At 58.3% G+C, this 52,688-nt stretch carries 50 protein-coding genes and 1 pseudogene; 29 read left to right on the top strand and 22 right to left on the bottom strand.

Going from position 1 to position 52,688, the window contains the following annotated elements:
* A partial coding sequence (locus ACN0X0_RS18615; protein WP_417280396.1) for a CpaF/VirB11 family protein occupies positions 1-719 on the top strand: 719 nt, incomplete at its 5' end.
* A 129-nt stretch (positions 720-848) separates the two neighbouring features.
* On the opposite strand, the gene ACN0X0_RS18610 is transcribed toward ACN0X0_RS18615, so the two are convergent.
* The gene (locus ACN0X0_RS18610) at positions 849-1,355 is read right to left on the bottom strand and encodes an Lrp/AsnC family transcriptional regulator (protein WP_417280395.1); all 507 of its coding nucleotides are present in this window, start codon (positions 1,353-1,355) and stop codon (positions 849-851) included.
* Positions 1,356-1,422: 67 nt separating this feature from the next.
* Here ACN0X0_RS18610 and ACN0X0_RS18605 point away from each other — a divergent pair, with 67 nt between their 5' ends.
* The 5 genes and pseudogenes from ACN0X0_RS18605 to ACN0X0_RS18585 all read left to right on the top strand — a co-directional run bounded on the left by ACN0X0_RS18605 (position 1,423) and on the right by ACN0X0_RS18585 (position 6,962).
* On the top strand, positions 1,423-2,484 hold the full coding sequence (locus ACN0X0_RS18605; RefSeq protein ID WP_417280394.1) for an ornithine cyclodeaminase: 1,062 nt from the start codon (positions 1,423-1,425) through the stop codon (positions 2,482-2,484).
* The gene (gene ctlX, locus ACN0X0_RS18600) at positions 2,481-3,410 is read left to right on the top strand and encodes a citrulline utilization hydrolase CtlX (RefSeq protein WP_417280393.1); all 930 of its coding nucleotides are present in this window, start codon (positions 2,481-2,483) and stop codon (positions 3,408-3,410) included. Before ACN0X0_RS18605 ends, ctlX begins: the two co-directional genes overlap by 4 nt.
* A gap of 106 nt (positions 3,411-3,516) precedes the next feature.
* Entirely contained in the window at positions 3,517-3,951 is a 435-nt protein-coding gene (locus tag ACN0X0_RS18595; RefSeq protein WP_417280392.1) for a universal stress protein, read from the top strand.
* Between the two features lie 21 nt (positions 3,952-3,972).
* Positions 3,973-5,529 (top strand): annotated as a pseudogene (locus ACN0X0_RS18590) (alanine/glycine:cation symporter family protein).
* Positions 5,530-6,035: 506 nt separating this feature from the next.
* Positions 6,036-6,962 (top strand): nucleoside hydrolase, encoded by a 927-nt coding sequence (locus ACN0X0_RS18585; RefSeq protein ID WP_417280391.1) that lies wholly within the window; start codon positions 6,036-6,038, stop codon positions 6,960-6,962.
* On the opposite strand, the gene ACN0X0_RS18580 is transcribed toward ACN0X0_RS18585, so the two are convergent.
* From ACN0X0_RS18580 to ACN0X0_RS18525, 12 genes are all read right to left on the bottom strand, one after another.
* Positions 6,956-8,182 (bottom strand): hypothetical protein, encoded by a 1,227-nt coding sequence (locus tag ACN0X0_RS18580; protein ID WP_417280390.1) that lies wholly within the window; start codon positions 8,180-8,182, stop codon positions 6,956-6,958. The genes ACN0X0_RS18585 and ACN0X0_RS18580 overlap by 7 nt on opposite strands.
* A gap of 1 nt (position 8,183) precedes the next feature.
* Entirely contained in the window at positions 8,184-9,404 is a 1,221-nt protein-coding gene (locus ACN0X0_RS18575) for an amidase (RefSeq protein WP_417280389.1), read from the bottom strand.
* On the bottom strand, positions 9,397-10,944 hold the full coding sequence (locus tag ACN0X0_RS18570; protein ID WP_417280388.1) for an ABC transporter ATP-binding protein: 1,548 nt from the start codon (positions 10,942-10,944) through the stop codon (positions 9,397-9,399). Before ACN0X0_RS18570 ends, ACN0X0_RS18575 begins: the two co-directional genes overlap by 8 nt.
* Positions 10,945-10,954: 10 nt before the next feature.
* Positions 10,955-11,869, bottom strand: a complete 915-nt coding sequence (locus ACN0X0_RS18565; RefSeq protein WP_417280387.1) for an ABC transporter permease — start codon at positions 11,867-11,869, stop codon at positions 10,955-10,957.
* Complete coding sequence (locus tag ACN0X0_RS18560) at positions 11,869-12,975, bottom strand: ABC transporter permease (protein ID WP_417280386.1); 1,107 nt, start codon at positions 12,973-12,975, stop codon at positions 11,869-11,871. The genes ACN0X0_RS18565 and ACN0X0_RS18560 overlap by 1 nt, the downstream gene beginning before the upstream one ends.
* An 11-nt stretch (positions 12,976-12,986) precedes the next feature.
* Positions 12,987-14,105, bottom strand: coding sequence for a BMP family ABC transporter substrate-binding protein (locus ACN0X0_RS18555; protein ID WP_417280385.1), 1,119 nt, complete (start codon positions 14,103-14,105; stop codon positions 12,987-12,989).
* 100 nt (positions 14,106-14,205) lie between these two features.
* Positions 14,206-14,946, bottom strand: coding sequence for a GntR family transcriptional regulator (locus ACN0X0_RS18550; protein WP_417280384.1), 741 nt, complete (start codon positions 14,944-14,946; stop codon positions 14,206-14,208).
* 59 nt (positions 14,947-15,005) lie between these two features.
* Positions 15,006-16,124 carry a M20/M25/M40 family metallo-hydrolase gene (locus tag ACN0X0_RS18545; protein ID WP_417280383.1) on the bottom strand — a complete coding sequence of 373 codons (1,119 nt, stop codon included), beginning with the start codon at positions 16,122-16,124 and terminating at the stop codon, positions 15,006-15,008.
* Positions 16,117-16,794: an HAD family hydrolase gene (locus ACN0X0_RS18540; RefSeq protein ID WP_417280382.1), complete on the bottom strand. Its 678-nt coding sequence runs from the start codon at positions 16,792-16,794 to the stop codon at positions 16,117-16,119. Before ACN0X0_RS18540 ends, ACN0X0_RS18545 begins: the two co-directional genes overlap by 8 nt.
* Before the next feature lie 9 nt (positions 16,795-16,803).
* A complete protein-coding gene (locus ACN0X0_RS18535) occupies positions 16,804-17,907 on the bottom strand; it encodes an NADH:flavin oxidoreductase/NADH oxidase (protein ID WP_417280381.1) in 1,104 nt (367 codons plus the stop codon).
* Positions 17,908-17,912: 5 nt separating this feature from the next.
* A complete protein-coding gene (locus tag ACN0X0_RS18530) occupies positions 17,913-18,656 on the bottom strand; it encodes a DUF1028 domain-containing protein (protein ID WP_417280380.1) in 744 nt (247 codons plus the stop codon).
* Positions 18,653-20,137 (bottom strand): 4-hydroxyphenylacetate 3-hydroxylase family protein, encoded by a 1,485-nt coding sequence (locus ACN0X0_RS18525; RefSeq protein ID WP_417280379.1) that lies wholly within the window; start codon positions 20,135-20,137, stop codon positions 18,653-18,655. Before ACN0X0_RS18525 ends, ACN0X0_RS18530 begins: the two co-directional genes overlap by 4 nt.
* A 320-nt stretch (positions 20,138-20,457) precedes the next feature.
* Here ACN0X0_RS18525 and ACN0X0_RS18520 point away from each other — a divergent pair, with 320 nt between their 5' ends.
* Genes ACN0X0_RS18520 through ACN0X0_RS18495 form a run of 6 tightly spaced genes read left to right on the top strand, consistent with a single transcriptional unit; the run spans position 20,458 to position 25,779 of the window.
* Positions 20,458-21,456, top strand: coding sequence for a DctP family TRAP transporter solute-binding subunit (locus ACN0X0_RS18520; protein WP_417280378.1), 999 nt, complete (start codon positions 20,458-20,460; stop codon positions 21,454-21,456).
* A gap of 8 nt (positions 21,457-21,464) precedes the next feature.
* Complete coding sequence (locus ACN0X0_RS18515; protein WP_417280377.1) at positions 21,465-21,827, top strand: cupin domain-containing protein; 363 nt, start codon at positions 21,465-21,467, stop codon at positions 21,825-21,827.
* Positions 21,824-22,291, top strand: a complete 468-nt coding sequence (locus ACN0X0_RS18510) for a TRAP transporter small permease (protein ID WP_417280376.1) — start codon at positions 21,824-21,826, stop codon at positions 22,289-22,291. Before ACN0X0_RS18515 ends, ACN0X0_RS18510 begins: the two co-directional genes overlap by 4 nt.
* Positions 22,288-23,568 (top strand): TRAP transporter large permease, encoded by a 1,281-nt coding sequence (locus ACN0X0_RS18505; RefSeq protein ID WP_417280375.1) that lies wholly within the window; start codon positions 22,288-22,290, stop codon positions 23,566-23,568. Before ACN0X0_RS18510 ends, ACN0X0_RS18505 begins: the two co-directional genes overlap by 4 nt.
* Positions 23,569-23,596: 28 nt before the next feature.
* The gene (locus ACN0X0_RS18500; protein WP_417280374.1) at positions 23,597-24,841 is read left to right on the top strand and encodes a Zn-dependent hydrolase; all 1,245 of its coding nucleotides are present in this window, start codon (positions 23,597-23,599) and stop codon (positions 24,839-24,841) included.
* Positions 24,841-25,779, top strand: a complete 939-nt coding sequence (locus ACN0X0_RS18495; protein WP_417280373.1) for an ornithine cyclodeaminase family protein — start codon at positions 24,841-24,843, stop codon at positions 25,777-25,779. Before ACN0X0_RS18500 ends, ACN0X0_RS18495 begins: the two co-directional genes overlap by 1 nt.
* Here the strand turns inward: ACN0X0_RS18495 and ACN0X0_RS18490 are convergent, their stop codons facing one another.
* The gene (locus ACN0X0_RS18490) at positions 25,780-26,715 is read right to left on the bottom strand and encodes a LysR family transcriptional regulator (protein ID WP_417280372.1); all 936 of its coding nucleotides are present in this window, start codon (positions 26,713-26,715) and stop codon (positions 25,780-25,782) included.
* Positions 26,716-26,895: 180 nt separating this feature from the next.
* On the opposite strand from ACN0X0_RS18490, the gene ACN0X0_RS18485 reads away from it, so the two are divergent.
* The 7 genes from ACN0X0_RS18485 to ACN0X0_RS18455 all read left to right on the top strand — a co-directional run bounded on the left by ACN0X0_RS18485 (position 26,896) and on the right by ACN0X0_RS18455 (position 33,335).
* Positions 26,896-27,240: a RidA family protein gene (locus tag ACN0X0_RS18485; RefSeq protein ID WP_417280371.1), complete on the top strand. Its 345-nt coding sequence runs from the start codon at positions 26,896-26,898 to the stop codon at positions 27,238-27,240.
* 124 nt (positions 27,241-27,364) lie between these two features.
* Complete coding sequence (locus ACN0X0_RS18480; protein WP_417280370.1) at positions 27,365-28,015, top strand: RraA family protein; 651 nt, start codon at positions 27,365-27,367, stop codon at positions 28,013-28,015.
* 7 nt (positions 28,016-28,022) lie between these two features.
* Positions 28,023-29,537, top strand: coding sequence for an ABC transporter substrate-binding protein (locus ACN0X0_RS18475; protein ID WP_417280369.1), 1,515 nt, complete (start codon positions 28,023-28,025; stop codon positions 29,535-29,537).
* A 66-nt stretch (positions 29,538-29,603) separates the two neighbouring features.
* Complete coding sequence (locus ACN0X0_RS18470) at positions 29,604-30,527, top strand: ABC transporter permease (protein ID WP_417280368.1); 924 nt, start codon at positions 29,604-29,606, stop codon at positions 30,525-30,527.
* Positions 30,524-31,375 carry an ABC transporter permease gene (locus ACN0X0_RS18465; protein ID WP_417280367.1) on the top strand — a complete coding sequence of 284 codons (852 nt, stop codon included), beginning with the start codon at positions 30,524-30,526 and terminating at the stop codon, positions 31,373-31,375. The genes ACN0X0_RS18470 and ACN0X0_RS18465 overlap by 4 nt, the downstream gene beginning before the upstream one ends.
* Positions 31,372-32,367, top strand: a complete 996-nt coding sequence (locus ACN0X0_RS18460) for an ABC transporter ATP-binding protein (protein ID WP_417280366.1) — start codon at positions 31,372-31,374, stop codon at positions 32,365-32,367. The genes ACN0X0_RS18465 and ACN0X0_RS18460 overlap by 4 nt, the downstream gene beginning before the upstream one ends.
* Entirely contained in the window at positions 32,364-33,335 is a 972-nt protein-coding gene (locus ACN0X0_RS18455) for an oligopeptide/dipeptide ABC transporter ATP-binding protein (protein WP_417280365.1), read from the top strand. Before ACN0X0_RS18460 ends, ACN0X0_RS18455 begins: the two co-directional genes overlap by 4 nt.
* 247 nt (positions 33,336-33,582) lie before the next feature.
* Here the strand turns inward: ACN0X0_RS18455 and ACN0X0_RS18450 are convergent, their stop codons facing one another.
* A complete protein-coding gene (locus ACN0X0_RS18450) occupies positions 33,583-34,824 on the bottom strand; it encodes an AGE family epimerase/isomerase (protein WP_417280397.1) in 1,242 nt (413 codons plus the stop codon).
* Positions 34,825-35,059: 235 nt separating this feature from the next.
* On the opposite strand from ACN0X0_RS18450, the gene ACN0X0_RS18445 reads away from it, so the two are divergent.
* The 10 genes from ACN0X0_RS18445 to ACN0X0_RS18400 all read left to right on the top strand — a co-directional run bounded on the left by ACN0X0_RS18445 (position 35,060) and on the right by ACN0X0_RS18400 (position 46,921).
* On the top strand, positions 35,060-36,298 hold the full coding sequence (locus ACN0X0_RS18445) for an ABC transporter substrate-binding protein (protein ID WP_417280364.1): 1,239 nt from the start codon (positions 35,060-35,062) through the stop codon (positions 36,296-36,298).
* 186 nt (positions 36,299-36,484) lie between these two features.
* Positions 36,485-37,246, top strand: coding sequence for a carbohydrate ABC transporter permease (locus ACN0X0_RS18440; RefSeq protein WP_417280363.1), 762 nt, complete (start codon positions 36,485-36,487; stop codon positions 37,244-37,246).
* Positions 37,243-38,106, top strand: a complete 864-nt coding sequence (locus ACN0X0_RS18435) for a carbohydrate ABC transporter permease (protein ID WP_417280362.1) — start codon at positions 37,243-37,245, stop codon at positions 38,104-38,106. Before ACN0X0_RS18440 ends, ACN0X0_RS18435 begins: the two co-directional genes overlap by 4 nt.
* Positions 38,107-38,151: 45 nt before the next feature.
* Positions 38,152-38,709: a YesL family protein gene (locus ACN0X0_RS18430; protein ID WP_417280361.1), complete on the top strand. Its 558-nt coding sequence runs from the start codon at positions 38,152-38,154 to the stop codon at positions 38,707-38,709.
* The gene (locus ACN0X0_RS18425) at positions 38,706-39,788 is read left to right on the top strand and encodes an ABC transporter ATP-binding protein (protein WP_417280360.1); all 1,083 of its coding nucleotides are present in this window, start codon (positions 38,706-38,708) and stop codon (positions 39,786-39,788) included. Before ACN0X0_RS18430 ends, ACN0X0_RS18425 begins: the two co-directional genes overlap by 4 nt.
* 81 nt (positions 39,789-39,869) lie before the next feature.
* Positions 39,870-42,287 (top strand): beta-mannosidase, encoded by a 2,418-nt coding sequence (locus ACN0X0_RS18420; RefSeq protein ID WP_417280359.1) that lies wholly within the window; start codon positions 39,870-39,872, stop codon positions 42,285-42,287.
* 3 nt (positions 42,288-42,290) lie between these two features.
* Positions 42,291-43,304 carry a LacI family DNA-binding transcriptional regulator gene (locus ACN0X0_RS18415; RefSeq protein ID WP_417280358.1) on the top strand — a complete coding sequence of 338 codons (1,014 nt, stop codon included), beginning with the start codon at positions 42,291-42,293 and terminating at the stop codon, positions 43,302-43,304.
* Positions 43,305-43,823: 519 nt separating this feature from the next.
* A complete protein-coding gene (locus ACN0X0_RS18410; protein WP_417280357.1) occupies positions 43,824-44,165 on the top strand; it encodes a carboxymuconolactone decarboxylase family protein in 342 nt (113 codons plus the stop codon).
* Positions 44,162-45,136, top strand: coding sequence for a lipoyl synthase (lipA, locus tag ACN0X0_RS18405; protein WP_417280356.1), 975 nt, complete (start codon positions 44,162-44,164; stop codon positions 45,134-45,136). Before ACN0X0_RS18410 ends, lipA begins: the two co-directional genes overlap by 4 nt.
* A 48-nt stretch (positions 45,137-45,184) precedes the next feature.
* Positions 45,185-46,921, top strand: coding sequence for a sigma-54-dependent Fis family transcriptional regulator (locus ACN0X0_RS18400; protein ID WP_417280355.1), 1,737 nt, complete (start codon positions 45,185-45,187; stop codon positions 46,919-46,921).
* A gap of 45 nt (positions 46,922-46,966) precedes the next feature.
* Here the strand turns inward: ACN0X0_RS18400 and ACN0X0_RS18395 are convergent, their stop codons facing one another.
* The 7 genes from ACN0X0_RS18395 to ACN0X0_RS18365 form a co-directional block, all read right to left on the bottom strand.
* Positions 46,967-48,544: a GMC family oxidoreductase gene (locus tag ACN0X0_RS18395; RefSeq protein ID WP_417280354.1), complete on the bottom strand. Its 1,578-nt coding sequence runs from the start codon at positions 48,542-48,544 to the stop codon at positions 46,967-46,969.
* 12 nt (positions 48,545-48,556) lie between these two features.
* Positions 48,557-49,150: a hypothetical protein gene (locus ACN0X0_RS18390; protein WP_417280353.1), complete on the bottom strand. Its 594-nt coding sequence runs from the start codon at positions 49,148-49,150 to the stop codon at positions 48,557-48,559.
* Between the two features lie 99 nt (positions 49,151-49,249).
* Complete coding sequence (locus ACN0X0_RS18385; RefSeq protein ID WP_417280352.1) at positions 49,250-49,750, bottom strand: GlcG/HbpS family heme-binding protein; 501 nt, start codon at positions 49,748-49,750, stop codon at positions 49,250-49,252.
* A gap of 33 nt (positions 49,751-49,783) precedes the next feature.
* Positions 49,784-50,482, bottom strand: coding sequence for a lipoate--protein ligase family protein (locus ACN0X0_RS18380; RefSeq protein ID WP_417280351.1), 699 nt, complete (start codon positions 50,480-50,482; stop codon positions 49,784-49,786).
* A complete protein-coding gene (locus ACN0X0_RS18375; RefSeq protein ID WP_417280350.1) occupies positions 50,479-51,168 on the bottom strand; it encodes a 2-oxo acid dehydrogenase subunit E2 in 690 nt (229 codons plus the stop codon). Before ACN0X0_RS18375 ends, ACN0X0_RS18380 begins: the two co-directional genes overlap by 4 nt.
* Positions 51,165-51,398, bottom strand: a complete 234-nt coding sequence (locus ACN0X0_RS18370) for a biotin/lipoyl-containing protein (RefSeq protein WP_417280349.1) — start codon at positions 51,396-51,398, stop codon at positions 51,165-51,167. The genes ACN0X0_RS18375 and ACN0X0_RS18370 overlap by 4 nt, the downstream gene beginning before the upstream one ends.
* Before the next feature lie 74 nt (positions 51,399-51,472).
* The gene (locus tag ACN0X0_RS18365; protein WP_336434060.1) at positions 51,473-52,498 is read right to left on the bottom strand and encodes an alpha-ketoacid dehydrogenase subunit beta; all 1,026 of its coding nucleotides are present in this window, start codon (positions 52,496-52,498) and stop codon (positions 51,473-51,475) included.
* Positions 52,499-52,688: the final 190 nt, after the last annotated feature.

Genomic DNA, 52,688 nt, shown 5'->3' with positions numbered 1-52,688 from the left:
GGGTCCAGGTCGCCGTGCCGCCCGCTATCGATCGCGGCGCCTCGATCACCATCCGCCTCTTCGCCTCCGGCAGCGTCCGGGATTACGGCCCGGCCTATCTCTTCGGCAAGGCCGTCTCGCTCAATGCACTCCGCGCCGAGAAGATGAAAAACATCGCCAGTCTCGCCGAAGAGAACCTCGAAGCTGCCCTACAGACCCTGGTCGAAGCACGGCTCAACGTCCTGATCAGCGGCGGCACCTCGACTGGCAAGACCACCTTCGCCCGCCACCTTCTGACCCATGTGAGCGAGCAGGAGCGGCTGATCACCATCGAAGACGCTTTTGAGCTCTTCCCTAGCCAGCCAAACACTGTTGCCCTCCTGGCCGACCGCGGTTCCAGATCGCAACGCAGCGCCAACGCCCTCCTGCAGGCATCGCTCCGCATGCGCCCCGACCGGATTATCGTCGGCGAGCTGCGCGGCGCCGAGGCCCTGACCTATCTCGAGGCGATCAACACCGGTCATGGCGGGTCGGTCTCCACCATCCACGCCGAAACCGCGGAACTCGCGATCGACCGGCTGGCGATCATGGTACTGCAGGCTGGTACGCCGCTGACCTTCGCTGAGGTGCGGGAATACATCCGGAAATCCATCGATGTGATCGTCCAGCTTGGGCGGGCCGAAGGGAAGCGCGGGATCACGGAGTTCTATCTGCCGGGAGATGTCGCTGGAAACGACTAAGAACCGATTGCGGCTTACAGAAATGTGGGAGTCCAAAGTGCATTTAATATCGATATCTGCAATTACTTGATCTACCAGTGACATTCAGTTCGCTAAGGCTATCGCCCTTATCACGTTTCTGTAGACTGTTTAGATCGACGACAACAGAATACTCGTTTCACTATTCCTGATGCCCTCCACCAAACGGACCTCTCTCAGCAGCCTGTCAAATTCATTCAAATTTTCGACGAGAATTTCCGCAACCAAGTCCCATTTGCCGCTTGTCGTATGAAGGACCTGAAGCTCAGTCAAACCACGCAAGCGCGAAATCACATGCGATGTCGTACGCCCCTCGACCTCGATCATCATGATCGCCCGCACCGCCGTGTCGTCATAATCATCGCGTACACGCGCTGTGAAACCGAGCAATGCACCCGATGCCAAAAGCCGATCCAGCCGCGTCTGGACGGTTCCCCGAGCGACGCCCATGATTTCGGCAAGCTTTGACACCGGCGCGCGTCCGTCTTTGCGCAAGAGGGCGATCAGTTCGCGATCCAGATCGTCAAAAATATATTTTCCACCAGCTTCCGTCATGACAGCCCAAATTGCAGCAATAAGCCATACAAAGTGTATAATTTGTATGGTTAAAAAAGACAAGTTTCATATTTATTATACAAATCGTTCTACCGGATAGTCGCTGCAGACTTTAGAAAAAGGACACAACATGTCTGCGCCACTGCCCTCCGATCTTGCTTATGTTCCCTTCGTCAGCGTCAAAAACATGATGCGCCTCGTGCATCGCATCGGATTGACGGAGATGCTTACCGGCCTCGCCCACTATATCGAGGACGATTTCAAACGTTGGGAGAGCTTTGACAAAACCCCGCGGGTGGCCGCTCATTCCAAGGATGGTGTAATTGAGTTGATGCCGACCTCCGACGGTGAGGCCTATGGTTTCAAATATGTCAACGGCCACCCGAAAAACACACATGAGGGGCTTCAGACCGTCACCGCCTTCGGTTTGTTGGCCGACGTAGCCAACGGCTATCCCGTGCTGTTGACCGAGATGACAGTGCTGACTGCGTTGCGCACGGCAGCGACCTCAGGATTGGTGGCAAAGTATCTTGCCCCGGAAGGCGCCGACACAATGGCGATGATCGGCAACGGCGTACAGTCGGAGTTTCAGGCGCTGGCGATGAAAGCGCTCTGCGGCATCACCAAGCTACGGCTCTACGACATCGACACGCGCGCCACGGACAAAGCCATGCGCAACCTTGCCGATCAGGGCTTTGAATTGACGGCCTGCAAGAGTGCGCAAGAGGCCATCGAGGGCGCTCAGATCATCACCACCTGCACCGCCGACAAGCAATATGCCACAATCCTCTCGGACAACATGGTCGGCGCGGGTGTGCACATCAACGCCATCGGCGGCGACTGCCCGGGCAAGACCGAGCTTCACAAGGATATCCTCAGCCGCGCCGATGTCTTTGTCGAATATCCTCCGCAAACCCGCATTGAGGGCGAGATCCAGCAGATGCCTGAGGATTTCCCGGTGACTGAGATGTGGCAGGTGATGACCGACGCCGTGCCGGGCCGCCGAGATGCGCGCCAAATCACGCTGTTCGACGGTGTGGGGTTTGCAACCGAGGATTTCTCCGCCTTACGCTACATCCGCGATCATCTCGAGGGTACCGGGCTCTTTGAGAATCTCGATCTCCTGGCCGACCCTGACGACCCCCGCGATCTTTTCGGAATGTTGCAGCGCGCCAGAGGCGGTGCCGCATGACACGCGCTTCCGTACAGGCTCCGTCTGCCGTAGTGATGGTGCGTCCACATCATTTTACGGTGAACACGGAGACGGCGCAGGACAACGCCTTTCAGTCTTGCGAAACTGTTTCCGACAGCGCCGCTCTATCGCACCACGCCTATGAGGAGCACAGCCGGGCAATGGCTGAGCTCGAGCGCCACGGGGTGAGAGTCCACGTGTTCGAGGGCACCGATCCCGCAGTCCCGGATTGTGTCTTTCCGAACAACTGGTTCTCGACCCATATCGGCGGGCATGTGGCGATCTATCCGATGAAAGCACCGAACCGCCGTCTGGAGCGTCGCGCCGACATTATCGAGATGCTCAAGGCACGTTATCGCGTGCAGGATGTCATCGACTATTCGGGGCTCGAGCCCGACGGGTTGTTTCTGGAAGGCACCGGGGCGATGGTCCTCGATCATATCAACAGGGTTGCCTATGCAGCGAGCTCGGATCGGACCAACCCGATTGCTCTTGAACGTTTCTGTACGCATTTCAATTTCGAGCCGATGGTGTTCCCCGCGGCAGATTCGCGTGGCGTGGCAATCTATCACACCAACGTTCTAATGTGCATTGGAACGGAATTCGTTTTGATCGGGGCGGAGATGATCACGGATGCTATGCGTCGCGACGAAGTGCTCGAGCGCTTTGAAGAAAGTGGGCGCACCATCGTCCGACTGAGCGAGGCACAGATTGCAGCTTTCGCTGTCGCTGCCATCGAGCTGCAGGGAAGCGAGAGACGTATTTTGGCGCTTTCGCAAACCGCCTACGATGCTCTGGACCAGGATCAGCGCGAGACGCTTGCGCAAACGGTGCGTCTGGTTCCTCTCAAAATTCCAACTCTGGAAAAGGCCGGCGGCTCTGTCCGCTGCACCATTGCCGGCATTCATCTGACGCCCCGACGCTAAGCGTCGGGCGCAACACTGATCCATGGCCAATGCGGTCGTGGATCTTCCCCTGCCTGGCGGGAAGAGGAGACTGTCGGCGCAGGTTAACCTACAGGGAGAGCCCCACATGACACAGAAAATCATCGTTGCCTTCGATGGCAGCGACAGCGCCGTTCGTGCGCTCGAATTTGCGATAGAACGCGCCCGCGCTTTAAAGGGTGAAATTCTTGTCGCCCATGTTTTGGAATGGTCGCCTTACAGTTTTTTGACACCGCAGGAAATCGAAGAGCGGCACGCGCGCCGTCGCGCGGAACTGGACCGCGCTGAACAGGCCATCTTGGGGCCGCTTAAAACACGATATGCCGACAGCGGTGTGCCGTTTGAAACGGAAATCCATTACGGGCATGTTGCTGAAGTGCTTCTCAAACTCGTCAAACGTGAGAATACCGTACAACTTGTCATAGGAAGAAGTGGACATGGCAGGATTACGCGCAGGGTCTTTGGCTCTGTCGCAAGCAGCCTCGCTCAGAGTTGCCCTATCGCCCTTACCATTCTGCCCTAACGCCAGACACAGGTTCCATTCATGACCATATCAGTATTGCGAGCCGCAAGTGCCGCGGCGTTCGCCTTTTCACCCTGCGCCCTACTCGCCGCGGCCCCCTCTGTGGAAGATAAGATCAACGCCGGTTTTGCCTCCTCGACCGGTTGGTTTGTCAGCCTCATTTTCAGCCCATTCCCCGGAACGAATTTCCCCTGGATTGTCGGCTGGCTGGTGATTGCGGCATTGGTGTTCACTTTCTATTTTGGCTTCATTCAGCTGCGCGCCTTTCCGCATTCCATCGCTTTGGTCAAAGGGGCCTACAGCGACCCCAATGACGCCGGTGAGGTCAGCCATTTCCAAGCCCTCGCCACCGCCCTTTAGGGAACAGTCGGCCTTGGCAATATCGCGGGGGTTGCGGTCGCCGTCACCATCGGCGGACCCGGCGCAACATTCTGGATGATTGTCGCCGGCCTTTTAGGCATGGCCTCGAAATTTACGGAATGCACGTTGGCAGTGAAATATCGTCGCGAAAATGCCGATGGCAGCGTTTCCGGTGGACCAATGTATTATATTGCGCAAGGTTTCGCAGAGCGGGGCATTCCCGGCGGCAAACCTCTGGCTGTGCTTTTCGCCCTCTTCACGATCCTCGCCTCCCTCGGTGGCGGCAATATGTTTCAAATCAATCAAGCCCATGCTCAAATCGCGCTTGTTTTCGGAGATGTGCCGGGCGTCCTAACCGGGCTGATCTTTGCAGCTCTGATTTTTGCTGTGATCGTGGGTGGGTTGCGCAATATCGCCCAGATCACCGAGCGGATCGTACCGTTCATGGGAGTGTTCTATGTGGCTACCGCGCTCGTTGTTATCCTTATGAACACAGATATGATCGGTTGGGCCTTTGGACAGATTTTCACCGGCGCCTTCACGGGGCTTGGTGTTGCCGGTGGCATCGTCGGTGCGTTGATCCAAGGGTTTCGCCGCGCTGCCTTTTCGAACGAGGCCGGAGTGGGTTCGGCCGCCATCGCCCATGCCGCCGTACGAACAAAAGAACCTATTACGGAAGGTTTCGTGTCCTTGCTCGAACCGTTCATCGACACAGTGGTGGTGTGTACCATGACGGCCCTTGTGATCATCATCACGGGCCAGCTGGCCTATGATGCCGAAACGGGGGTCTACCGGCTCAACGAAACCGGCTCTGCGATCCAGACTCTATCCGGCGAGACAGGAGTCGCCTTGACATCGACCGCCTTCTCAACCGCCTTCTCCTGGTTCAAATACACCCTTGCTCTGGCCGTGATCCTGTTCGCCTTTTCGACAATGATCTCTTGGTCCTATTATGGCCTGAAAGCTTGGACCTTTCTGTTCGGAGAAGGCAAGCTGACCGGCCTGTTGTTCAAACTGATCTTCTGTGTGTTTGTGGTGATCGGCGCGTCTGCCAATCTGGGTCCGGTGATCGACTTTTCCGATGCCGCGCTGTTCTCCATGGCGGTCGTCAACATTTTTGCCCTCTATTTGCTGATGCCCATCGTCAAGCGTGAGCTTGCCTCTTATCTGGCACGGCTGCGGTCAGGTGAGATCCGCCGCACCGACATCGGAGACTAAATCCTTCGGTTCTCCAGTCAAAAAGCTTCGGGAACCGCCGAAGCTGTCAGGCTTCCTGTCTGGTCCCCTTGCCGGACAACGAAGAGACCCCCGGCGAAGATCGTCGGGGGTTTTCAACCTGTCAGGTCGCGGCGCTAGGGCAGATAGGTAATACCCCTACACAAATTTCCCCGCATCTTCAGCTTCAAAGGCGGCCGAGTGACTTAAACTGTCCTGAAAATATCATCGAAACACAGCAAAATACATGCTATGCGTGTGGCCCGACACCCTAAACAAAAGATGAACTCTAGTCAAAATCAAAGAAGTTTTCTGAGATCACATCAATCTCTCTAGTTTTCATGGTCAAAGATCTCGCTGTAATTGCCACAATTGTTCGTGTGGATCTTGGGGAGCAAAATACGTCCTTTTGGGCGTACAGAGGGCCGCAAAGGCGGGGAGGCCGGTAATAATCCGCGACTTGCGATAAATTTCGAAATTATATAAATAGACCCCAAAGGGGCTATATCATGACTAAGAAACTAATTCTCGACTGCGATCCCGGCATTGACGACGCTGTCGCCATCGCACTTTGCTGCGCTTCAGATGAACTCGATCTCCTGGGGATCACAACCACACATGGCAATGTGGCTCTGGAGCGGACGACGATCAACGCGCTTGCCCTTCTTGACATCCTTGATCGAAACATAAGCGTTTATGCTGGGGCGGACCGGCCTTTGGTGCGACCCGCAATCCACGCGAGTAACGTGCATGGGGCATCCGGGTTCGGCGGGGTTGAAATGCCCGTGCCCAACGGCAAACCGGCTGATCTTCATGCCGTGTCTTTCATCATCGACAGCGTGATGACCGCACCGGGTGAGATTTCATTGTTCGGTATTGGACCGTTGACAAATATCGCTCTGGCCATGCGGCTCGAGCCCCGTCTGGCGCAGAACCTGCGGGAAATTGTGATCATGGGCGGCGCGATCGGAGAGGGTAACACCACCCCCGCCGCCGAGTTCAATATGGTTGCCGATCCCCATGCCGCGCGCAAGATGTTCGAAGCCGGGTGCCCCGTGACCATGTTCGGCCTCGATGTCACTCATAAAGTGATCGCCACACCCGACCGCGTCGCCGCACTTGAGGCCCTCGGGTCACCGATTGCGCAGTTGATCGCCCGACTGATCGAGGCCTACCGCCCCTCATACACCGAGCGCTACGGCTGGGACGGTGCCGCGATTCATGACATGTGTACAATTGCTTGGGCGATTGATCCGACGTTGTTCAGCCTTACGGAAATGGCCGTTCTGGTCGACGTGAACGAAGGGCCGAATTTCGGACGCACCGTTTGTGACAGTCGCAAACGCGACCCCTCGCAACCGATTGTCAACGTGGCCCGGGACGTAGATGCGGATCGGGTCTTCGCGCTTTTGACAGAGCGTATCGCCCGCTATTGAAGCGGGCGCACAGCCTCATAGTGCGCCAGCATGTCTCGCACGATACGGGATAAAGCGAAACGGTCCGCAACCTCATCTGACGTGGCAAGCACCGATCCAATGCCCCGTGCCAAAAGCGCATAGTCCTCATGTGTGAGGCCGGGCACATCCGCCAGAATTTGCGCTCCGAATCGCAAACCATATTCTCCAGAGCGCCCTGGCACAGCGCAGGTTCCAACCAATACATTCCCGGCCTCAAGCCGCAGCATGGCGGCGCGCGCTTCAGCTTCGGACCCGATCGGCACCACGATCTGATGCGTCTGTGCGGGCTCCTTTGTCAACAGCACGTCAATCCCTTCGTTCCGAAATGCCGCCTTGAGCGCCGTGGCGCAGGACAGAATCCTTTGCGCCCGCCCGGGGTGAGTCTGAAACGCTTTGAATGCGTCAAGAAGCGCAGGCAGGCGGGCGGCATCTTGATTGGCCAGAAAGCCTGCATTCAGAAAATTCGAAAATTTTTCTCCATCCGTGGATCTCGCCCCCAGAACCACCCCCCCTGTCGGGCCGCAAAGCGTTTTATAGGTCGAGCTGGTGATCAGATCGACCCCCGCCTCAAACGGGTTCGGAAACGCGCCCCCCGCGATCAGCCCAAGCACATGGGACGCATCGAACATCACCAGCGCACCATGATCATGTGCTGCATCGACCACGGTTTCGATCAGGTCGGGTTTCAACACAACACTGCGCCCAAGGATCACGAGAGAAGGTCTATACGCCTTGATCCGCGCAACAGTTGTACTCTGGTCGAGCATCTGCTCCCGCGGGTCATAAACCAGTGGCTGGACCTCAAGCCCGACAAGCGCTGGTGTCCCACCTGCGCGCTGGCTGAGATGCCCCCCATCCGCAGCGGCCGGGCCCAGTACTGTGTCTCCCGGCCGGGTGAAATGCGCATAGACCGCCAGATTTGCGAGCGTACAGCTTGGCAGGCGCACCTCCGCCCAATCCGCCCCGAACAGATCGCAAGCGGCCTGAGCCGCCTCATGCTCCAGATCCGTCACAAAGGTTGCCCCCGGCTGCTCTTTCGCATCGGCGGGTCCCATCACCGGCATGGCAGACAGTTCGGGCGTCATCAGTCGCGCACGGGCCACAGGCATCAGACTGGCCCCGGCATAGAGCACAAGACACGCGTGCCGCATGATTTCGGCGTGCTGCGCAACGCGCGTGGCAAGGCTTTGTTCTGTCATATCAGGACCTTTCATCTTCAGAGCTCAGCAGGTTTTCCAGCCACAGCGCAGCCCCCAGAAGCCGCGCATCTTCGCCTTTTCGTGCCATGAGTTGCAGGCCCAGAGGCAGACCGGTGTCCCCCACCCCGATGGGCAAAGTGATCGCCGGAAGACCAAACAATGTCGCAAACCGATTAAATGCCGGATCGCCGGTCTCGCCAAAGGGCACGGCCTCGCCCAGAGTGGCGGGGGCAATCAGAATGTTGGCCCCACCAAAGACAGTCTCAAAATCGAAGCGGTCACGCGCTTGACAGGCCGAAAGATACGCTGGATAGGACACGGAAACTTCTTGCATATAGTGCTGCAATTTCACTGTGAGCCGATCGAACCGCTGCAAGCGCAGCGTTGCCAGTTCGATCTTTAGCTCATAGCCCATGACCCGGGCATGGATGTCATCCACATCCGTCCCGATGCGGGCCAAAACATCAGCTCCATGCCCGGCTCCGATCCTTTCGGCAAGCTGCGTGATTTGCGCGATCATCCCCGGATCAGCGCGCTCCCAATGCGGCATATGTAGCAAGCGGGCGGCAAAGGGGGCCGCCACAACCATTTCGTCGCTCAACGCCTCGAACGCACGCACCGTCATGGCGAGATTCCGGGTCAGCCAGCCCATCGTGTCGAGCGACGGTGCAGTTGGCAAAGCCCCCGCAAGGCTGAAACGTCCATGCGATGGCTTGAAACCGACAACACCACAAAAAGAGGCCGGACGCAGGATCGACCCTGCCGTTTGCGTGCCCAGAGCCACATCCACATGGCCATCTGCCACTGCCGCCGCAGAGCCGCTTGACGACCCTCCGGGAGAGCGCTTCAAGTCCAGTGGGTTGCGCGTCTCCGGCGGCGACAAGAACGCCAATTCCGCCGTCCGCGTTTTGCCCAGAACGATTGCCCCCATAGCTTTCAGTTCCGCCACGATGGCGGCATCCAGAGAGGCCCGACACCCTTTGAGCGCCAGACAGCCCGCCTCACAAGGCAAACCACGCACATCAATCGTATCCTTCACCCCCAGGGTCATCCCGGCCAGAGGCCCCGACAGAGACACCTCCGCCGCCTGTCGATACGCGCCTGCCTCGTGGAGCGAACTCCAGGCGCAGATCTCCGCCTCCCGCGCACGAATACGCGCGAAACTGGCCTCAAGTTTTGCGGCCAAAGCTTCCCGGGTCACAGGCCGCGTCAGCTCAGTCATGGGCCACCTGCGAGCCACCGACCATGTGATGGCCGATCCTCTGTGCGTCAGCCTTGTCCGTCGCCACCTCATGGGTGATCCGTCCGGCATGCATCACCACGATCCGATCGCTCATCTCCATGATTTCGTCGAGATCTTCCGAAAGCAGCAGGACGGCAGACCCGGCATTGCGCGCTTTGGTGATCCGCGCCCGGATTTCGGCGGCGGCGGAAATATCGAGACCAAAACAGGGATTGGAGACGACGAGCAGCCTCACACGGCCCTCCAGCTCACGCGCCAGAACCGCTCTTTGGACATTCCCGCCCGACAGCATACGGATGGGGGAAAATATCGACGGTGCGCGCACACCGTAGTCTTTGATCAACATCTCGGAATGCCGCCGCATTTTTCGTGAGGACAGCAATCCCCACAGAGACCCGTCCCGGTCGAACATCCTGAGCGACAGATTGTCCAGGAGAGACATGTCCGGCGCGCAAGCGTTGCGCAGCGGCTCTTCGGGGATGATCCGCACATCCTGCGCTTCGGCCTGATCCCGTCGCCCGTCAAAGATCTTGCCTCCGACGAGGATCTGACCTGACAGGGGACGCCCCGTTTCCGAGAACAGATCGACGAGCTGTCCCTGCCCGTTGCCAGACACACCGGCAACCCCAAGGATTTCACCGGGGTACACCTCAAGATGGTCTATATACAGCCCCCGTTCCGCCCCGCGCCCCGCCGTTTTGATCTTGTCGAGAACAAGGTAGGACGCCACGGCCTCCTGTCGGATATGTCCGATGCGATCCGGTACGAGTTTCTCGCCGATCAGCATCGCGGTCAGCGCGGCTTCGGTCTGCTCCGCAACCTTGCCGCCACCGACCATTCGCCCCTTGCGCAAGACGGACACTTCATCGGCAAACTCCAGAACCTCGCCCATTTTGTGGGTGATGATGATGATCGTCATGCCATGATCACGGGTCAGCGCACGCAATGTTGTCAGGATGTCCGTCGCCTCCTGTGGCGTCAGGGTCGAAGTCGGTTCATCAAGCACGAGATAACGCCGTTTCAGGTATAGCTGGCGCAGGATTTCAGCCTTTTGCCGCTCCCCCGTCGACAACTCTCCAACCAACGTATCAAGCGGCAGCTGAAACGGCATATCCGCCATGAAAGTCTCAATTTCCCGCCTCTCAGCGCGCCAGTCGATCACCGCATGCCCCTCTCGGCGGGCAATCACGAGATTTTCCGTCACAGTCATCGCAGGCACCAGTGTGAAATGCTGATAAACCATTCCGATCCCGAGACGGTCCGCATCGGCAGGGGCGGCAATCCTGAACTCAGCCCCATCGACAAGGAACGCCCCATCATCGGCGACATAATAGCCAAGCAGGCATTTAACGAGGGTCGATTTTCCCGCCCCGTTTTCCCCCAAAAGCGCATGTACCCGGCCACGGGTCACTCGTAAGGAGACGCTATCAAGCGCCGAAAACGCACCAAAGTGCTTGCTGATCGCCACCGCTTCGATGGCATAGCGCGCAGGCGGCGCAGAGAAAGCCAGTTCTGACATATCGTCTTCCTTATCTTATCGCCGACAATTCTCCCGGTCCGCCTTTCAGCGCCTTGCCAGGAGAGACGGTCAACAGCATCACAGCCAACGTCAGCACATAGGGCGCAGCGTTGGCGAGGTGGTATCCCGAAGAAATCCCCACCGTCTGAAGCGCAGGGCCAAGGGCAGAAGCCGCGCCAAACAGATAGGAGGCCGCGATACATCCAAGCGGGTTCCATCGGGCAAAGATGACAAGAGAAACGGCCATCAGCCCTTGTCCCGACGACAGGCCCTCGCTCCATATCCCCGGATAGCTCAGAGACAGGGAGGCCCCGCCCACACCTGCCAAGGCGCTGCCGATCATCGTTGCACTCAGCCGGGTGCGAAAAATCGATAGCCCCATGGCCAGAGCCGCATCCCGGCTTTCCCCCACGATGCGCAGACGCAGCCCGCTGCGGGTGTTCTTCAAATACCAAGCCATGATCACTCCGGTCAGCATACCGAGAGGCAGAAGAGGGGTCACATCCAACGCCCGGCGCAGTTCGGCATTGTCCAAAGCAAACCCCAAAGACAAAGGCGGCAGCGACGGTGCAACCGGCTGAATATAGGGTTTGCCGAAATAGAAAGCCGCACCTGTGGCTGCCAGCATGATTGCGATGCCAACGGCAACATCACTAACACGCGGCAGATGACAGAGGGCCGCATGGAGTGCCCCGATCAGGGCCCCGACACCCAAAGCCGCCAGAACGCCGACCCATGGCGACCCGGTGTTGTAAGACAGCGCATAGCCCGCCATGGCCCCCAGCACCATCGCGCCTTCATTGCCCAGATTGATCCGCCCAGCTCGCTCGGTCAGGCATTCCCCGAGGCTTACGAAAAGATAAGGCACGGAGGTTCTGAGCGCCCCGCCCAAAAGGGCCACACCCACCAACCAGACCTGTTCCATCATGAGCTTCCTTTCGCGGCAAACCATGGCAGACGGCCATAAACAGCCTCGCTCGCCAGAATGGACAGAAAGATAAACCCTTGAAGTACAGCGGCCGTGGCATCGGGCAGGCCCATATGACGTTGGATCAGCCCGTTCGCGGCCGAAATCCCCGCCAGCAAAAGCGCCATGGGGACAATCGCAATCGGGTTCTGACGCGCCAGAAAGGCAATAAGAATTCCGGTATAACCATAGCCTGCGGCAAGCGAGTCATTGGCTCTGCCATGAACAGCTGACACTTCGATCATACCGGCCAGCCCGGCACAGGCCCCGCCCGCCAGACAGGCCATCAGGATCAGCCGTTTCACCGGAATCCCCTGAAATCCTGCAGCAATGCCATTGCCGCCCACAACCCGGCTGGCAAAGCCCAAAGGCGTACGAAAGATGACAAGCCACGCGACCCCCGCCAGAACAGCCCCGATCACAATCCCCGGATGCACATCGAAACCCGGCAGATGGCCCAGACGATAGGCCGCATCCAACTCCCCGGTGGAGGGTTTGTTGAGGCTGGCCGGGTCGCGCATCGGCCCTTCGACCAGCGCATTGAAGAGCGCGATAGCGATGTAGACCAAAAGCAGGCTCACAATCGTCTCGTTCAACCCGCGCCAGGCCTTGAGATACCCGCTCACACCGATCAGCAGTCCGCCTGCGCTTGCCGCCGAAACGGCCATTGCCACGATCACGACCGCGCCGGGCAGGCCTTCAAGCACAAGGCCTGTAACTGCCGCCGCCAGCCCGCCCAGCACGATAGCGCCTTCGCCACCGATGATCACCAGACCGAGCTGCGCCGGGATCGCGACGCAGAGTGCTGCAAGGATCAGCGGAGAGGCCCGCTGCAACGTGTTTTCGAGCGAGAACATCGTGCCGAATGCACCGCGCCAGACCAGTTTGAAATAAGTCAGCGGATCGGCCCCTTTCAGCGCCAGAAAGATCATGAAAATGAAAAGCGCTGCGGCAATGGCCCCCAGCGGGATCAGGAGAGACTCGGCGATTTTCTTGGTCCGCTCCGACGGAAAAAATCCGGCCTCTCTACGCCGGATTTCTCCTATGTGATTGTCTGCGATCATAGTTTCGAAACTTACGCGACCGATCCGATCACGCCTTCGACGAGGTAATCCATGGATTCAAGCTCGATCGCCGTTTCCGGATAAGACACGCCAGCAGGCACAACCTCTTTACCCGTGTTGTCCTTGAGCGGCCCGTTGATGATCGCGAAACCGCCTTTCATCATCTCGGCACGCACGGCATCGGACTGCGCCTTTGCCGCTTCGGTCACTGCGGGACCATAAGGCGAGGATTTGACGAAATGTTCACCCAGGCCGCCGCGCACGAAATGGCCAAGGGGTTTCCCCGCCAGCTTGTCCGCCACGAATTGCTCATAGACCGGCGACCAGTTCCATTCCGCCCCGGTCAAATAACCTTTCGGTGCGATTTCCTGCTGGTTTGTGTGATAGCCACAACTATAGACCCCAAGCTGCTCGGCAGTCCCGATGACCACTTTCGCACCATCGACATGGCAGGTGATCACATCCGCACCACTGCTGACCAGCGCATTGGTGGCTTCGGCCTCTTTCACCGGGGCAGACCATTCGCCGGTGAAAATCACCTGCACCTCGATCTCGGGGGCCACGGACCGCGCGCCAAGCGCGAAGCTGTTGATGTTCAGGAGCACCTGCGGGATTGGTTTGGCGGCGACAAAACCAAGCTTTTTCGACTTAGTCATATGCCCGGCCACGATGCCGTTCAGATATTGCGCCATACCGATATAGCCAAAATAGGAACCTGTGTTGTCGGGATGTACACCTTCTTGCCACAGCCCTCCACAATGGCGGAACTCGACCTGCGGATATTTCGCAGCCATCTCAATCATATAGGGATCGAAATACCCGAAACTCGTCGCAAAGATCAGAGACGCTCCGTCCAGTTCGATCATTGACTGCATCGTGCGCGCCACATCCGAAGTTTCCGCCACGTTTTCCTCTTCAAGCACCGTCAGGCCAGGCATGGCTCGGACAGCGGCGGCTCCCTCTGCATGGGCCTGATTATAAGCATAGTCGTCCTTGGCCCCGACATAGATGAAACCGACCGTCAGATCGGAACTGGCTACCGCTGCGCGACCAAAAAGTGCTGTCGCAGACAGGGCTGCCCCACCGGCCAGAATAGCGCGGCGAGAAACGGAATTGTGCGTCTTGATCATGGCTCTCCCCATATTTTCGAAATTTTCAAATCGAACATGAATGGGAAAACAAACCCCTTCAACAAGTAGTCTTCAAAATTTCGAAATTAATTTCGAAATTTTAATGTTTGCGCAAAATCGGCAAAGATTCGATGATTATTTCAGCGGTTTTCGTCCAATGCAGCGTGACAAGTTCTTCTGCGCGCGTCGCATCGCGCTCCAGAACTGCCATCATCATTTCCCGATGCTCGCGATTCAGATCACGCGCTTCACCGGAAAGCGCAATTGACAGACAGCGATACCGTTCGCAACGCTCGTAAAGCTGCGCACGCAGCCCCAGCAACACCGGCGAGCCACAAGCCTGCACCACCTGTTCATGAAACTGCGCATGTGCGACATTCCAAGTCTCAAAAAACGCGATCCCTTCGTGATCAGAGGCCAGTAAAAGATCCTCAAGCCGATGAAACGCCGCCAAAAGCCCCCGGTCATCCGTTTTGCTCGCCCGTAAAATCGCCTCTCGAACCGCTTTCTTTTCAAGGTAAATACTGTTTTCCGTCAGATCCCAGAGATCTTCTACCGACACTGGCGCAACCCGGAACCCTCGCTGCTCCGCACCTTCCACAAGACCCGTATTCGCAAGCTTGACCAAAGCTTCGCGCAAAGGCGCGGTACCGACAGGATAGTTTTCGCGCAGCTTGGAAAAAGCCAGTTTTTCACCCGGAGCAAGCCGCCCATAAAGGATATCCTGCCGCAACAGCCGGTAAGCAGTCGTGGCTTTGGACTTCGCCTCCTCAGGGAGGGCCAATATTGTCGCATCCATCACTTTTCCTGTCTCTTTCCGTGTTTTTAACATCAGTTCCATACGAATATGGTGACCAACATTACGGAGTTTGGGCGGAAAGGGAACAGAATTTCGAAAAATTATTTACGAGTGGCGAAACGAGAGGCCAATTGCCGATAAAGCGAGACAGAATCTTGCAGCGCGAAAAGTGAGATGAACTCATCTGGCTGATGGGCCTGCGCCATGGAGCCGGGACCAAACAAAAGACAAGGCGCAACCGCTGAAAACTGCGAGGCGTCGCTGCCAAATCCCGCCACGCGTGCGGGCTTTCCTGACAGCTTTTCCAGCTCCCGGACATAGATATGATCCGCGGCAAGCTCGGGCGCATGACCTTCCGGGCGCACCTCCAGCGTAACACCATGCGCTTTGGCAGATCTTTCGACGGCCTCAACAACCCAGGCCGGATCAATCGCTTTGCTATACCGAAATTTCATATGGCAGGTCGCCTTGCCTACAGTGATATTTGGTGCGGCACCATGGTTATTCACCACAATACTGAGATCGCACCAAGGCGGCGTATAGGCGACATCCTGAGACGCGCGTTCAGTCCGCAATTTCAGGTGCAACGCCCTCATATCGGCCAGAAACGGGATCAGATCGAGATTGGCATTCCGCCCATGCGGCAAAGACGAATGCGCCTGAATCCCCACCGTTTCGGCGATGAACTGAATATCCACGCGGTGTCCCCGCACACAGGTCAACTCCGTCGGTTCCGCGACCAAGATCAGATCGGGGTTTTGCGCCTTGAGCACGTGACTTTCGGCCACGATGTGACGTGCACCAGCCTTGGTCGTTTCCTCGTCGCATGACAGCAGAAGCATCACCGGCACATCTTCCGGCAGGTCACGCGCCGCAGTGATGAATGCCGCGATCGGCCCTTTCATATCGGCACTGCCGAGACCATAAAGCCGCTCGCCCTCGACCCGAGCGGCGAACGGATCGCGGTTCCAGCCGGCCGGCGGCACCGTGTCCATATGACCCGAAAAGGCGAGACCGCCCTGCCCCCCTTTGCCGCGTCGTGCGACAAGGCTCGACTTTGCAACACCTGCGGCGTCGGTGAAATCGAGCCGTTCAATCTCGAAGCCGATCAGTTCGGACTGCAGAAAATCAGCGATCTCACGATTGCTCACCGCGCTTCGACTGTCGAAGGCGATCAGATTACGGGCCAGTCGCAAAAGATCCTTTGAGGCTTCACCCATGTGATGTCTCCAGAAAGCGTTGCAGATCGAAAAAATCCGTAATTTCGCAGACAGGCTGCAAGGCGCGGCAGGTTTCCGGCGCACCATGGCCATAGCGCGCCCAAACTCCGTCGATCCCGGCACGTTTGGCAAATTTCAAATCCGCAGGCGTATCCCCCACAAACAGCATCTTGTTTTTTGAGACCTGCGGAAAGGCCGGAGCAACGCATTTGACAAACAGATCAGGGGCGGGTTTCGGGGCAATATCGGCCTGTTCCCCCAGCACAAGATCAAAGGTTTCGAGAATGCCAAGATGGGCCAGAGCGTTGCGCAGAGCCGGCTCACCTTTGTTGCTCACCACGGCTGTTTGCAGCCCCGCTTTGCGAAGGGTGGCAAGACCTGTGGCAACGCCCGGGTAAAGCGTCGTCCAGAGCGCACTGTGGTCGCCATAGATCTCCCTGTAGAGCGTGACCGCCGGCCCCACCCGATCATCCAAACCCGCAGGTAGCAGTTGCATAAATGTGTCCGGCAGGGCTGCCCCGGTCGCGACCACCGTTTCGATCTGAGCCTCTCCCACACCGTGCATTGACCCAAGCAGTCGGTTCAACGTTTCCATCATACTCAGCACAACCGCCCGGCGCGTGTTCGCCAAGGTTCCATCGAAATCGCAGATCAAAAGATCGTAACGCATCTGTCTCTCTCAGCTCTCTGCACCTTGAAGCGCCTGAGGTGCCAAACGCCAATAGCGCGGATCCACGGCTTGATATCGGTATGGATACTCCATCGTGACCCCAAGCTCTGCCGCCGCACGCCAGCCCCAGCGCGGATTGGCCAAAAAAGCGCGCCCTAAAGCCACCATATCGACCCGTCCCGCGGCAATCAGCCCATTGGCTTCGGCAGGTTCTGAAATCATTCCGACTCCCATCACCGGCACGGAGACGGCCGCTTTGACCACTTCGGCCATGGGGATCTGATAGAATTTCGAAACCTTCACTCGGGCATCTGGCGCCGCGCCGCCGCTTGAAACGACAAAATAATCCGCGCCTTGCAATGTTTGCGCAAAGGTCGCGGCATCTTCGGCGGTCAGCCCCTCGGGGTGCCAGTCGGACCCTGACAGCCGCACACCCAAGGCACACTCGGCGGGCACAGCCCTGCGCACGGCTTCGAATACGTTACGCGGGAAACGCATCCGGTTCTCTGTCGTTCCACCATAGCGGTCCGCCCGATGGTTGCTCAAAGGCGTGAGGAACTGGTGCAAGAGATAGCCATGTGCAGCGTGCAACTCGATGACACGAAACCCTACGGCAATGGCGCGGCGGGCGGCTTGCACATAGTCTTCGATGACCTGCGCCATGGCACACTCATCCATCGCCTTTGGCACAGGACGTGCGCCCCAAGACACAGACGACGGGGCACAGGTTTGCCATCCCCCTTCAGATATCGCCAAGGGTCGATCGCCTTTCCAGGGCAAGTCCATCGACCCTTTGCGCCCCGCATGGGCCAGCTGCACCCCCGGAACAATATCGGAAAACGCTTTGATGCGGGACAGAATGCCAGCAAGCGCTTCGCCCTGCACATCGGAATAAAGACCAAGACAGGCCGGCGTGATCCGCCCCTCCGAGGAAACGGCTGTGGATTCGAGGATCATCAGCCCGGCACCCGAATGTGACAAACCGGCCAGATGCTGGTCGTGCCAGGGACCGGCCACACCTTCATGGGCTGCAAACTGGCACATCGGCGAAACGACCAGACGGTTCGGCAGGGGTTGCCCCCCAAGGGCGATCGGATCGAAAAGTGCGGGCATGGGGATTATCCTCTAGTCTTATATGTTTTGCGGGCCCGTTCCTGTGGGCTTTGGGCGAGAAGCGCTGCGGTCTCTGGGCTCGGGCGGCGGCCCCAATCATCCCGCCGTGGCATGTCGGCGATAAAAGGTGTGAGCTGGCGTGACACCGTATCGAACAAGGCGGTCAGGGCTCTCAGCGGATCACGATGGTCGTCGATGCGCAGGTCCATCCATGGAAATGCCTCTGCGGCATAGACCCGCAAAGCCGCCGATTGTTTGCCGCGCCTGTCGCCACCGACCTGGTCACCGGCCTGAAGGGCCGCGAGCAAACGCGCTTCAAACGCCATGCTCTTCGTGTCCTGATATTGCGCAAACATCGCATCCAGAACCTCAGCCCCGGTCAGCATATTCCCGGCGATGAGAACCCCGTCGCCTTTGCGGTGCCCGGCCAGTTCCGTACAATCCGCCCCGGTCCAGACCGCCGCACCACCCGCAGCGTCCACCATGGCGCATTGCCGGACGTCGCGATCCGCATCCTGCGACAATACCGTTTCAAGCGTCTCTGCCGCAGCACGTCCGGCGCGCATCTCAGCAAGCCCGCTGAGCCCGAGATAAGGGTTGCAATAGGCCTGTGTCGCCACCGCACCGACACCGGGTTCGATATAGCTCGAAATCGAACCCGTGCAGGGAATGGCCGAGGCAATCGCAATCCCCAGCTTTCCCGTTTCAGGACAGCGCGCCGTGATCGAAAACGTGTTCAGTTCGATCATTCCGCCGCGCCCGTCGCCAGCCCGCCCGGCAAGGGCATCATGGCCAGCGCCTTGTCAACAAGTCGCGTGGCGGCCGCCCAGTCGTATTTGCGAAAGACATTGGCATCGACGATACGGTTGGCCCCGCCGTAGAACATTTCATATTGCGTATGGCGGGAGGCGAACTCTGACCCGATCGCGTCCCAGGCCAGCCGGAAAGCCCGCACACGCTCCTCTGCCGTACCGATGGCAGAAAGCTGTGTCGCCGCAATCATCCGGCGCATATCTGGATCGGAAAAATCCTCAACGGAAGATGGTAACATGATCACTCCACCACCGCAGAGATCCCGCACTTCGGTGATGAACTCGGGGTAAATCTGCTGGGCTAGAGACAGACTCGTGTAGACCAGCCCCGGATCCGGCATGACATAACCACCGGCCTCGTAAAATTCCGTTTCCGCGGCGATAACAAGCCCGCGAATGATATTCGCCTGACGCGCCAGCCGCGCCAATTTGCCCTGCACGGCAGGGATTTTGTTAGACCCGTTGATCTCGGTGATGTGGCGCGTCAGCCCGGCGAGAAACCGCAGTTTGACCGAAAACCGGATTTGCGACTGGTAATTGTGATAGGAATGCGCAGGCGTCCGGTGCCAGATCGCATGTGCTGCGGTGACGTCGCCATAGGTGAACACCCGCTCCCATGGCACATGCACATCCTCAAACCACACAACCGCGTCGTTTTCATCGAAATGGTAGGCCAACGGGTAATCGAATCCGTTGCTGGCACTTGCCTCGTAGGATTTTCGCGACATCAAGCGGACACCTTTCGTTGCCAAAGGCACAGCGAAGGTCGCGGCAAAGCGCTCCTCCCCCGGTTTCAGCGGCGCGATAGACCCCACAATCAACTCATCGGCCATGATCGAACTGGTGCCGAGCATTTTGGCCCCGCGCACGGTGATGCCGCTGTTGTCCTCCTGAACCACGGAAACGATCAGATCGCCCTTTTCTGAGACCGACTGCGTCTTACCCGCCTGCGGATCATTGATCACATAGCTGACAAAGCGATCCTCCGCGCGCATTTTTTCGAAATATTTTAGAAGCCGCTCTGCAAAGAGCCCCGGCGTCCCCTCCAGCCCCGAAAGACCCGCAATCATCCCCCCTAAGGAGGTGGCCACATGATCTGGAGAACGCCCCAACATACCAAAGCTCAATTCGGACCATGCCTCGATGGCGGCACGTCGCGCCCTCAAATCCTCGACTTTTTTTGGCAACATCCAGGATTTGTTGACTTTTTCTCCTGTCACAGGATCGGGAAAGGTCATCAAATCACAGCTTTCAGGCTTGGATTGAAACTCATAAAGACGCGCGTAGGAGGCCACGGTGTTGCAAAATGCTGGATCTGTCGTCACATCCGAGACTTGCCGCCCGTCAATATAAATACTGCGCCCATCTTTGAGGGCATTTAGATAGGATTGACCGGTGCGGATTGCGGGCATCGCCATTGGAACCTCATATTTTCGAATTTCTTTATCTTAAGATATTTTTTTCGAAATTTTGTCAAGTCCCAATACTCCAATGACGACGGAGAGCAAAAGAGTAGTATTTCGTGCGCATCACGAAGTAAGGCGATAAACAGGAGATAGGAACAGGTCGTATCGCGATCCCCTTGTGCGAGCGGCTTGAAACGCTCGGGCGTTCGTCAGGACACCCGGGCGTTTTTCGTACGCGGCGCATTGCTTCTGCGAATTTCTAAAATAGCGCCTGCCTATTTGTCTGAATGCAGACTTGGTGTCAGTCTTTCCAAACAACACGGGAGTCTGACATGAAAAAAATCCATAGCTTCAAAAAACGTGCCTTGCATGGCTTCACCGCCGTTGCGCTGGCCACCGGCCTGATTGCCTCTGGCGCTTCGGCCGAAACCAAGATCCGCATCGGTCACGTGCTGGCTGACAGCCACAGCTGGAACATTGCGGCACAGGGCTTTGCCGATGAGGTCGCCGAGAAAACTGAGGGCCGTGTCACGGTCGAAGTCTTTCCGGGCGGTCAGCTTGGCAGCGAAAAAGACATGATCGAGGGGCTGCAATTCGGCTCCGTTCAGGGCGGTGTGATCGGGGCGGGCTCGTTCCAGACCATTGACCCGAAAATGGGCATCATCGAAATGCCCTATGCCTGGACCTCACGCGAACAGGCCTTTGCCGCGCTCGACGGCAAGCTTGGCGATGCTCTGGCCGACATTCTCGACCAGCAGAACATCAAGGTTCTGGCCTGGTGGGAAAACGGCTATCGCAACGTGACCAACTCCAAACACCCGATCAACACGCCCGAGGACCTCACCGGTCTCAAAATCCGCGTCACCCCGGACAAGGTGCGCCTCGCCACGTTCGAAGCGCTCGGGGCCGAACCTGCGCCGCTGTCCTTCGGTGAACTCTACTCTGCGCTGCAACAGGGCGTGTTCGACGCGCAGGAAAACCCGCTCTCGATCATCTATTCCGCCTCCTTCTTTGAAGTGCAGAAATATGTGTCGATGACCGGTCACGTCTGGGGCGCTGCCACCCTCGTGCTGTCGAAACCCGTCTGGGACAAACTCTCGCCGGAAGATCAGGAGATCGTGCAGGCCGCCGCGCTCGAATGGGGTGAGAAACAGCGCGACATGGTCGCCGCCAGCGACGCCGACATGATCGCCAAACTCAAAGAGCATGGCATGGAAGTCAACGACGTCGACAAAGCACCGTTCATCGCCGCCGTGCAGCCGATCTGGGAGGCCAATGCCGATGTCTATGGCGAAGAGCTCCTCTCCATCCTCGACGAGTACCGCAAATGAGCCGGGCCATGCCGGAAGTGAAACAGCTCGGATCGGTCGAACCGGTCCAGCTCTACGACTTCAGCCAGAAAGTCCTGTTCTCGCCAAAGGAACGCGGTGAAGGGTTTATCAAGTTGTCGGTCACGACCGGCAAACGGGGCGCGCGCAGCGTGCCCCACGCCCACCCGCGCGACGAGGTTACCCTCACGCTCAAAGGTGAAGCCGTGCTGCGCGCCAATGGCGAAGAATTCTACATGACCGAAGGCACCGCCCTGCGTCTGCCGCCGGGCGTCGTGCATGAGGTCGAGGTGCTCTCCGAAGAATGGATCGTAGTTGCGGCCTATTGCGACGAATGCATGCTCTGCCGCGGTGGCGACGGGGTCAGCGCATGAAAGCCGTGATCGACCGACTGGCGCAGGGTCTCGACGGGGCCGTCCGCACCATAGGTGCCATTGGTGTCGCAAGCCTTGCGGGCATCGTCGCCTGGGTGGTGTTCTCGCGCTACCTACTGGGCCAGACGCCACGCTGGTCCGAGGAACTGCCGCGTCTTATCCTCGTATGGGTCACCTTCATCGGCATGGTTTCGGGTTTTGTCCGTCGTTCGCATTTCAAGGCGGGCATCCTCGACATGATCTTGCCCGAAGGCCGCGCCCGGCGGGCCACACATCTTTTGGCCGGGATCTGTTCCGGCGTGTTCCTGATCGTGCTGTTGGTCACTGGCTACAAGATCACGCTGTTCACCTGGCACCATGAAACCACCGCGATGAGCCTGCCCGGTGGGCTGTTCTATCTCTGCCTGCCCATCGGCGCGGCATTGTCGCTCATCGCCTTGATCCTGCGCGGAGGCCGCCCGTGAGCTTTGAACTTTTCCTGCTGCTGGCGAGTTTTATCGTCCTCATCGTAATCGACGCGCCAATCGCCGTCGCCCTCGGTCTCGCCTCGGCGCTCTATATTGTGGTGGCCGATCTCGCTCCCCTAATGGTCGTCGCCCAGCGCATGATCGCGGGCATCGACAGCTTCACCCTTTTGGCCATTCCCCTGTTTCTTATGGCCGGGATGCTAATGGTTCAGGGCGGTCTTGCGCCACGTATCGTCGCGCTGTGCTCAGCCCTCGTGGGGCGCGCAACCGGCGGCCTGGCAATCGTCATGATCCTCGCTTGTATGCTGTTCGGCTCTCTGTCGGGCTCGGGCGTCGCGGATGTGGTCGCCATCGGCACCATGCTTTTGCCTGCCATGAAAGAGCGCGGCTATCATCCCGGGTTCTCCGCCGCCGCTTTGGGCTGTGCCGGGTCTCTCGGCACCGTCGTGCCGCCCTCCATCGTTCTGATCGTCTACGGCACGGCCACCAACACCTCCATCGGGCAACTTTTCCTGGGTGCCATCGTGCCGGGCATTCTTCTGGGTCTTGGTCTCATGGTGGTCGCATGGTGGATTTCGCGCCGCAATGGCTGGCGCGGAGGCGATCCGGTGTCCGGAGCAACCGTCCGCAAAAACCTGATCGAGGCGGTGCCCGCTTTGATCGCCCCGGTCATCATCGTCGGCGGCATCCGGTTCGGCGTCTTCTCCCCAACCGAAGCCGCAGGCGCGGGCGTGGTTTACGCGCTGATCGTCGGCGGGTTCCTCTATCGTGCGCTGTCCCTACGCGAAACCTTCACCATTTTGCGCGATACGGTCGAAATGACCGGCGCCATCCTTCTGGTGATCGCTTCCGCCTCGGTCTTCGGCTGGATTCTCGCAGCCGAACAGGTGCCGCAACTTGCCGTGCATGGGATCGAGGCTCTGACCTCGAATGCCACGGTGGCACTGATCCTTCTTATGGCACTGGTGCTGATCCTCGGCACCTTCATGGAAAGCCTCGCGATCATCCTGATCCTCGCGCCGGTCTTCATCCCCGTGCTCGGCGCCTATGACATCGATCCGGTTTATTTCGGCATCCTGCTGACGATCAATCTGGCCATTGGGGCCAATACCCCGCCACTCGGCATCGACCTCATGGCCGCGTGTCGTACCGGAGGTATCCCGATGTCCTCCGCCTTCCGCTACCTGTTGCCGTTCATAGGCTCAATGGTCGCGATCCTTCTGCTGCTGGTCCTGTTCCCCGAGATCATCACCGGCCTGACCGGGGCCAGGTGACCCCATACACTCCTGAAAGAGGTAAGCTATGACTATTTCCCCCGAAGCCCGCATGTCGGTTGACCGGTTCTGGTCGACGATTGAAGCCTCCGCCGAGATCGGCAAGGGGCGCCCGGGCGGGCTATCGCGCCTGACGCTTACGGACAGCGATCGCGAAATGCGGGACCTGTTCTGCGACTGGTGTCGTGAGGCTGGGCTTGAGGTCGAGATCGACGAACTCGGCTCGATCTTTGCCCGCCGCGACGGGACCGACAGCTCCCTGGCGCCGATCCTGATCGGCAGCCATCTCGATACCCAGATCAACGGTGGCCGGTTCGATGGCATTGCCGGGGTTCTCGCCGGTCTCGAACTGGTGCGGACGCTCAACGAATTGGGCCATGTAACCAAGCGCCCGATCGTGATCGTTGACTGGACCAACGAGGAAGGCGCGCGGTTCTCGCCTCCGATGGTCGCATCTGGCTGTTTTGTCGGCCGCTATGAGCGCGACTGGGTCTACGATCTCGAGGCCGATGACGGGCCGCAGTTCGGCGACGAGTTGGAACGGATCGGTTACAAGGGTGACAAACCCTGCAAAGCAGGAGAGATCGATGCCTATTTCGAACTGCATATCGAACAGGGACCGATCCTTGATGCTGAAGGCCGCGAGGTTGGCGTTGTCACCGGCGGCTACCCGAGCCACGGCATGCGTGTGCGCTTCGAGGGCGAAACCGCCCATACCGGCCCGACGCCGATGGACCTGCGTCACAATGCGCTGATCGCAGGCGCGCGTTTTCTGACCGCCGTGGACGACATCGGCTGGGAATTCGCGGTGCATGACGGCAAGGCCACCGGGTCGCGGCTGGCCGCTTGGCCGAACAAGCCCGGCATCCTGTCGGACACGGCGCAATGTATCGCCGACGTGCGCCATCCCGATCCGATCACGGCAAAGGTCATGGCCGAAAAAATGCGCCGCGCCGCCAAGGCCAGCGCCGCCATGGCGGGCTGTGTTGCCGTGATTGAGGACGAATGGGTCTGGGGCGGCGATATTTTCGACGGCGAGCTGGTCAACGGCATTCGCGACGAGGCCGTGCGTCAAGGTTACAACTGGCGCGATATCCAGTCTCAGGCCGGTCACGACGCCTATCACATGGCGATGCATTGCCCGTCCGCGATGATCTTTACACCCTGCAAAGGCGGCATCACCCATAACAACAACGAATCCTGCGAACCGGAGGATTTCCGTGCCGGGCTGAACATGCTACTGCATGCCGTGGTAAAACGGGCGGATCGCTGATGCAGGTTTTCGGACATGAAGAGATCGAGGCCCGGCTGGACTGGCCGGGTCTCATCGCGGCACTGAGGCAAGATTTTGCGGTGGCGGCCACCACCGCCCCGGCGCGTCAGGTGCTCGACATCGAATTGCCGGGCGGCGAAATCGCCTCCCTGCTGATCATGCCCGCTTGGGAGGGTGGCAAGGCCATCGGCGTCAAGGTCGTGACTTTTTTCCCGGGCAATGCCGCCAAAGGCAAGGCTACGATCAACGCCGGGATGCTGATGTTCGACGGCGCGGACGGGCACTTCACCGCAGCACTCGACGGCGATGCGATCACCGCCCGACGCACTGCCGCAGCCTCTGCACTCGCGGCTGATTATCTCGCCCGCAAGGACGCCCGGACCCTGTTGGTCGTCGGCACAGGGCAACTGGCGCTCTCGGTCGCCGAAGCACATGCCTGCGTGCGGGACTATGACCATGTTCTGATCTGGGGGCGTTCGGCGCAAAAGGCACAGATCGTCGCCGACACTCTCTCAGCCCGCGGCCTACCGGCAACCCCCTGCACCGATCTCGAAACCGGCTGTCGTGCGGCCGATGTGATCACTTCGGTGACTGCTTCGACCGTGCCGATGATCAAGGGTGCATGGCTCAAGCCCGGTTCGCATCTCGATCTGATCGGCGCGTTCAAATCCGACATGCGCGAAAGCGACAGTGCCGCGATCATCGACGCGCAGGTCTTTGTCGATGGGCGTGCAGGCGCAGTTCTGGCGGGCGATCTGGCGCAACCAATTGCGGAGGGGACCTTCCACCCGGATCGAATCGCAGCCGATCTGACGGAATTGGCCCAAGGCACCCATCCGGGTCGGCAAAGCGAGACAGAGCGCACGGTGTTCAAATCCGTCGGCCTGTCGCAGGAGGACCTCACCGCCGCCTATGAGGTCATCAGCCGGGATGGCTGATCAACACATGCCCGGATAGAGATTCAGAAGTTCGTCGATCAGATTGGCGAACTTCTCCTCGGGCGGGGTGAGCTGGCTCAGGTTCGAGGAGACGAGGAATACATCGGCGCCAAGCGGTTGATCCACGAGCCGCAAGGGCCAGAGCCGCCCTGCACGGACATCATCCGTCGCGGTCAAAACCGGCAAGAGTCCAATCCCGAGGCCGGAGATCAGCATTCGCCGCACCTCTTCGAGATCGCGGCTCGATCCACTAGTTCGATTTCCGAGTCCAAGCCCCTCACGCAGCAGATACATCGGCTCGAACCCCATCCCGTCGCTGGCGCAATCGATCGCCACGAACGGCTCTTGTTGCAAGGCACGCATGTAGATTTCCTCAATCCCGAACAGCGGATGCTCTGCGCCACAGAAAATCCCGAACTCTTCGCGAAACAGGTGGCGGCAATGCAGCGTCGGCATCTGTTTCGTCAAGAGACAGACCCCGATCCCCGCCTTTTCCGTGGTGATTTGGCGTACGATGTCGAGGGAGTTCTTGACCTCGATCCGCCATGTGATCGAGGGATAGCGTTGGTGATAAAGCCGCAGTGCCTCATCGATCAGCGGCGAATGCAGACGGCTGATCATGTTGAGGGTCAATTCGCCGAATTCGTCGTCGTTGCGGTCCTCCGACAGGGTGCCGATGCGTTCGGCGCAGCGAAACATCTCGACACATTCCTGATAGATCTTTTCGCCCCGCAGCGTCAGCGCAAAGTGACGCGTGCCGCGAAAAACCAGTTTGCAATCGAGTTGCTCCTCAAGTTTCTGGAGCGCAAGGCTCACCGAGGGCTGACTCATCTGAAGCTGGCGCGCGGCGCCGGTGATACTCTTCTCCTCGGCGATCACGCAAAAGGTCCGCAAGAGGTTCCAGTTCAGTTCAGCGTTTTGCGATAGCGCTGGCATGCGATCTCCTTTGAGGCCTTGCGGCATAGTAGTCGATTTGCCGGAGGTCGGTCAGCCCCCAGTCATAAGCACACACTATCTCACCAATAAATTCACGCCGAAACCACACACTATCTCGAGCGGCCATTACTTATTACTCTTTTCGAAAAGAGCTTACGATATGTTGAAAAGGACAAACCCATGGCCGTGAAAAGATTGCACCCCGGAGCGCGGATGAGCCAGGCGGTCATTCATAATGACACCGTATATCTCGCTGGTCAGGTCGGGGAACCGAGCAACGACATCACCGCACAAAGCCGCGAGGCGCTTGCCGAGGTGGACCGACTTCTGGCCGAGGCCGGGAGCGACAAATCCAAGACGTTGAAAGTGATCGTCTGGCTCGCAAATATGGATGATTTCGCGGCGATGAACGCGGTGTACGACGCCTGGATAGATCCGGAGAATCCGCCGGTACGGGCCTGTGGCGAAGCGAAACTCGCGACGCCCGATTATCTCGTCGAATTCATCGTGACTGCCGCTCTCTGAATTTTCCAACAAGCGATTTTCCCCGCCCCATGCAGCCATCGTGCTGCATGGGATGGAAAAGATGCGCCCGATGTTCCGGGCTCAAACAGCCCCGCGCCCGCACCGAATCCGATAGGACCCCGACATGATCCCCGATCTCTCCGAAATTGAAACCGCCACTCTAGGGCATTTTCTCTACGAGGGCTTCATGGCTCCGGCTCTACAAGCGCTGATCCCGGCGCGCCGGATCTATGGCCCGGCATTGACGGTACGTCTGCCCGGGCGCGATGGATCCGCACTGGTCGAAGCTCTGTCAGTGGCGGAACCGGGTGATGTGATCGTGGTCGATCGCTGCGGTGACATGCGTCATGCCTGTTTTGGGGCGGTGACCGCCCAGGCTGCGTTCGAACGTGGCGTCTCGGGCGTCGTCATTGACGGGTTCGTCACCGATCAAGCTGCGCTTCTAGCCCTTGGCCTGCCGGTCTGGTGTCGGGGTCGTTCGCCGATCACAACACGCAACCGTCAGACGACAGGAGAGGTCGGAGGGCTGATCACCTGTGGCGGTGTGCCGGTGGCGCGGGGCGACATTATTCTCGCCGATGAAAACGGGGTCGCCGTGCTCGATCCCGAACAGGCGGCAGGCCATGCGGCGACCGCTCTGCAAATGCAGCACGACGAGATCGACATCCTCCGGCGCCTGAAAGCCGGGGAGACGTTGAAAGAGATCACCGCAGTCAAGAAGCCGGATGACCGGCCACAGCGGCGATTGCTAAACCTGACCTTCCGACAGACATGAGGACCCTATGAAAAAAACGATGACACAACTTTTGTTGTCCAGCGTGTGCGCAACTTTGCTCACCGCCCCGGCAATGGCTGGCAAAGCCTATAACACGCTCAACGTGGCTTTCGCCGCCGAACCCGAACCGCTCGACACTTACAAGATCGCGGGCCGTCAGGGCCTGATCCTTGCCCGCCACGTCTATGACGGATTGATCTACAAGGACCTGAACACCGGCGAATTCCTCCCGGCCCTGGCAGAAAGCTGGAGCCAGCCGGAAGATGGCGTGATTGAGTTCAAGCTCCGTCAGGGCGTCACATTCCACAACGGCGCGTCTTTTACCGCCGACGATGTGCTAGAAACACTCAACACCGTCATCACGCCGGAATACGGTACGCGTTATGCGATTTCTGTCGACTGGATCGACCATGTTGAAAAGGTCGATGATTTCACCGTTCGCATCAATATGGCGAAACCCTTTGCAGGCGTTTATGAGATGCTCGCTGATGCCCTGCCGATCTACCCGAGTGAGTATTTTGCCGAGGTCGGCTCCGAAGGCATGGCGCGCAATCCGGTCGGCACCGGGCCGTATCGCCTTGTCGAACAGGAGCCGGGTGTGCGCTATGAGCTTGAACGTTTCGAAGACCATTATGAGGGCAGCCCGAAAGCTGGCGCTACCATCGACAAGATCGTGGTGCGGACGGTTCCCGAGATGAACACCCAATATGCCGAGTTGATGAAGGGCGATCTCGACTGGATCTGGCGCATTCCGCCGGATCAGGCCGCGAAACTCGAAAGCCGCGCCCAGATCATCTCTGCTCCGATCATGCGGATCTCCTACGTCAATGTCGCGCCTTCCGCGCTTGGCGGGGAGACCCCGATTGCCAATCTCAAAGTTCGTCAGGCGATCCAGCATGCGGTCAATCGCGATGCGATCACCAAAGCGTTCGCGGGCGGTGCGTCCGAAGTGCTCAAGAGCTTCTGTAACCCGGCACAGTTCGGCTGCACGGATGACGTGACCCAGTACGACTATGATCCGGAAAAAGCGAAGGCGTTGCTTGCCGAGGCGGGCTACGGGGACGGCTTTACGCTTTCGATGGTGTTTGCGGCCATGCCGCGTCCGGTGGCCGAAGCCATTGCCGCCGACCTCGCAAAAGTCGGCATCACCCTGCAACTCGACGAGCTGCAATACGCGGCGGGTGTTGGGAAATGGCGCGAAGAGCAAGTGCCTGCCTTCTTCTCCAACTGGGGCAGCTACGGCGTTGGCGATGTCGCCTTCCTCCTGTCGAACTTCTTCGGCGGCGGTGCGGACGATCTTTTGAAAGATCCGGAACTGGTAGACTGGCTGACGACTGGCGACACCTCGACCGATACCGAAGAGCGCAAGACGGTCTATGCCGAGGCACTCGGGAAGATTGCGGATGAGGCTTATGTCATGCCGATGTACAGCTTCAACGTGAACTATGGTCTGTCGCCGGATTTGAACTTTACGCCTTACCCGGACGAATTCGCCCGGTTCTGGGAAGCCTCCTGGAAATAAGTTTGCGCCTCTGAAAACTCTGGGTGCCGGCCTCCGGCACCCTCTTTTTTGCTATGGGAGAACGCGATGTTCCTCTATTTGCTGAAACGCTTGTTGGTCGCCTTATGCGTCTGTTTGGCTGTTTCTCTTCTCAGCTTCGGTTTGATGTTCCTTGTCGGCGATCCAGCCATCGCGATTGCAGGCTCAGGCGGCAGCGCCAAGGATGCCGAAGCGGTTCGTATCGCCTATGGGTTCGACCGTCCGTTTCTGGTCCAGTATTTCGATTGGATCGGTCGCGTTTTGACCGGCGATCTTGGGCAGAGCATCTATTTCCACATTCCGGTCACAGAAATCATCGGGGCGCGCATCCCAGTCACGCTCAAGCTTGGATTTCTGTCCTTTGCCGTGGCGCTTTTGATCGCGTTGCCTCTTGGTATTCTTGCCGCGCTCAAGCCAAACGGCCTGATCGACCGGCTGGCCCTTTTGCTGGCTGTCACGGGGCAGGCGGTGCCAAGTTTCTGGCTCGGCCTCATGGCCATCGTGGTGTTTGGCGTCTGGTATGGCTGGGTGCCGATTTCGGGTGCCGATGAATGGCAGGGCTATATCCTGCCCGTACTCGTTCTGGCCTATTCCGCCATGCCCGCGATGATGCGGATCACGCGCTCTGGTATGATCGACGTGCTGGGCGCGGATTATATTCGGACAGCTTATGCCAAGGGCCTGCCGGTGTGGCGGGTGATTGCGGGCCATGCGCTCCGCAATGCGATCTTGCCGTTGGTGTCTCTGGCTGCGGTACAACTGGGCGTCTTGCTCTCGGGGTCCATCGTGATCGAAAGCGTCTTTGCGCTCAACGGGCTTGGACGATTGGCATGGGAGAGCTTGCTGCGGGCCGATATGCCGGTGGTGCAAGCCATCATCCTGATCCTTTCTCTGATCTATGTGATCCTTACAACGCTCGGGGATCTCGTGAATGCGTGGCTTGACCCGCGAATCCGTGGAGGTCGCTCATGAATAGCTCACTGCTTTTGCGTCGTGCCGTTGGCAATTCTGGTGTGCTGATCGGCGGCACGGTTCTGTTGCTTATGGTCATTGCGGCGCTTTTTGCCCCGGTGCTGGCCCCGCACGACCCCTATGCGCAGGATTTGACACAACGCTTTCTGCCACCGTTTTGGCAGGACCGCTCTGTGCCTGAACACCTTCTGGGTACAGACCATCTTGGGCGGGATTACCTCTCCCGGCTTATCTATGGCGCGCGCGTCTCTCTTGGAGTGGGGCTTGGCGTCATTCTGATCTCTGGTGTGATCGGGATTTCTCTCGGATTGGTCGCGGGCTATTTCGGTGGTCTCACCGATATGATCATCAGCTTTCTGATCACCACGCGGCTGTCTCTTCCGATTGTGCTGGTGGCGCTGGCGGCGGTGGCGTTTGCCGGGGCATCTTTAGGAACGCTGATCACCGTGCTTGGCCTGTTGCTCTGGGATCGGTTTGCCGTGGTCTCTCGGGCGGCGGCGCAATCTTTGCGCGGACGGGATTTCATCAAAGGTCTGCGTGCCATCGGAGCAAGCCAGTTCCGCATCCTTTTCCTTGAGCTTTTGCCCAATATACGTTCCGCACTCATCGTCGTCGTGACGCTTGAAGTGGCCAATGTCATTCTGCTCGAAGCGGCGCTGTCGTTTTTGGGACTTGGTGTGCGGGCCCCCACGCCTTCGTGGGGGCTTATGATTGCGGAAGGCCGTGAAAATATCCTTTTTGATCCGTGGTTGATTGCCCTGCCGGGTGGGGCGCTTTGTATCCTTGTCTTGGCTGTGAATCTGCTGGGCGACGGTCTGCGCGATGTGACCGGAGGGCGCTTGAAATGACCCAGAACCTATTGTCTTTGAAAAACCTGCGCGTGTCCTTGCCAACCCCTCGTGGCGCATTGAACGCAGTGCGCGGCGTGGATTTGACGCTTGGCGAAGGCGAGACCCTTTGTCTTGTGGGCGAAAGCGGCTGCGGCAAATCCATGACGGCGATGAGCCTCATGGGGTTGTCGCCCAAAGGTGCGGAAACTCGTGCCGATCGGTTCGATATTCTTGGCCATGACATGACCGGAAAGCCGCAAAAAGCATGGGCTGGACTGCGCGGTCGAGGGATGTCGATGATCTTTCAGGATCCGATGACCTCGCTCAATCCGACCTTGCAGATCGGTCGCCAGTTGACTGAAGGTGTGATGTTGACCGAAGGGATTTCCCGCAAGGTCGCCGAAGCGCGTGCGATCGAGTTGCTCGAAAAGGTCGGGATCGCACGGGCTGCGCAGCGTCTGCGGCAATATCCGCATCAGTTTTCCGGTGGGCAGCGGCAACGTCTGATGATCGCCATGGCGCTTATGAGCCGCCCCAAATTTCTCATCGCCGACGAGCCGACCACCGCGCTTGATGTGACCATTCAGGCACAAATCCTGCGTCTGCTCGCCGAGTTGCAACGCGAGCTCGGACTTGGGCTTTTGTTGATCACTCACGACCTTGGTGTGGTCGCTGCCATCGCGGACCGGGTTGCCGTCATGTATGCCGGACGCATTGTGGAAGAGGGGCGGGCGGAGACCGTTTTCGCCTCTCCCGAACATCCCTATACGGCAGGCCTAATGGCCGCGATCCCGGTGCCGGGACGGACGCCGCGCGGCACGCCTCTTCCGGCGATTCCAGGGCGTGTGCCGGGCCTGATTGGGTCCGTCTCTGGCTGTGCTTTTGTGGATCGCTGTGCGCGGGCTTTGCCGCAGTGTTCACACCTTGCGCCGCCACTTCACACCCGCGCGGGACATCGCGTCGAGTGCCATCTGCAATCCGTCTCTCGTGAAGAGGAGCCCCAGCCATGAGCCGCCCTTTGCCCGCCCTTGAACTGATCGGCATTTCTAAGCGCTACAGCGTTTCGCAAGGGCTGTTCAAATCCGACGCGACGCTCACCGCGCTCGATAATCTGTCTTTAAGCCTTGAGGAAGGACAAACGCTCGGCCTTGTTGGTGAAAGCGGTTGCGGCAAATCGACGGCGGTCAATGTCATGCTTGGCCTTTTGCAGCCGGACGAAGGCGCGGTTCGTCTGTCCGGGCGTGACATTCGCCAAATCCCTCTCAAGGAACGTGTGCGGTTGATCCAGCCGGTCTTCCAGGACCCTTACAGTTCGCTCAACCCGACGCGGACGATTTCCGATCTGGTGGGCCAGCCCTTGCGTCTTCAGGGCGTTGGGCGGGCGGAGGTCCGAAGCGCTGTGTCCGACATGCTGGACCGGGTAGGCTTCCCGTCGCGATTGGCCGACAGCTATCCGGCGGAATTGTCAGGTGGGCAACGACAGCGCGTTGCAATCGCGCGGGCGTTGATTTCTCGGCCGAAGGTGTTGATCTGCGATGAACCGACTTCCGCGCTTGATGTGTCGGTGCAGGCGCAGGTGATCAACCTCTTGCTGGAATTGCGCCGGGAGTTCGGCCTGACCATGGTCTTCGTCAGTCATGACCTGTCCGTGGTCGAACATCTCGCCGACCGAGTCGCGGTGATGTATCTCGGGCAAAAGGTCGAAGAGGCCGGGGTAGACGGCTTGTTCACTCACCCGGCGCATCCCTATAGCCGCGCGCTTCTGGGCGCGACCTTGGCCCCGGATCCCGCCGCCGGGCTGCCCGATCTCGCACTTGGTGCGGGGGCCGCCGATCCGCTCGACCGGGATAAAGGATGCCCCTTTGCTCCGCGCTGCGCTTTGGCAGAGGCCGCTTGCGGGGAGGGAAACATCCCGGAAATCCGCGTGGAAGCCGGCGCTGCACATCTCGTGCGCTGTCTCATGGCCAAATCCGCCTGACGAGCTTCAACATTGTCGGCTCCAGTTTTGCCCGAAGCTCGGGTAAGGGCACCGCCACAGCATTTGTCGCAGGGTAGTAGCGGAGAAACAAAGTCTCTCTATGCGAAAATCCACAAACACGGTTTCGGGAGACCTTTCCGATCCGTCCCCGTAGCCTAACCCTCAAAGTCAAATCAATCGCTTACATCTCATAAGGCGAAAAAGGTAGAAATGCCCTTGCGTACGGGACTTCTACATTTTCCATGCCCTAAAGACCGGTTTTTAAGCGATCGCCACGCGCGTTCGGGAGGATGCCCCTCAAGTCGGTATAAGCACCTGAAATTTTAGGCATCAGCGGGAATAGTGTAGCTTGCAGGGCATGGTATATGTCTGGTTTTCCGATGAACTGACCGGATATGGGGTTGCCGTATCGATCAATTTCCGGAAACCAACCGCCTCGGTCCGAGTCAATGAAATGGTGCCTCGCGAACTCCCACAAAACACGATACCAAACTAGATCTTCCGAGTGAGGATCGATCTTCAAAATGGCGGCCATTACGCCGATCGCTTCGGTCACGGGCCACCAGTAACGGTCGCGAATGAGCGGTTTTCCCGAAAAATCCAGCGTATATACAATTCCGCCTTGCTCCGCGTCCCATGCGTCCTTCAAAGCACGGTATACCACGGCACGGGCGATTTTCAGGGGGCCTTCAAGATCACCGGTTAACTCACCATAATGCAACAGCAAACGCGCCAGTTCAAAGGAATGTCCCGGGGTGGTGCCAGCAGGCCTGAACATCGGGTTTTCGCTATAGTCGCGATCCACCTTCCAGTCCTGCGAGTAGTGCTCCGGAATGCGCCAGTTCTCATTCGGAGCCATTTTTTCCATGAAGAACTCGAGGATACGGCCCGCGCGGAGAAGAAACTTTTCGCGCCCCGTAGCCTCAAAGGCAGCAAGCAAAGCCTCGACGCCATGCATGTTTGCATTCATCCCGCGATAGGTCGAAAACGGTGTCCAATCGCGGTTCCATTCGTCGCAAAATAGACCCTGCTCTTCCTCCCAGAAATGCCTGTCGAGCACGTGTTCGACATCTGACAAAAGCGCAGTTGCATCAGGATGTCCTGCGGCCATGGCGCTCGCCGCAGCAAGGAGAACAAACACATGCCCATAGGCGAGCTTGCGGGAGTCGGACATGTCGTCCCCCTTAAGCGCCCACACATATCCGCCAAAGTCCGCATCATGGTGGTGCTCCCGCAGGTAGCGTATCCCATGGTCAATGAAGGTGTCGCAGGCAGTGCGGCCGGCAAGATAGCCCAAAGAATAAGAATGCACTAGGCGCGTCGTTGTGTGCAACTCCTGCACAGCGCTTCCCAGAGGCCGTCCTTGCATGTCCAAAGTATGGAACCCGCCAGACGGGCAGATGCTATTGTCGAAAAACGCAAACTGTCGCAATGCATCTTTGACGAGAAAGCTCCTGTGAGCCTCTGATGCCCACGTGTTTCGCGGCATTCTTTCCATCGGTTTTTCCTATGCGCTTTAGTGGAGCCGGATGTGCGTCTTGACGGTGCATCTGGGCGCGCACAAACCACGATCACCCCTACTCCGCCCAAACGCAGGAACACAATAGGTGTATCGTTTGTTTTATCAATATCTTTGTTTTGTTGACTATAAAGGTAAAAGGTTTAACGTTGCATCTAATCGAATACGGGAGATTCGATTGAACATTCTAGGGAGAGAGGACATCATGAATAATCTGATCCTGTCGTCGGCCGCTGTTACCTGCATGTTGGCTATGACGCCCGCCACCGCAGAGGTCGGTGGCAAAATCACGTTCTACACGCATTTCACAAATTTCGTAGAAAACGGGAAATGGGACGAATGGACCAATGCCTTCGAAACGGCCTATCCCGGGACAGAAGTTGAAGTCATTGGCATTGCCAACTATCGCGCAGAGATGCCTGTGCGCATTGCGTCAGGTGACTATGGCGATGTTGTAAATGTGCTCGACAACCTACCGCCACAGGACTTCAAGAAATTCTACCTGCCGCTTACGGATATGCCGTTGGCAGAAACCCATCAGTTCGTCGATCGCTACAAGGTCGATGGTGAGGTCTATGGGTATGTCTATGGCGTGAATGCGGAAGCCGTCGTTTACAACAAGCAGGCCTTCGCCCGTGCCGGGATCGAGGCCGTTCCCACGACTCGCACAGAGCTTTTCGAAGTTTGCGACAAGCTTAAGTCCGCAGGGATCGTTCCCATGCAAATCAACATGGGTGCTGGATGGCCGATGCAGCAATGGGACAAAGCCGCATTGATGTTTGCGCGCGACGGGGCATTCTATGAAACAATGCTGTCAGACCCGAGCCCATATGACGCCAAAAAACCATACGGGCAGTCCATCGGCCTTGCCAGAGCGCTGTTTGAGGCAGGGTGCACCGAAAAAGACTATACCGCGAACAACTGGGAACAGTCGAAAACGCTTTTGGGGGCCGGTGAGGCCGGGATGTGGTTCTTGGCAAACTGGTCCATCCCGCAGGCAATCAAAGCCGGTGAAGCGCTTGGCCTCGAAAATGTGTCTGACGATCTGGGTATGTTTCCACTGCCGATCGACGACAGCGGATCATCGCCTGTTCTCCTCAATCCGGATTGGGCGCTTGGTGTGTCCGTAAATTCGAAGAACCCGGATACGGCCAAGGCTTGGATCGACTTTGTCCTGACCAAAACCGACATTGCCAACGAGGCCGGTTTTATTCCCGGAGACCTGAGAATTGCGCCAACAATGCCACAATTGGTCGAATTGCAGTCCTACGACGCACCAATGATTGAAGCCGGGACTCCCTCCTCGGCCTTCGTTCAAGCCATGGCAGATGCTCGTATTGATTTCATGACTGGAACCTATATCCGCGACGTCATTCTCGCCAAAGACTATGATGCCGCGATCGATGAAGTGAACGCTCGCTGGGCGAAAGTCACCGGTCAATAAGTCTCATCCCTCACGCGGGCTGCTTTGTTTCAGGCGGCCCGCGCCTGGGCTCCTTCGGACATCACCATGAATCTGACCTCTTCACACGCTCAACGCAAGCTCGTGATCGCCACCTTTCTTGTGGCTCCTCTGACTTTGCTGACTGTTTTCTCGCTATACCCGTTTTTTCAGATGGTGTGGTTTTCTATGACCGACTGGGACGGGCTGTCGACGGACATGAACTTTGTCGGTCTGGCGAATTATCAACGAATTCTGGTTGAAGATCGCCAGCTGCTCGTGCCCCTTGTCAACTCGATCTATTACTTTGCGGGCGCACTTATCCAACTTGCGCTTGCGACCTATTTCGCGGTCATTCTCAATCGGGGTCTGCCTGGATCTAACACCTTCCGCATCATCCTGTTTCTGCCGTTCGTCCTCAATTCAGTGGCGGTGTCCATTGTCTTCCGCGACTTTCTCCAGATTGATGGCGGCCTCGATGCCCTTATGACACTTCTCGGATTGGGCGCTTATACCCGCGAGTGGGTTCAGGATCCCGAGATCGCGAAATGGTCGCTCGTCTTCGCATCTGTCTGGCGGTACATGGGCTTTCAACTGCTGATCACCTATGGCGCCCTTCAGGCGGTTCCACAGGATCAGTATGAGGCGGCCCGGATTGAAGGCGCAAGTGACTGGCAACAATTCCGCTACATCACCTTGCCAACCATTGCGCCTGTGCTCGGGCTACAAATCATTCTTGCCACGGTTGGCTCGCTCGAGGTGTTCGATGTGCCGTTTCTCATCACCAACGGGGCCAATGGCACGAAAACCTTCGTCATGGCGACCCTCGAGGAAGCGTTCAACTATCGCCGCGTCGGGCTTGCCTCCGCGATGGCTGTCCTGCTTTTGTGCTTTGTCTTTCTGGTCATCATCCTTCAACGCATGATTTTCGAACGGGAGGACCGGGCATGAATATCCCTCACCGCACGCATCACGTCACCCCTTCAAAAGCTCTGTGGACCACCTTTCACTACTTTATGCTGTTCCTCGCAACGGCATTGGTGATTTCTCCACTTTTCATCGCGTTCATCAGTTCGTTCAAAACTCCGCTGGAAATGTTGCGGGGAGAAAAAACAGACCTCCCTGCGAATTGGGGAAATCTCGCAAACTACGCGAGCTTCATCGAGCGCCAGCCTGTTGGGATCGCATTTTACAATACGGTGTTCATCATCACGGTAGCTCTGATTATCGTAATCCTCGTTGGGACAATGGCGGCTTATGTCATCTCACGGTTCCGTTTTCGGGGCCGCGCGCTGGTTTTGGTGCTCTATGTCATCGTCATGGCTGTGCCTCCGATCACAACACAGGTCTCTCTTTATCAGGTCATGCTGCATCTCGGCCTTGTCAATTCGAAATGGGCGCTGATCGTACTCTTTTCCGGTACGGATATCGTTTCACTGTATATCTTCATCACCTATCTGGGCGCGATCAGCACTGAAATCGATGAAAGTGCCCGCATCGAAGGGGCGAGCTATGTCCGAATTTACTGGAGCGTCATCCTACCGCTGATGACGCCAGCGATTTCGACGGTTGTCATCTTGCGGACGATTTACATGTATAACGATTTCGTCCTGCCCTATCTCTACACGCCACGTGTCGAACAATCGACCGTCTCCATGCTGCTCTACAAGGCATCGGATATGATGTCATCGAACACGGAGGCGATCCTGATGGCTGGCATTGTCATTGTGATTGCTCCGACCATTGTCCTCTTTGCACTGCTTCAGCGCCAAATTGTTTCCGGCATGATGCGCGGCGCTGTGAAAGGATAGAATGTGTCAACCTTTGTCTATCGTACCACTCACTGGATTTGGCGCATGGCGGCGATTAATCTGGTCGCCTTGCTTCTGATCATCGCTGGACTTGGGGCTCTGGGATTCTTTCCGGCACTCGTGGGGGTGTTTTATGCCCTGGATCAGGATGAAACCAAACCCCTGCGCGATACCGTCCGCGACATGTTGCGCGAGTACAAGCGAGAGTTCTTAAGAGCCAATCTTCTGGGACTCGTCATGCTGATTATTGCCACCACAGGCCTTTTTGTGGGGAGCCAGATGGGACCGATCGTATTGGCCGTGGCACTGGCGATTGCGTTCTTCGCTCTGGCCATCGCACTCTCCGGCGTGATGAGCCTGTCGCGTCTCTCTGGTCGTTGGCAAGACGGGTTTCACAATGCCTGGACCGGCGTTCTCTGCGCCCCTTACCGCCACGCTCTGGGCCTCGTTTTGTTGCCGGGATGGCTCTGGTTCATTGTCGATCAACCCCTGCTTGGTCTCTATTTTGGCCTTACCGCCCCCGCATATGTCGCCAGACATCTCATCAATCCGGCTCTTGCGTCGGTCTACCCTCCTTCTGCCCCTTCTGAGGTCTCCGTATGACAGGTCTTCACATTGATAATCTGAGCAAGTCCTTTGGCCCGATCAAAGTGCTCCACGATATAGATATCCGCATTGAAAAGGGTGAGTTCCTCGTTCTTCTGGGAGAGTCAGGCTGTGGGAAGTCAACCCTTCTGCGCCTGGTCTCGGGTCTCGAGGAAAAACATGAAGGAACCATTCACATCGCAGGACGCGACGTGACACGCCTTGACCCAAAAGATCGCAACATTGCGATGGTGTTTCAATCCTATGCGCTCTATCCGCATATGACTGTTTATGACAATATTGCCTTTGGGATGCGCATTCGCAAATTGCCACGTGCCGAAAGGGATGAGCGGGTGCATCGCGCAGCAGAAATTCTCAAGCTGACCGATTATCTCGAACGTAAACCTGCACAATTATCGGGTGGTCAAAGACAACGTGTCGCCATCGGGCGAGCGATGGTGCGCGACCCAGACCTGTTTCTCTTTGATGAGCCTTTGTCCAACCTCGATGCCAAACTCCGCGCCGAAATGCGCAGTGAATTGCGGCGCATCCACAAGACGCTTGAAGCGACCATTGCCTATGTCACTCACGATCAAACCGAAGCCATGACGCTTGCAGACAAGATTGTTTTGCTGAACGAGGGCAAAGTCGAGCAATTCGGCGCGCCCGAGGCGCTTTACCTCGAACCGGACACCCTTTTCGCAGCCCGGTTCATCGGGAGCCCGGAAATCAATACAGTCCCGGTCACACTGGATTTTAGCGGAGGAAATCTATCGGCGAACACCGCTTGCGGCCAATTTCCCTTACCTGACCGGGCTCTGCGGGGGGTGGCAACACAGGGACAAGAAGCCATCCTCGCCATACGTCCTGAGGCGTTGTCGTTGGGGAGCGCCGGCCCGGTCACAAGTCGGGGTCACGAAGTGCTCCACGTTGAACCTATGGGATCGGAAACCTATGTCGTGCTCGATTTCTCCGGAACTGAAATACGCCTCAAGGTGCCTGGTTTGGCCCGGATCGAACCGCAAAGCCGCCATACTGTCAGCTGGGATCTGAGCAACGCGCATCTCTTCCATCCTGACAGTGGCCGACATCTGTGACGTTTGTTGCCACATCTCGTATGCGCACCCCTGAAAAAACGACGGAGTTCCCGTCCCCATCCTACCAGACGAGGCCCCCTCATGCCTGATACCGTTTCTTCTATCGACCTTTGTAAGGGCTGGAGTGTCACCAATGGCGCATATTCAGCACCTCTTGACGTACCTGGTGACGTGCATTCCGCCCTGCTTGCCAAGGGGGTAATCACAGACCCCTATTGGCGCGACACAGAAGCGTCTCTGGACTGGATTCACGAAAGCACATGGATCGCCCGCAAGACCTTTGATCTTGAACGCCTCCCAACAGGTCTGTGGACGTTGAGTTTCGATAGCATTGACGGGATCGCAGAGGTAGTGCTGAACGGCCATAGCCTCGGCAAGACGGACAACCAATTCCTGCGGCAGGATTTCGATGCCTCCGTCGCCTTGTGCGAGGGGGAAAACACCCTTGAAGTGCGCTTCGCCTCGACGTCGAAAACTGCACTCGACCGCGCAAAAGCAAGTCCCTTTCCGATCCCATATCTCGATTTCAACTGCCGCTTGCCGCACTACAATTTCTTGCGCAAAAGCCAGTGCGATGCAGGCTGGGACTGGAACATTGCTTTGTCCCCACTGGGACTGCGCGGCGAGGTGCGTTTGCGACACAGCACAGGGCCATGTTTCGATGATGTCATGGTGCGCCAAATCCATGCAAACGATGGTCGCGTGACACTTGAGGCCGACATCTGTTGGCACGCCACAGAACTAGGTATGTCAGTCGCGACGCTGGCCTGTGACGGAAAAGAAGCCCAGGTCGCTGTACAGGTCCTACCCGGTGAACATATGACGACTCTGTCGCTGACACTGGATGCACCCGAGCTTTGGTGGCCAGCGGGTGAAGGTGAACAACGTCTGTATGATTTATCAATCAGTCTAGGGGGGGAGCGACGAACGCAAAAGATCGGCCTGCGTCATATTGAGTTGATCACCCAGAGTGATGAGATTGGGCAGAGCTTTACATTCCGCGTCAATGGTCGGGATATGTTCATACGCGGGACCAATTGGGTTCCGGCAGACGCACTCCCTGCGCGTGCGACACCCGGGACCGTGCGGGATCTGCTGCAATCGGCGCGAGATGCGAACATGAACATGATCCGGGTCTGGGGCGGCGGACTGTACGAGCCAGACTGGTTCTACGATCTATGCTCGGAGATGGGTCTTCTTGTTTGGCAGGATTTCATGTTCGCCTGCAATCTTTATCCGGCACAGGATTTCGATTGGCTCAATTCGGTGCGTAAAGAGGCTGACCAGCAACTCAAACGACTGTCGTCCCAGCCCTGCCTGGCCCTTTGGTGTGGTGACAACGAAGTGATCGGAGCGCTCAACTGGTTCGAAGAGAGCAAAAAGGACCGAGATCGGTATCTCGCGATCTATGCCCGCCTAAATGCCGCCCTTGAAGAAGCCGTCGATCGTCTCCGTCCTGACGTCGCCTTCTGGCCATCTTCGCCTTCGGTCGGAAGGCTGAATTTCGGTGACGGCTGGCATGATGATCGCTCCGGCGACATGCATTTCTGGGATGTCTGGCATTCGGCCAAGGATTTTGAACATTATCGAACAGTACGTCCACGTTTCTGTTCGGAATTCGGTTTCCAGTCCTTTCCCTCGAACCGAGTTATCAAGAGTTTCACCGAAGAGCGCGACCGCAATGTGTCCACCCCCGTGATGGACACCCATCAACGAAACCCTGGGGGCAACAGTCGGATTGTTGAAACGATTTCCCGGTACTTCCGTTTTCCGGATGCGTTCGAGGACATGACCTGGATGAGCCAGGTCAGCCAAGGGCTTGCAATGAAAACCGCGATCGAATTCTGGCGATCGAACAAACCCCGCACTATGGGCACACTCTACTGGCAGCTCAATGACACCTGGCCCGTCGCCAGTTGGGCCAGCCTTGAATATGGCGGCGGCTGGAAGCTCGTCCATTACATGGCGCGGCGCTTCTATGCTCCGGTCCTCGTCACGGCGCAGCCGGATCATGACACTGGCGAAATCGTTTTGTGGGCAATCAATGACAGTCCGACGCACGTGGTCATAGACCTTACCGCAAGACGCGTGGCGGTTTCCGGTGGCATTGAGAATGCGGGCTCCTGGACAGTCCAAATTCCGACGGATCGCAGCATCGAGATTGCGCGTCTGCCGTTGGCCACGTTCGGGCATGAGGCCTTCCTCCATTTTGACTGGCATGACGAGAGTGGCCGGCATAGTGGACACAACGACTATCTGCCTTTGCGTCCGAAAGCATATGACTTTTCTGATCCGGGCCTGACGACAGTTGAGCGGGATGGAGTGGTAACACTTTCTACCAAGCGCCCGGCGCTTTTCGTGACACTGGATCATGGCGGATCGTCCGTGTGGTCAGACAACTGCTTCACACTGTTGCCGGGACACGATAGGGTCCTTGAAGTCGTGAGAAAACGACCCGGTCCAACGGGCGGGCCCGACACAAGATGGCTGAACAGGTGAGAATTGACAAAAACACGAGCATCAGGAAACAGCGTCACCCTTAAAACCATCGCCGATGAACTCGGTGTGTCGGTGACGACTGTCGCCCGTTCGCTCAAGGATGGACACAAGATCAGCCCTAAAACGGTCGAACGGGTGCAAGAGGCCGCAAACCGTCTGGGGTATGTCCGTAATCTCGATGGTCTCAAACTTCGCACCGGGCAGACCTTTGTCTTGCTGGCTCTGCTCGGGGTTTCAACCGAGGAGGAGATTGGTGACTCTGGCTCTGTCGGGCTTCTGAACGGCATTCATGACCGTCTTGTGGAAACACCCTACTCCGTTCGCACAATTCCAGTGTCGATCGGTGAACTGGGTATGGAACGATTGATGGACGCGGTGCGGGGGCGGAATGTGGACGGGCTGATCCTGGACCATACAGAGCCACAGGACGAACGCGTTCGATTTTTGCTCGAACAAGGGACACCCTTCGTCACTTTCGGACGCACGGAGCTTTTCACCCCGCATGCGTATTTCGACATCGACAACGAATATGCCGCATGGCAAGGCACCTCCGCGATGATCAATCAGGGCCATCGCCGGATCGCAATGATTGATGCCGATCCGCGATTCATTTTCGTCCAGCAACGTCTTCGCGGGTATCGAAAAGCACTCGACGAACATGGGATACCCTATGATCCCGCGCTTGTGCGCCATGTCGAGATCAACGCCGATCACGCCCGCGACGCGGCTGAAATATTGACGCGGGTTGGGGTCGATGCTTTTGTCTGCGTCAATGAACTCGTATTTCTTGGCGCGCGTGCAGGTGCACGAAAGATCTTGGGAGAGAACGTGTCGGCTATGGGTTTTTCTGTCAGAACCGGTACTAATATCGGCGATTATCTCGGTACGCCGATCAGCGCGAGTTATTTCTCCCGACGAAAAGCCGGTACAATACTTGCAGATACACTGATCCGCCTGATGGGAGGAGCGGATGTCAGAGACTGCCAGCGGATAGAAAAAACCACGCTTTTACAGTGAGACACGACCGCCCGCATCCTTTTTCGGAAAACCTCCGCTAATGCCTTCCAGCCGCAGCGTTTTGTTTAGGCGGTCGCAGAACTGTTTCAGCTCATGGTTTGGCATGTTTGTGATGTCTCGCGTGCGTGCCGGCCATTTCCGGGTCCGTCGGGTTCTGTTCTCTACCGGGCCTTGCTGCTAGGGCGAAGACGGGTCGCAAATCAGGTCTGGGTACCGAATTCGTCTGCGTACATGCACCCTGCCTTACGCGCCTCTCAGTCCCCCAGGCGGGATCCCCGACGTGATGGCGCTCAACACCAGCAAGGGGGTTCCTGTCAAACAATCCTGAATTGTTATCGTGACACAGGCGCTGTCTCACTTTCGGTCGAATGAGACAGTTATCGGCTTTGCCGATGCGAAACTTCGATCTTCGATTCATCGAGAGGGGCGCAACACGCATAATGCCGCCAAAGGTCCGAGACACCTCTACCGAATTTGGGAAACGCATCCCTGTCACACGGGCCTGATGGGAGGAAAATGATGAGCAAAAACTACAGCGCAGAAGGCGCAGAGATCGACAAACGCGTGGGCGCGCTGTTCAAGGCGGCCCCTGCCCCCATGAAATCCTATAGCCAACTGGTCGGTGCCGTGTCCGGCGAGGGCGCCTTGTCGGGAAAAGTCAAGGAACTGATGGCCTTCTCGATTTCCATCGCCATTCGGTGCGAGGATTGTATCGTGTTTCATCTGCGGGCCGCTCTGAAACACGGCGCAACGCGCGATGAGGTGATCGAGGCAATCTCAGTCGCAATCGAAATGGGTGGCGGTCCGTCAGTCGTGTATGGAGGCCGCGCGTTGGAAGCACTGGACGCGCTGGTCGAATGACGACGCCTCAGGCCCCTACACTGCGACACCCTGAGAAAGCGCATCGCACATCCTTCTCGGGTCCGGCCAAACCGGACTGGATCCGTGTCAGGGCCCCTTCGGGTGTGGGGTACTCCCGAACAAAGACTCTCCTTCGCGAGGCAGAGCTGACCACCGTGTGCGAAGAAGCCAGTTGTCCGAACATGGGCGAATGCTGGGAACAGGGGCACGCGACCATGATGATCATGGGCGACACCTGCACACGCGGCTGCACCTTCTGCAACGTGGCCACCGGCCGACCCGAGGCTCTGGATCCGTTCGAACCCGGACGGGTGGCCAAAGCCGTGGCGAAATTGGGACTGAGGCATGTCGTGATCACCTCTGTCGACCGCGACGACCTTGCGGACGGCGGCGCGGCGCATTTCGTGCACACGATCCGTGCCATCCGCCAATCCAACCCCGACACCACCATCGAGATTCTGACGCCGGATTTCCTAAAATGCGATCCCGCTGTGGTGGATGCGGTGGTCGATGCGCGACCCGATGTCTTCAATCACAACCTTGAAACCGTGCCGGGGCTTTATCCACAAGTCCGGCCCGGTGCGCGCTACTATCACTCTCTTCGCCTGTTGGATCGGGTCCGACAACGTGACCCCTCGATCTTCACCAAATCGGGGCTGATGGTCGGGTTGGGCGAGGATCGCCAATCCGTGCATCAGGTGATGGACGACCTGCGGGCGGCGGGAGTCGATTTTCTGACGATCGGTCAATATCTGCAACCAACGCCGAAACATCACCCGGTTGAGCGATACGTGACGCCGGATGATTTCGCCGCCTTGAAGGCCGCTGCATTAGGCAAAGGATTTCTGATGGTTGCGGCCTCACCCCTGACCCGATCCAGCTATCACGCCGATGCCGATTTCGAAAAACTTCAGGCGCTGCGATCCGGCACCAAGGGCGGACTTGGACAAAAGGGGGTTTCCACGCAATAATCAAGGAGGATTGCCGGACTCTGCGACCCGGCAATGGGAGGAAAAATCATGATGGCCTCGGAGCAAAATGAGGCGCTGCGCGCCTTGGTCGATCTGTCCAAGGCGCGCTCGACACAGCAACACCGTCTTTCGGTGGGCACGCGCGCGCCTATCCTGCGCCTGCAAGGCACAGAAATCGCTCAACGCCGCGAACAGTTTCAGGATTTGATCGGCGGAGCCGCGTCCGAACTGGACCGCAGCACGTTGTTGCCGGTCAAAAGCCGATATTGCCTGTTGGTGACCGACGCCGAAGGCGTTGTGTTAGAAAGCTACGCCCCCGACGGGGTCGAGTCGGACTTTCAGCGCAGCGGTCTGGCTGTCGGCGGTATCTGGAACGAGAAGCTGGCGGGCACCAACGGGATCAGCGTGGCTTTGACCGCAGGTCGCGTCCTGACCGTGTCGGGCGATGATCATTTCTATCGGTGCTTCTCGCGCTTTGCCTGTAGCTCGGCACCCCTGACCGATGCGCAAAACAACCTGATTGGCTCGGTCACTCTGGTCGGCGCGGTCGGTCGGCGCCCGGATGAAATCGGCCTGTGTGAACAGACGCTGCATCGTGCGACTCGCCAGTTTCAGACCCGGTTGTTCCGCAACTTCCACTCGGACAAGATGACCGCCCGGCTGATGTCGCGCGATCCCGAAACACGACGGTGTTTCGAAACGCTGGTGGCCTGTGACGACCGGGGGGCGGTGGTCTTTAGCCTACCGTTATGGCGCGACAACGCGCGCCCGGCCCAGCATCAGAACCTTGTCGGGCGACACCTGTCGGACCTGCACGATTTGGAGATCAGCCTGCGTGGCCCGGCCCGCGTGCCGCCGCGTCGCTATTTCGTCAATGCCGCCGCTCCGCATGTCCCGGCACGGCTGAACAAAACCGGTCCCCTTGCGGGGTTCACCTATCAGGGGGCCACGTTGCCCAAGCTGATCGACCGCGCCCGCAAGTTGGCCGCTTACCGCGTGCCACTCTTGATCTGTAGCGAGACAGGCGGGGACAGCCGCGACTTCGCAAAGGCGATCATTGCCGATCTCGGGTTGATTAGCCCCACCGGCGTTACAGTGGACGTCAGTAGCCCCAATGCCGCCGAGACCGTGGCCGACGCCTTGGAAGCGATGCGGTTTCTGGGTGACTACCCGGTTGACCGGGTGTCGCCCACGTTGGTTCTGCAAAACATCGAACGGTTGAGCAGGCCGACGCAAACCCGGCTCAAACAGTTTCTAGAGGACGATGATCGCGCCAACGGCGACCGCTTCAACGAAGACCGGGCGCTGGTGCTGTTCACCTCAGACCAGCCTTGGGAACAGTTGCAGGAGAACGATCATCTACAGCCTGACCTGCTGTATCTAATTGGCCAGTCCGTGCTGGACCTGCCCCCTCTGCGTCAACGCGAGGTTGCGGATATCATCCGGGCCCATCTGGCGCACGACCGGGCCGACCCGCCCCAGGTCTCTGATCAGGCAATGACGTTGCTCTGTGACTATGAGTGGCCCGGAAACCAGCGGGAAATGCGCGCAGTCCTGCGTGAGGCACTGATTTGCGGCAATGGCACAATGATCAACGTGACCGACCTTCCGGACAGAATTCGGAATCGCCCCACCACGTCAAAACGCGATCTGGCGCGGCATTCGCTGCGCGATGCCCTGAACAGCGCCGACTGGAATGTCACCAAAGCCGCCCAACTGCTCGGTGTCAGCCGCGCGACGATCAATCGCTGGATCGCTTCCGAAGGATTGCAACGCCCCGAATGAAAACGGCCAGGTCTTGGACCTGGCCGCTCCCGGGAAGTGCCCGCCTCAGATGTTGCGGGCGCTCATCTCTTGCGCGATGTATTCCGCCTGCCGGATGGCCAAAGCAACGATCGTCAGAGTGGGGTTGCACGCCGCAGAGGATGTGAACTGACTGCCGTCTGACACAAACAGGTTGGAAATGTCATGCGCCTGTCCATAGGCATTGACCACGCCTTTGTCGGGGTCGGCATGCATCCGGTTGGTACCCATGTTGTGGGTCGCCGGATAGGCAGGCAGCTCGTAGACATCCGTCGCACCCACGGCTTCGTAGATCTGCGCCGAGGTTTCATACATGTGCTCGGTCATCTCGTAGTCGTTATTGTGCGGTGTTTTGGAAACGATCGGAACCGGAAGTCCGTGCTGATCGACTTCGCTGTCATGCAGGGTGATGCCGTTGCGTTCCTGCGCCAGATCCTCGCCCAGAACCCAAACCCCGGACATCCGGTCATAGGCTTCCAGCGCTTGGGTGACACTGCGTCCCCAGCCTGTATTCCCCGGCTCAAGGAACGCCGCCATGAACGGCAGGCCCAGAGACAGGAATTCCAGATAGTAGCCGCCACTAAACCCGCGCGCGGCATCGTGATAGACCTCGTCTCCGACGATCCCCGCGACCGAAGTGCCGCGGTACATGTGCACTTTCTCCGGCAGCACCGCGTAGACACCCCCGGTGGTGTGGTTCATGTAGTTCTTGCCCACCTGACCTGAACTGTTGGCCAGACCATCGGGGAACATCGAGGAACTCGAGTTCAGCAAAAGCCGCGGACTTTCGATCGAGTTGCCCGCGACGCAGACCACCCGGGCTTTTTGCAGGTGATGGTTGCCGTCCGCATCGGCATAAAGGACGCCGCTGGCCTTGCCGTCCGCGTTGTGCTCGATCTTCAGGACCATCGCATCGGTCCGGATTTCGCACAGCCCGGTGTCTTCGGCGCGCGGCAGTTCGGTGTACATAGTCGACCACTTCGCCCCAATCGCACAGCCTTGCATACAGAACCCGATCTGATGACAAGCCGGTCGCCCGTCACGTTCGACCGAGTTGATGGCCATCGGTCCCGAATTGTAATCCGTACGTCCGGTGCGGCGGCATCCCTCCGCCAAGACCCGAAAGCCATTGTTCCACGGCAAGTGCGGCATGCCCGTGGTCTTACCGGTCACGCCCATCTTGAGTTCGGCCTTCTCATACCAGGGAGTCATTTCCTCCAGCGAGATCGGCCAATCCTCGACATTCGCCCCGTCGATGGCGCCGTAATGGGTGCGTGTCTTGAACTCGTATTCTTTGAACCGAAGCGCTACGCCCGCCCAATGAACAGTCGATCCGCCAAAGCCCTTTACGATCCAGGCCGGAAGGTTGGGGTGGTTCACGGCCCCGTGCCAGCCACCACCAGAGTAGCGTTTGTCCAGCCACGAGATTTTGTTGAACATCGCCCATTCATCGTTCTCGATATCGCCCATGTCAAAGCGTTTTCCCGCTTCGAGCACGACCGATTTGATACCCTTTTGGGCTAGCTCGTTGGCAAGGGTTCCACCCCCCGCGCCCGAACCGATGATGACGACGACAGAGTCATCGTTAAGGTCAAATTGTGCCATGATACCTCTCCCTTAACCCTGAACCTGCGCAAGGCGCTCGTCCAAGGTCGGCCCCTCGGGCACGAACGTGATGTCTGAGAAACCGCGGTCGATATAGCCGCCGTATTCCACCGAGGAGCCCTCGTAGCCAAACAGGGGCCAGATCTCTTTGTTGTCGTAGATGCCGAAGTAGGCGGTCCACCGCACAGATTGGAAAAAGCCCTCGTTCTGAAAATGCCGGAGCAGACCCTCGCGGGCGTCTGGATCGGCGATGTCGGTGTAGCCGGTCCCGAACAGTGCTTGCGACTGCGCCTCGATTTTGGCCAGTCCTTCGGTCAACTCCTTGGCATTCTCCGCGTCTGACTCGGCGGTTTTCAATACCGTCGCGGCTATCGCCTGGTAATGCGACAACTGCAAAACATCGGGGTGCGGGTAGATGTCCTGAATCATACGCAACAGGCGGGCCTTTTGAGCGTCGTCCAAGACGCCGGACGCGGCAAAAGACGCGTTGCCCAACATGGAGCCGGTCGTGATCCCGGCCATGGTTGTTGTCATGAGAAACATCCGCCGGCTCATCCCGGCAGGGGTCTCTTTTTCCGGACGCAGCCGGTGGAATTGAATAGTCATGTTGTCCTCCCTTATGGTTGCGGCACCTCTACGCCGCATGGCCGAATGAGTTGGCAGGTCCGGTGACGATACCGTCCGTCCACTTTCCGGCAGTCGCGCCTAATTCATGTCTTTGGAAACGGCCTCCAAACCGGCTTTGGCACAGGCCTCATCATTGTCAGCGCTATCACCACTGACGCCGATGCCACCGATGTGAAACTCCCCTGCCCTGATCGGCAGGCCACCAGCAAAGGCAATGACCCCGTCCACTTCGTCCAGCCCCTCTACGCCGGGTGTGGCACCATCGACCCCATAGGCAAGTTCACCGACAAAGCGGGTCGAAAATGGAAATTTGGCGGATGTTTTGGCCTTACCGATCGCAATGTCGCCACTTCCGAGAAAGGCATCGTCCATGCGGCGAAAGACGATGAGATTGGCCCCACGATCAACGATCGCGATATTCATCCGCCAACCTTGCGCCTCTGCGAGCGCTTGACAGCCGCCCGCGATTTTCAGCGCCGTGTCCATGTCGAGCGCGGGAACTGACTCCAGCGCCATTGCGCTATTGGCAGAAAACAGGGTCGCCCCCAAGATTGCCGCGATGTTTAACTTTATACTCATTCCAGTCCTCCCTTTTTTGTTGGTTTGCAGCGCTCAGGCCGCTTTGAATTCCCGAGTGATCAGCCTGCTCAGGCGGTCCTCCGCCGCCCGTGCCAGCGCGCCGGGAAAACTTTCTGGATTGGTTCGCGCGCCCAGTATGTCCGTGAGCGCGACATGGGCCTCAAGGCGCAGTTCGGCGTTGCCGGGAAAGGCGGCGCGGTGCAGTTGCTCCATCATCGCCCAATGCGCCGGGTCAGGCCGGGTCACGAGAATGGCGGCATGCGCCAGAACAATCGGACCTGAACCAGCGCTCCGCCAGCGTTGCGCCGTACCAGCGAGCTTCCGGCCCTCCACAAGTACGTTCCACGTGCCGTCACAAAACGCATGCTCGCATGCGCCCGTTGTGGACCGGATGTCGAACCGCGTCAGCGCTTCGGCCAGAGAATTGCATATAAGCCGATAGCCGTCCTCAAGTTGAAATCCCGGCGGCGCTGGAAGCACCATCGCCAAGTTCAGCGTCCCTGGCCCCTGAGGGACGATCCCGCCCCCACTGCGCCGGGTCACGACCGGAATCCCTGCCCGTTCGGCCTGCACGGCGACGTCCTGCACTCGCGGAATCCGCCTCAAAGCGGCGGGCAGCACAAGCGAGGGCGTCCCACTGGACCACAGCAAAGCCGCGGGTTGCTCCTGCTGCAACAGTGCCATCTCACGGGCGATACCGTCCTCCGCAGTGGTGAAGCCCGCGACGATCATGGTGCAAAGCTCTCGATCGTCTGGCAGAGGTCGGTCAGGAAATCGGCCGCAGGCGCGCCGTCAATCGCGCGGTGATCAAAGGTCAGCGACAGTCCGGTGAAAGACCGCCATGCAATCCCGTCTCCTTCGCGCACGGCCGTTTCCACGACCCGCCCGATCCCGAGAATCCCGATCTGTGGCGTGTTCAGGATCGGTGTGAACTGTTCCACCCGCGACAGGCCGAGATTGGAGACGGTAAACGTGCCCCCGGTCATTTCAGCAACCGTCAGCTTGTTGGTCTTAGCCCGCTCGGAAAGGTCGCGCCGCGCGGCGCGCAATTCCGGCAGAGTCATCTTGTCCGCCCCGAAAATCGCAGGCGCAGCCAGCAGATTTCCAGGCAAGGCAATCGCCACGCCCAGATCCACCGACTTCGACAAGGTGATCGAGCGCTCTTTGAGTGTCCCGTTGATGTCGGGGTGACGGCCCAAGGTCTGAACCACCGCCCCCATCAACAGGTCCTCGACGGACAGGGCGATGCCATCCGCCTTGAACTGTGCCTTTGCGGCCAGCATCGCACCCATATCGGCACGCGCATGGTGCGTCAGTTGCGCCGCCCCTTGCAGGGACGACAGCATCTTGTCCGCGATCATTGCGCGCGCTCCGCGAAGCGGCACGACGCGATCCTCGGTGTCCGCCGCATCCATCATGCGATCGACCCGATCACATCGCCCTTGGCGACAATAGAGTCCTGTTCCTTGGCAATCGACAGGGTGCCGGACGCCGGAGCGCTGATTTCGTGCTGGACCTTCGCGGTCATGATCTCGGCGATCAGCGCGCCTTCCTTGACCTGCGCGCCGTCGTCGGCCAACCAAGCGGTGATGACGCTTTCCTCGTCGCCTTCCCAGAGGTCAGAGGGGATGATGATTTCCGTTGCCATGTGACAAAGTCCTTCCTAGGCCACTCCGGGTCTGTCCGGAGTGGCGCGTTGTAGTGGTGGGTTTTAGGTACAAATCAGGCGGGGATCGGAGCCTGACACAGCTCGCGCGCGGTGGCGACGATCTTGTCCGCGTTCGGAAGGCAATACTGTTCCATCACGCGGGCAAAGGGGATCGGAACATCGGGATAGGCGATCCGACGGGGCGGGGCCTTGAGATCGGCCAAATTGCTTTCGGTCACCGTAGCGATAATCTCGCCAGAGACGCCGAAGCTATGGTAATCCTCATCGACCACGATCAGCCGCCCGGTCTTGGCCACACTGGCACGGATCGTGTCGCGATCCAGTGGCACCAGAGAGCGCAGGTCGACCACTTCGGCACTGATGCCTTGCTCTTCCAACACCTTGGCCGCTTTCAGACCGTGATGGACACCTTGGGCGATAGACACAATGGTCACATCGCGGCCTTCGCGGGCGATCTTGGCCTTGCCGATCTCCACCTCATAGGCCTCTTCGGGCACATGCACGATGGCGCCTTTTTCTGTGCCGAGCCACCCCATGCCTTGCAGGCCCTTGTGATACATGTAGATCACCGGGTTCGGGTCGCGGATCGCCGCCGTCATGAGGCCCTTGGCGTCATAGGCGTTCGAGGGGCTGACGACCTTCATCCCCGGGAGGTGCGCAAAACTGCCATAGAGGCATTGCGAATGCTGCCCCGCGTCAGAATAACCGCCGCCGGTCGACGTCATCAGCACCATCGGCACGTTGAACTTGCCACCTGAGAAATAGGTGTTCTTGGCCATCAGGTTGTAGATTGCGTCGAAACACACGCCGAAAAAATCGACGAACATCAGCTCCACCACAGGACGCATCCCGTCTTGAGCCGCGCCGACGGCGGCCCCGATAAATCCGGTTTCCGAGATCGGTGTATCGCGAACCCGTTCCTTGCCAAACTCTTCGGCCAGGCCACGGGTGTTGCCAAAGACGCCGCCCAGATCGGCGATGTCTTCGCCCATCACAAAGACTCGCGGGTCGATGCGCATTTCCAGCGCGGTGGCCTCGGCCATAGCGCGCGCGATTGTCAGTTTGCGTTCATTTTCCATTTGTTTTTCCTCCCTTGCGCGCTCAGGCGAACACGGCTGTCAATGCATCTTCGGGCTTGGGGTCCGGGCTTTGGCGGGCAAAGGCGATGGCCTCATCCACCTCACCGCGAGCCTTGGCCTCAATCGCGTCCAGCTCGGCATCGGCAAAGCCGTGCTCCGCCACCAACAGCTGGCCCAGGTTGGGGATCGG

Origin of the sequence: Celeribacter sp. (assembly GCF_048270365.1) — a bacterium.
Lineage (GTDB): Bacteria > Pseudomonadota > Alphaproteobacteria > Rhodobacterales > Rhodobacteraceae > Celeribacter.
Note: the sequence above shows the minus strand (reverse complement) of the source record. Positions and strands in the feature narration are given on the sequence as shown.

Bases quoted from the DNA above. Each gene is read 5' to 3' on its own strand.
- lipA (WP_417280356.1), top strand. From the start codon at position 44,162: ATGACGACGCCTCAGGCCCCTACACTGCGACACCCTGAGAAAGCGCAT.
- ACN0X0_RS18440 (WP_417280363.1), top strand. From the start codon at position 36,485: ATGACCGACTGGGACGGGCTGTCGACGGACATGAACTTTGTCGGTCTG.
- ACN0X0_RS18455 (WP_417280365.1), top strand. From the start codon at position 32,364: ATGAGCCGCCCTTTGCCCGCCCTTGAACTGATCGGCATTTCTAAGCGC.
- ACN0X0_RS18425 (WP_417280360.1), top strand. From the start codon at position 38,706: ATGACAGGTCTTCACATTGATAATCTGAGCAAGTCCTTTGGCCCGATC.
- ACN0X0_RS18495 (WP_417280373.1), top strand. From the start codon at position 24,841: ATGCAGGTTTTCGGACATGAAGAGATCGAGGCCCGGCTGGACTGGCCG.
- ACN0X0_RS18605 (WP_417280394.1), top strand. From the start codon at position 1,423: ATGTCTGCGCCACTGCCCTCCGATCTTGCTTATGTTCCCTTCGTCAGC.
- ACN0X0_RS18370 (WP_417280349.1), bottom strand. From the start codon at position 51,398: ATGGCAACGGAAATCATCATCCCCTCTGACCTCTGGGAAGGCGACGAG.
- ACN0X0_RS18450 (WP_417280397.1), bottom strand. From the start codon at position 34,824: ATGCCGCGAAACACGTGGGCATCAGAGGCTCACAGGAGCTTTCTCGTC.
- ACN0X0_RS18475 (WP_417280369.1), top strand. From the start codon at position 28,023: ATGAAAAAAACGATGACACAACTTTTGTTGTCCAGCGTGTGCGCAACT.
- ACN0X0_RS18480 (WP_417280370.1), top strand. From the start codon at position 27,365: ATGATCCCCGATCTCTCCGAAATTGAAACCGCCACTCTAGGGCATTTT.
- ACN0X0_RS18435 (WP_417280362.1), top strand. From the start codon at position 37,243: ATGAATATCCCTCACCGCACGCATCACGTCACCCCTTCAAAAGCTCTG.
- ACN0X0_RS18580 (WP_417280390.1), bottom strand. From the start codon at position 8,182: ATGACAGAACAAAGCCTTGCCACGCGCGTTGCGCAGCACGCCGAAATC.
- ACN0X0_RS18380 (WP_417280351.1), bottom strand. From the start codon at position 50,482: ATGATCGTCGCGGGCTTCACCACTGCGGAGGACGGTATCGCCCGTGAG.
- ACN0X0_RS18490 (WP_417280372.1), bottom strand. From the start codon at position 26,715: ATGCCAGCGCTATCGCAAAACGCTGAACTGAACTGGAACCTCTTGCGG.
- ACN0X0_RS18595 (WP_417280392.1), top strand. From the start codon at position 3,517: ATGACACAGAAAATCATCGTTGCCTTCGATGGCAGCGACAGCGCCGTT.
- ACN0X0_RS18460 (WP_417280366.1), top strand. From the start codon at position 31,372: ATGACCCAGAACCTATTGTCTTTGAAAAACCTGCGCGTGTCCTTGCCA.
- ACN0X0_RS18575 (WP_417280389.1), bottom strand. From the start codon at position 9,404: ATGACTGAGCTGACGCGGCCTGTGACCCGGGAAGCTTTGGCCGCAAAA.
- ACN0X0_RS18470 (WP_417280368.1), top strand. From the start codon at position 29,604: ATGTTCCTCTATTTGCTGAAACGCTTGTTGGTCGCCTTATGCGTCTGT.
- ACN0X0_RS18545 (WP_417280383.1), bottom strand. From the start codon at position 16,124: ATGGGTGAAGCCTCAAAGGATCTTTTGCGACTGGCCCGTAATCTGATC.
- ACN0X0_RS18410 (WP_417280357.1), top strand. From the start codon at position 43,824: ATGAGCAAAAACTACAGCGCAGAAGGCGCAGAGATCGACAAACGCGTG.
- ACN0X0_RS18585 (WP_417280391.1), top strand. From the start codon at position 6,036: ATGACTAAGAAACTAATTCTCGACTGCGATCCCGGCATTGACGACGCT.
- ACN0X0_RS18510 (WP_417280376.1), top strand. From the start codon at position 21,824: ATGAAAGCCGTGATCGACCGACTGGCGCAGGGTCTCGACGGGGCCGTC.
- ACN0X0_RS18555 (WP_417280385.1), bottom strand. From the start codon at position 14,105: ATGATCAAGACGCACAATTCCGTTTCTCGCCGCGCTATTCTGGCCGGT.
- ACN0X0_RS18430 (WP_417280361.1), top strand. From the start codon at position 38,152: ATGGCGGCGATTAATCTGGTCGCCTTGCTTCTGATCATCGCTGGACTT.
- ACN0X0_RS18485 (WP_417280371.1), top strand. From the start codon at position 26,896: ATGGCCGTGAAAAGATTGCACCCCGGAGCGCGGATGAGCCAGGCGGTC.
- ACN0X0_RS18375 (WP_417280350.1), bottom strand. From the start codon at position 51,168: ATGATGGATGCGGCGGACACCGAGGATCGCGTCGTGCCGCTTCGCGGA.
- ACN0X0_RS18400 (WP_417280355.1), top strand. From the start codon at position 45,185: ATGATGGCCTCGGAGCAAAATGAGGCGCTGCGCGCCTTGGTCGATCTG.
- ACN0X0_RS18515 (WP_417280377.1), top strand. From the start codon at position 21,465: ATGCCGGAAGTGAAACAGCTCGGATCGGTCGAACCGGTCCAGCTCTAC.
- ACN0X0_RS18385 (WP_417280352.1), bottom strand. From the start codon at position 49,750: ATGAGTATAAAGTTAAACATCGCGGCAATCTTGGGGGCGACCCTGTTT.
- ACN0X0_RS18535 (WP_417280381.1), bottom strand. From the start codon at position 17,907: ATGCCCGCACTTTTCGATCCGATCGCCCTTGGGGGGCAACCCCTGCCG.
- ACN0X0_RS18530 (WP_417280380.1), bottom strand. From the start codon at position 18,656: ATGATCGAACTGAACACGTTTTCGATCACGGCGCGCTGTCCTGAAACG.
- ACN0X0_RS18525 (WP_417280379.1), bottom strand. From the start codon at position 20,137: ATGGCGATGCCCGCAATCCGCACCGGTCAATCCTATCTAAATGCCCTC.
- ACN0X0_RS18540 (WP_417280382.1), bottom strand. From the start codon at position 16,794: ATGCGTTACGATCTTTTGATCTGCGATTTCGATGGAACCTTGGCGAAC.
- ACN0X0_RS18570 (WP_417280388.1), bottom strand. From the start codon at position 10,944: ATGTCAGAACTGGCTTTCTCTGCGCCGCCTGCGCGCTATGCCATCGAA.
- ACN0X0_RS18550 (WP_417280384.1), bottom strand. From the start codon at position 14,946: ATGGAACTGATGTTAAAAACACGGAAAGAGACAGGAAAAGTGATGGAT.
- ACN0X0_RS18465 (WP_417280367.1), top strand. From the start codon at position 30,524: ATGAATAGCTCACTGCTTTTGCGTCGTGCCGTTGGCAATTCTGGTGTG.
- ACN0X0_RS18390 (WP_417280353.1), bottom strand. From the start codon at position 49,150: ATGACTATTCAATTCCACCGGCTGCGTCCGGAAAAAGAGACCCCTGCC.
- ACN0X0_RS18365 (WP_336434060.1), bottom strand. From the start codon at position 52,498: ATGGAAAATGAACGCAAACTGACAATCGCGCGCGCTATGGCCGAGGCC.
- ACN0X0_RS18395 (WP_417280354.1), bottom strand. From the start codon at position 48,544: ATGGCACAATTTGACCTTAACGATGACTCTGTCGTCGTCATCATCGGT.
- ACN0X0_RS18420 (WP_417280359.1), top strand. From the start codon at position 39,870: ATGCCTGATACCGTTTCTTCTATCGACCTTTGTAAGGGCTGGAGTGTC.
- ACN0X0_RS18560 (WP_417280386.1), bottom strand. From the start codon at position 12,975: ATGATCGCAGACAATCACATAGGAGAAATCCGGCGTAGAGAGGCCGGA.
- ACN0X0_RS18445 (WP_417280364.1), top strand. From the start codon at position 35,060: ATGAATAATCTGATCCTGTCGTCGGCCGCTGTTACCTGCATGTTGGCT.
- ctlX (WP_417280393.1), top strand. From the start codon at position 2,481: ATGACACGCGCTTCCGTACAGGCTCCGTCTGCCGTAGTGATGGTGCGT.
- ACN0X0_RS18520 (WP_417280378.1), top strand. From the start codon at position 20,458: ATGAAAAAAATCCATAGCTTCAAAAAACGTGCCTTGCATGGCTTCACC.
- ACN0X0_RS18565 (WP_417280387.1), bottom strand. From the start codon at position 11,869: ATGGAACAGGTCTGGTTGGTGGGTGTGGCCCTTTTGGGCGGGGCGCTC.
- ACN0X0_RS18500 (WP_417280374.1), top strand. From the start codon at position 23,597: ATGACTATTTCCCCCGAAGCCCGCATGTCGGTTGACCGGTTCTGGTCG.